This window comes from Paracoccus gahaiensis (assembly GCF_005048225.1).
In the GTDB taxonomy this organism is placed as follows: domain Bacteria; phylum Pseudomonadota; class Alphaproteobacteria; order Rhodobacterales; family Rhodobacteraceae; genus Paracoccus; species Paracoccus gahaiensis.
On record NZ_SUNI01000018.1, the window covers coordinates 1 to 56739 of the forward strand.

Annotated in this window: 54 protein-coding genes (1 of these 54 only partly in view); 28 read left to right on the forward strand and 26 right to left on the reverse strand. The window is 62.9% G+C overall.

Translation table 11 applies throughout. The features are described 5' to 3' along the window. The first annotated feature begins 173 nt into the window (after positions 1-173). A complete protein-coding gene (locus tag FA743_RS15745) occupies positions 174-1205 on the forward strand; it encodes a LacI family DNA-binding transcriptional regulator (protein ID WP_136887057.1) in 1032 nt (343 codons plus the stop codon). A gap of 443 nt (positions 1206-1648) precedes the next feature. Here the strand turns inward: FA743_RS15745 and FA743_RS15750 are convergent, their stop codons facing one another. The 6 genes from FA743_RS15750 to FA743_RS15775 form a co-directional block, all read right to left on the reverse strand. After that, positions 1649-4213 (reverse strand): penicillin acylase family protein, encoded by a 2565-nt coding sequence (locus tag FA743_RS15750; protein WP_136887058.1) that lies wholly within the window; start codon positions 4211-4213, stop codon positions 1649-1651. Positions 4214-4353: 140 nt separating this feature from the next. Continuing rightward, positions 4354-4989, reverse strand: coding sequence for a 3-isopropylmalate dehydratase small subunit (gene leuD / locus FA743_RS15755; protein ID WP_136887059.1), 636 nt, complete (start codon positions 4987-4989; stop codon positions 4354-4356). Then, positions 4986-6383 (reverse strand): 3-isopropylmalate dehydratase large subunit, encoded by a 1398-nt coding sequence (gene leuC, locus FA743_RS15760; protein ID WP_136887060.1) that lies wholly within the window; start codon positions 6381-6383, stop codon positions 4986-4988. The genes leuD and leuC overlap by 4 nt, the downstream gene beginning before the upstream one ends. After that, positions 6380-7900 (reverse strand): tripartite tricarboxylate transporter permease, encoded by a 1521-nt coding sequence (locus FA743_RS15765; RefSeq protein ID WP_136887061.1) that lies wholly within the window; start codon positions 7898-7900, stop codon positions 6380-6382. The genes leuC and FA743_RS15765 overlap by 4 nt, the downstream gene beginning before the upstream one ends. 15 nt (positions 7901-7915) lie before the next feature. Continuing rightward, positions 7916-8407: a tripartite tricarboxylate transporter TctB family protein gene (locus FA743_RS15770; protein WP_169308913.1), complete on the reverse strand. Its 492-nt coding sequence runs from the start codon at positions 8405-8407 to the stop codon at positions 7916-7918. Positions 8408-8438: 31 nt separating this feature from the next. After that, entirely contained in the window at positions 8439-9452 is a 1014-nt protein-coding gene (locus tag FA743_RS15775) for a Bug family tripartite tricarboxylate transporter substrate binding protein (protein ID WP_136887063.1), read from the reverse strand. Between the two features lie 158 nt (positions 9453-9610). On the opposite strand from FA743_RS15775, the gene FA743_RS15780 reads away from it, so the two are divergent. Together FA743_RS15780 and FA743_RS15785 are read left to right on the forward strand one after the other, a co-directional pair. Continuing rightward, entirely contained in the window at positions 9611-10390 is a 780-nt protein-coding gene (locus FA743_RS15780; protein ID WP_169308914.1) for a GntR family transcriptional regulator, read from the forward strand. Between the two features lie 18 nt (positions 10391-10408). Continuing rightward, positions 10409-11266, forward strand: a complete 858-nt coding sequence (locus FA743_RS15785) for an isocitrate lyase/PEP mutase family protein (RefSeq protein WP_136887065.1) — start codon at positions 10409-10411, stop codon at positions 11264-11266. Between the two features lie 413 nt (positions 11267-11679). On the opposite strand, the gene FA743_RS15790 is transcribed toward FA743_RS15785, so the two are convergent. Further along, positions 11680-11958: an SH3 domain-containing protein gene (locus FA743_RS15790; protein WP_136887066.1), complete on the reverse strand. Its 279-nt coding sequence runs from the start codon at positions 11956-11958 to the stop codon at positions 11680-11682. Between the two features lie 191 nt (positions 11959-12149). On the opposite strand from FA743_RS15790, the gene FA743_RS15795 reads away from it, so the two are divergent. Beyond that, positions 12150-13766 carry an ABC-F family ATP-binding cassette domain-containing protein gene (locus tag FA743_RS15795; protein WP_136887067.1) on the forward strand — a complete coding sequence of 539 codons (1617 nt, stop codon included), beginning with the start codon at positions 12150-12152 and terminating at the stop codon, positions 13764-13766. Here the strand turns inward: FA743_RS15795 and FA743_RS15800 are convergent. Beyond that, positions 13722-14219, reverse strand: coding sequence for an Lrp/AsnC family transcriptional regulator (locus FA743_RS15800; protein ID WP_136887068.1), 498 nt, complete (start codon positions 14217-14219; stop codon positions 13722-13724). The two genes, FA743_RS15795 and FA743_RS15800, sit on opposite strands and share 45 nt — an antisense overlap. A gap of 97 nt (positions 14220-14316) precedes the next feature. Between FA743_RS15800 and FA743_RS15805 the strand changes: the two genes are divergently transcribed. Then, entirely contained in the window at positions 14317-14907 is a 591-nt protein-coding gene (locus FA743_RS15805; protein ID WP_136887069.1) for a LysE family translocator, read from the forward strand. Positions 14908-15059: 152 nt separating this feature from the next. On the opposite strand, the gene FA743_RS15810 is transcribed toward FA743_RS15805, so the two are convergent. Beyond that, positions 15060-15692: a tyrosine-type recombinase/integrase gene (locus tag FA743_RS15810; RefSeq protein ID WP_136887070.1), complete on the reverse strand. Its 633-nt coding sequence runs from the start codon at positions 15690-15692 to the stop codon at positions 15060-15062. Between the two features lie 223 nt (positions 15693-15915). Between FA743_RS15810 and FA743_RS20960 the strand changes: the two genes are divergently transcribed. Then, the gene (locus FA743_RS20960) at positions 15916-16077 is read left to right on the forward strand and encodes a winged helix-turn-helix transcriptional regulator (protein ID WP_425467199.1); all 162 of its coding nucleotides are present in this window, start codon (positions 15916-15918) and stop codon (positions 16075-16077) included. A 165-nt stretch (positions 16078-16242) separates the two neighbouring features. Here the strand turns inward: FA743_RS20960 and FA743_RS15820 are convergent, their stop codons facing one another. Beyond that, positions 16243-17406 carry a mandelate racemase/muconate lactonizing enzyme family protein gene (locus FA743_RS15820; RefSeq protein WP_136887071.1) on the reverse strand — a complete coding sequence of 388 codons (1164 nt, stop codon included), beginning with the start codon at positions 17404-17406 and terminating at the stop codon, positions 16243-16245. Positions 17407-17562: 156 nt separating this feature from the next. On the opposite strand from FA743_RS15820, the gene FA743_RS15825 reads away from it, so the two are divergent. After that, complete coding sequence (locus tag FA743_RS15825) at positions 17563-18516, forward strand: LysR family transcriptional regulator (protein WP_211242294.1); 954 nt, start codon at positions 17563-17565, stop codon at positions 18514-18516. Here the strand turns inward: FA743_RS15825 and FA743_RS15830 are convergent. Next, positions 18482-19381: a LysR family transcriptional regulator gene (locus FA743_RS15830; protein ID WP_136887072.1), complete on the reverse strand. Its 900-nt coding sequence runs from the start codon at positions 19379-19381 to the stop codon at positions 18482-18484. The genes FA743_RS15825 and FA743_RS15830 overlap by 35 nt on opposite strands. 225 nt (positions 19382-19606) lie before the next feature. Between FA743_RS15830 and FA743_RS15835 the strand changes: the two genes are divergently transcribed. Genes FA743_RS15835 through FA743_RS15855 form a run of 5 tightly spaced genes read left to right on the forward strand, consistent with a single transcriptional unit; the run spans position 19607 to position 26087 of the window. Continuing rightward, on the forward strand, positions 19607-20569 hold the full coding sequence (locus FA743_RS15835; RefSeq protein ID WP_136887073.1) for a tripartite tricarboxylate transporter substrate binding protein: 963 nt from the start codon (positions 19607-19609) through the stop codon (positions 20567-20569). 13 nt (positions 20570-20582) lie between these two features. Continuing rightward, complete coding sequence (locus tag FA743_RS15840; RefSeq protein ID WP_136887074.1) at positions 20583-22613, forward strand: tripartite tricarboxylate transporter permease; 2031 nt, start codon at positions 20583-20585, stop codon at positions 22611-22613. Between the two features lie 44 nt (positions 22614-22657). Continuing rightward, on the forward strand, positions 22658-23728 hold the full coding sequence (locus tag FA743_RS15845; RefSeq protein WP_136887075.1) for a tartrate dehydrogenase: 1071 nt from the start codon (positions 22658-22660) through the stop codon (positions 23726-23728). A 15-nt stretch (positions 23729-23743) separates the two neighbouring features. Further along, positions 23744-24820, forward strand: a complete 1077-nt coding sequence (locus tag FA743_RS15850) for a tartrate dehydrogenase (protein ID WP_211242295.1) — start codon at positions 23744-23746, stop codon at positions 24818-24820. A gap of 7 nt (positions 24821-24827) precedes the next feature. Then, positions 24828-26087, forward strand: a complete 1260-nt coding sequence (locus tag FA743_RS15855; protein WP_136887076.1) for a glycerate kinase type-2 family protein — start codon at positions 24828-24830, stop codon at positions 26085-26087. 198 nt (positions 26088-26285) lie between these two features. On the opposite strand, the gene FA743_RS15860 is transcribed toward FA743_RS15855, so the two are convergent. Then, a complete protein-coding gene (locus FA743_RS15860; RefSeq protein ID WP_136887077.1) occupies positions 26286-27173 on the reverse strand; it encodes a LysR family transcriptional regulator in 888 nt (295 codons plus the stop codon). Positions 27174-27261: 88 nt separating this feature from the next. Between FA743_RS15860 and FA743_RS15865 the strand changes: the two genes are divergently transcribed. The 3 genes from FA743_RS15865 (at position 27262) to FA743_RS15875 (ending at position 28793) form a co-directional block, all read left to right on the forward strand. Then, positions 27262-27828: an NAD(P)H-dependent oxidoreductase gene (locus FA743_RS15865; RefSeq protein WP_136887078.1), complete on the forward strand. Its 567-nt coding sequence runs from the start codon at positions 27262-27264 to the stop codon at positions 27826-27828. Between the two features lie 3 nt (positions 27829-27831). Further along, positions 27832-28245: a DUF6220 domain-containing protein gene (locus FA743_RS15870; RefSeq protein ID WP_136887079.1), complete on the forward strand. Its 414-nt coding sequence runs from the start codon at positions 27832-27834 to the stop codon at positions 28243-28245. 257 nt (positions 28246-28502) lie between these two features. Beyond that, a complete protein-coding gene (locus FA743_RS15875) occupies positions 28503-28793 on the forward strand; it encodes a hypothetical protein (RefSeq protein ID WP_136887080.1) in 291 nt (96 codons plus the stop codon). 14 nt (positions 28794-28807) lie between these two features. On the opposite strand, the gene FA743_RS15880 is transcribed toward FA743_RS15875, so the two are convergent. Both FA743_RS15880 and FA743_RS15885 read right to left on the reverse strand, forming a co-directional pair. Beyond that, positions 28808-29740: a CAP domain-containing protein gene (locus FA743_RS15880; protein ID WP_169308915.1), complete on the reverse strand. Its 933-nt coding sequence runs from the start codon at positions 29738-29740 to the stop codon at positions 28808-28810. 293 nt (positions 29741-30033) lie between these two features. Then, positions 30034-30909, reverse strand: coding sequence for an AraC family transcriptional regulator (locus FA743_RS15885; RefSeq protein ID WP_136887082.1), 876 nt, complete (start codon positions 30907-30909; stop codon positions 30034-30036). A gap of 171 nt (positions 30910-31080) precedes the next feature. Between FA743_RS15885 and FA743_RS15890 the strand changes: the two genes are divergently transcribed. Next, on the forward strand, positions 31081-31836 hold the full coding sequence (locus FA743_RS15890) for an SDR family NAD(P)-dependent oxidoreductase (RefSeq protein ID WP_136887083.1): 756 nt from the start codon (positions 31081-31083) through the stop codon (positions 31834-31836). Positions 31837-32272: 436 nt separating this feature from the next. After that, on the forward strand, positions 32273-33157 hold the full coding sequence (locus FA743_RS15895) for a LysR family transcriptional regulator (RefSeq protein ID WP_169308916.1): 885 nt from the start codon (positions 32273-32275) through the stop codon (positions 33155-33157). A gap of 72 nt (positions 33158-33229) precedes the next feature. Here the strand turns inward: FA743_RS15895 and FA743_RS15900 are convergent, their stop codons facing one another. Next, entirely contained in the window at positions 33230-33793 is a 564-nt protein-coding gene (locus tag FA743_RS15900) for a glutathione S-transferase family protein (RefSeq protein WP_136887085.1), read from the reverse strand. Between the two features lie 92 nt (positions 33794-33885). Here FA743_RS15900 and FA743_RS15905 point away from each other — a divergent pair, with 92 nt between their 5' ends. Then, entirely contained in the window at positions 33886-34593 is a 708-nt protein-coding gene (locus tag FA743_RS15905; RefSeq protein WP_425467198.1) for a helix-turn-helix transcriptional regulator, read from the forward strand. Positions 34594-34824: 231 nt separating this feature from the next. On the opposite strand, the gene FA743_RS15910 is transcribed toward FA743_RS15905, so the two are convergent. Beyond that, entirely contained in the window at positions 34825-35730 is a 906-nt protein-coding gene (locus tag FA743_RS15910; protein ID WP_136887087.1) for a LysR substrate-binding domain-containing protein, read from the reverse strand. Positions 35731-35829: 99 nt separating this feature from the next. Between FA743_RS15910 and FA743_RS15915 the strand changes: the two genes are divergently transcribed. After that, positions 35830-36150 (forward strand): nuclear transport factor 2 family protein, encoded by a 321-nt coding sequence (locus tag FA743_RS15915; protein ID WP_136887088.1) that lies wholly within the window; start codon positions 35830-35832, stop codon positions 36148-36150. Further along, complete coding sequence (locus FA743_RS15920) at positions 36147-36926, forward strand: SDR family oxidoreductase (protein WP_246054994.1); 780 nt, start codon at positions 36147-36149, stop codon at positions 36924-36926. The genes FA743_RS15915 and FA743_RS15920 overlap by 4 nt, the downstream gene beginning before the upstream one ends. A gap of 209 nt (positions 36927-37135) precedes the next feature. On the opposite strand, the gene FA743_RS15925 is transcribed toward FA743_RS15920, so the two are convergent. Then, positions 37136-37555, reverse strand: coding sequence for a pyridoxamine 5'-phosphate oxidase family protein (locus FA743_RS15925; RefSeq protein WP_211242297.1), 420 nt, complete (start codon positions 37553-37555; stop codon positions 37136-37138). Positions 37556-37672: 117 nt separating this feature from the next. After that, positions 37673-38509, reverse strand: coding sequence for an exonuclease domain-containing protein (locus FA743_RS15930; protein ID WP_246054995.1), 837 nt, complete (start codon positions 38507-38509; stop codon positions 37673-37675). A gap of 378 nt (positions 38510-38887) precedes the next feature. On the opposite strand from FA743_RS15930, the gene FA743_RS15935 reads away from it, so the two are divergent. Together FA743_RS15935 and choX are read left to right on the forward strand one after the other, a co-directional pair. Beyond that, the gene (locus FA743_RS15935) at positions 38888-39322 is read left to right on the forward strand and encodes a VOC family protein (RefSeq protein ID WP_136887092.1); all 435 of its coding nucleotides are present in this window, start codon (positions 38888-38890) and stop codon (positions 39320-39322) included. 375 nt (positions 39323-39697) lie between these two features. Beyond that, positions 39698-40636 carry a choline ABC transporter substrate-binding protein gene (gene choX, locus FA743_RS15940; RefSeq protein ID WP_136887093.1) on the forward strand — a complete coding sequence of 313 codons (939 nt, stop codon included), beginning with the start codon at positions 39698-39700 and terminating at the stop codon, positions 40634-40636. On the opposite strand, the gene FA743_RS15945 is transcribed toward choX, so the two are convergent. The 3 genes from FA743_RS15945 to bcoG are packed head-to-tail and all read right to left on the reverse strand — an operon-like array spanning position 40604 to position 43971. Beyond that, positions 40604-41593 carry a GlxA family transcriptional regulator gene (locus FA743_RS15945; protein ID WP_136887094.1) on the reverse strand — a complete coding sequence of 330 codons (990 nt, stop codon included), beginning with the start codon at positions 41591-41593 and terminating at the stop codon, positions 40604-40606. The genes choX and FA743_RS15945 overlap by 33 nt on opposite strands. 39 nt (positions 41594-41632) lie before the next feature. Next, complete coding sequence (locus FA743_RS15950; protein ID WP_136887095.1) at positions 41633-43051, reverse strand: carnitine 3-dehydrogenase; 1419 nt, start codon at positions 43049-43051, stop codon at positions 41633-41635. Then, positions 43048-43971, reverse strand: coding sequence for a 3-dehydrocarnitine:acetyl-CoA trimethylamine transferase BcoG (gene bcoG / locus FA743_RS15955; protein WP_136887096.1), 924 nt, complete (start codon positions 43969-43971; stop codon positions 43048-43050). The genes FA743_RS15950 and bcoG overlap by 4 nt, the downstream gene beginning before the upstream one ends. Before the next feature lie 100 nt (positions 43972-44071). Here bcoG and FA743_RS15960 point away from each other — a divergent pair, with 100 nt between their 5' ends. The 5 genes from FA743_RS15960 to FA743_RS15985 all read left to right on the forward strand — a co-directional run bounded on the left by FA743_RS15960 (position 44072) and on the right by FA743_RS15985 (position 50587). Next, positions 44072-45091: a GlxA family transcriptional regulator gene (locus tag FA743_RS15960; protein WP_136887097.1), complete on the forward strand. Its 1020-nt coding sequence runs from the start codon at positions 44072-44074 to the stop codon at positions 45089-45091. A 1013-nt stretch (positions 45092-46104) separates the two neighbouring features. Further along, positions 46105-47511: a hypothetical protein gene (locus FA743_RS15970; RefSeq protein ID WP_136887099.1), complete on the forward strand. Its 1407-nt coding sequence runs from the start codon at positions 46105-46107 to the stop codon at positions 47509-47511. Positions 47512-47800: 289 nt separating this feature from the next. After that, a complete protein-coding gene (dctP, locus tag FA743_RS15975) occupies positions 47801-48757 on the forward strand; it encodes a TRAP transporter substrate-binding protein DctP (protein ID WP_246054996.1) in 957 nt (318 codons plus the stop codon). Positions 48758-48767: 10 nt separating this feature from the next. After that, entirely contained in the window at positions 48768-49322 is a 555-nt protein-coding gene (locus FA743_RS15980) for a TRAP transporter small permease (RefSeq protein WP_136887100.1), read from the forward strand. Continuing rightward, positions 49319-50587 (forward strand): TRAP transporter large permease, encoded by a 1269-nt coding sequence (locus FA743_RS15985; protein WP_136887101.1) that lies wholly within the window; start codon positions 49319-49321, stop codon positions 50585-50587. Before FA743_RS15980 ends, FA743_RS15985 begins: the two co-directional genes overlap by 4 nt. 48 nt (positions 50588-50635) lie before the next feature. Here the strand turns inward: FA743_RS15985 and FA743_RS15990 are convergent, their stop codons facing one another. Together FA743_RS15990 and FA743_RS15995 are read right to left on the reverse strand one after the other, a co-directional pair. Beyond that, positions 50636-51526, reverse strand: coding sequence for a hydroxymethylglutaryl-CoA lyase (locus FA743_RS15990; RefSeq protein WP_136887102.1), 891 nt, complete (start codon positions 51524-51526; stop codon positions 50636-50638). Beyond that, on the reverse strand, positions 51523-52734 hold the full coding sequence (locus FA743_RS15995; RefSeq protein WP_136887103.1) for a CaiB/BaiF CoA transferase family protein: 1212 nt from the start codon (positions 52732-52734) through the stop codon (positions 51523-51525). Before FA743_RS15995 ends, FA743_RS15990 begins: the two co-directional genes overlap by 4 nt. A gap of 195 nt (positions 52735-52929) precedes the next feature. Between FA743_RS15995 and FA743_RS16000 the strand changes: the two genes are divergently transcribed. Further along, positions 52930-53640: a GntR family transcriptional regulator gene (locus FA743_RS16000; protein WP_136887104.1), complete on the forward strand. Its 711-nt coding sequence runs from the start codon at positions 52930-52932 to the stop codon at positions 53638-53640. Positions 53641-53885: 245 nt separating this feature from the next. Here the strand turns inward: FA743_RS16000 and FA743_RS16005 are convergent, their stop codons facing one another. The 3 genes in view from FA743_RS16005 to FA743_RS16015 are tightly spaced (at most 3 nt apart) and all read right to left on the reverse strand, a layout consistent with a single transcriptional unit that may run on beyond the window. After that, complete coding sequence (locus tag FA743_RS16005) at positions 53886-55370, reverse strand: tripartite tricarboxylate transporter permease (protein ID WP_136887105.1); 1485 nt, start codon at positions 55368-55370, stop codon at positions 53886-53888. A 3-nt stretch (positions 55371-55373) separates the two neighbouring features. Further along, positions 55374-55853 carry a tripartite tricarboxylate transporter TctB family protein gene (locus FA743_RS16010; protein ID WP_169308917.1) on the reverse strand — a complete coding sequence of 160 codons (480 nt, stop codon included), beginning with the start codon at positions 55851-55853 and terminating at the stop codon, positions 55374-55376. Next, positions 55843-56739: the 3' portion of a Bug family tripartite tricarboxylate transporter substrate binding protein gene (locus tag FA743_RS16015; protein WP_169308918.1), read on the reverse strand. The gene runs 51 nt beyond the window's last position; 897 of the gene's 948 nt are visible here — the last part of the coding sequence; the start codon falls outside the window, past its right edge; it ends in the stop codon at positions 55843-55845. The genes FA743_RS16010 and FA743_RS16015 overlap by 11 nt, the downstream gene beginning before the upstream one ends.

A 56739-nucleotide genomic window follows, 5' to 3' on the forward strand; every position in this document is an offset into this window, starting at 1 on the left:
CTTGCGACGGCGGATTGTGGTTTGATCAACAACGGTCATAGCAGCCTCTTAAAACGATTTAATGCAGCGTTACGGTTAATTCTGCCTTGAGTAAAACGTTTTAATGCGCGACCTTGCGAGGAAAGGTCTGCTCGATGATAGAACGAGCAGATTGATGAAAGTCAGGGCAGCAGATGGATAACACAGCGGGCAAGCGACCAACCGTCAAGGATGTGGCTCGGCTTGCCGGGGTGTCGCAGGGGACCGTATCCAACGCGCTATCAGGGATGCGGGGTGTCGATCCCGAAACGCGGCAACGGATCGATCAGGCCATCGCCACCCTTGGCTATGTCCCCAATCTGGCCGCGCGGCGGATGCGCACGGGCCTGACCAACACGATCGCCGTGATGACCTCGATGCCTGCCGCCGTATCGGCGGGCTCGTCCCGCCTGGGGTTCCTGATGGAGATCGCGGCCTCAGCGGCGATCCATGCGCTGGACTACAATTCCGCACTGGTGCTGGTGCCGCCGGTTGCCGATCCGGCGGTGGCCCTTCGCCATGTCGCCATGGACGGCGCCATCGTGATTGAGCCGCAGCGCGACGATGCCTTTCTGTCGCTCTTGAAACACCGCGGCGTGCCGGTTGTAGTGATTGGCGAGCCACCGGCGAGCCATCCGTCAGGAGGTGACCTGCCCTGGGTAGATTTGCATTACACCCGGACAGCTGAGTTGCTGCTATCGCATCTGCTTGAACAGGGGGCACGACGGATTGCTCTGATCCTCGGCACGTCGTCGCGTGCTTCGCAGAGCACGACCGAGGTCATTTATCAGGCATGGATGCTTCTGCGCGGCATCCCGCCCTGCGTGATCAGGGTGCCGGAAACCGAAGGCGAGGAGGGGGCCTATCAAGCAACCCGTTATCTATTAACGAACAACCCGGACGTTGACGCAATCTTTGTCCCCGTTGATGCGTTTGCCACCGGCGCCATGCGTGCGCTTCGTGACGAGGGTCGCACCGTTCCCGACGATGTCCGCGTCGTGACCCGTTATGATGGCCTGAGGGCCAGAGAAGAACGCCCCGCGCTGACCGCCATTGATCTGCATCTGGATCAGGTTGCGGCGCTGGCCACGAGGCTGCTAATGGACTTGATCGCTGGAAAGGAGATCCAGCAAGTCACCGAAGGCCCATTGCCATCGCTGGTCGCGCGGGGATCGTCGCAAGACTAAGAGCATATTACATAAAAATCCCTGCAGACCCGGGTTCGTGTAATTTATTCCTGTCCGGGATCGGCACAAAGGGCGGAAAGCGGCCTGACGGCGGCGCGGCGAGGCAGATGCAGCAAGATCGGAAAAGCAGCCGCTCGTGCGGACTGCGTGAGCCTACCACCCTCAAATCCGATGCGGTGTGTCAGCAGTCCGTCACTACCACGCGCAGTTTCTGCGACCACTCTGCATAATCCGCGCGTGTGGCAGAGAGATGACTGCCAAGGTTGAGGCGATGGTTGGGTTTGTAAATTTGTTTAAATATTCAGTAATTTTCAGAGCAGCGTGCAGAGCGGTCGTGCAGGCGGTCCTTCTCGTGGCTTCTCTATCCCATCCAGAATGCTGGGTTATGGGCGGATCAGATATGTGGTGACGTGAAGCATTGTAGTGCCCCACGTCACATAGGATCAGTCTCCAGGCGTCAGTGCTATGACGTGATGCGCTGCGCGCTCGACAGCTTCTCTGGAGTATACCAAGGGAGCATAGTCGCCTGCAGCCCACAACGGAGCGAGATCGCGGTAATGGGCGCTCATCGGGTCACCGGACTGGCCAGGAGTGTTGATGAACCTGCTTTCGTCCCAGTTACCGACGTCCAGAACCATTCTGAACGATGCACCCGAGGTGACCTCGAAAGCATCGTTGTAGCTTGCAGCACGGGGGCTGAAGGCAGACCCGCCCATGGATAGCGGTCCGACATTCAACTGGCTGCTCAAGCCCCCCGGCGAAAGCGAAGCGACCGAACTGGTGAAGACGCCTTTGTGCAAATCACCCCAACGCCATTCTGCCACGTCCTGCCCAAGAAGCTCGGTTGTTTCCGCAACGGCGTTACTCAGCGCCTGAGACAGGATCTCATCGCGTGCTGCGTCAGGTTCCGTGCCCAGGCGGTCATCTGGCTGTTCCAGCAGATCGACCACCGTCGTGATTGCACCGCGACCTAGCAGCGTCGATAGATCGTCTCCCAGAAGACGTGGACCCGCGACTTTGACAAGGTGTTTGCTGAGCATCACTTCGGCCACTGCGGCCGCCGCACTGTCGGCGGAGGTAACCCCATCCCAGTTCTGGATAAGGTCCAGTGCCTGGTTGTCGGACGATGATGCGGTTTCGGGCAAGCTCAGCCCTTGCATCAGGGCCACCACCCGGCGCTGCATCATACTGTGATCGTCGTTCTGCAGCGCCATGGAGCCGGCCAGCGTCATCTGGTCGTCTTCCGACAGCACCTCGGCAATACGGTTATACCGGGAAGGATCAGACCACTCGAAGCCGACCTTGTAATCCTCATAGGGATAATCCTCCGGCAGATTCATCTCATTGGCCGTCGCGAACCAGCCCTTTTCGGGATTGTAGGAGGAGGGCAGCTTGTCGCGCTCGAGAAAGTCCCATTCGTATCGCCCGTCGCCAGGAACGGGGAGAAGGCCGTCCCAGTTCTCGCGAAGTGGTGAGATCGCACCGACGATCCACCCGATATTGCCGTCCGTGTCGGCATAGACCTGGTTTTCGGATGGTGTCGAGAACCGTTCCATTGCGCTGGAAAACTCGTCCCAGTTCTGCGCACCCATGTAGTCGACCGAACCAAAATAGGCGGAGGTGCCGGGCTCGAACCAGACGCTGCGGAAGGCATATGCGCGGTTGTTATCTGCATCGACCTTGAGGATCGGACCGTGACGGGTGAACCGCAGTTCGATATCCACGGGCTCGCCATCCCGGACATTCACTGTATCGGACATGACATCCATGTCGACCCATTCGTCCCGATAGCGATACTGGTCCGGATTGTCCGGATTAAGCTCGTAGACATAGATGTCTTCCTGATCGACGGCAAAGATTGTCAGGCCAAAACCGATCTTGCCATTGTGACCGATCGAAACGCCAGGAAGTGCCGGTTCGCCCGCGCCGATGACCGACATGCTGGGCGAATTCAAATGCACAACATACCGCAGCGAAGGCACACCGTGGGCGCGGTGTGGATCGTTGGCGAGGATCGGCCGTCCGGTCGCCGTTCGGGACGGAGCAACCGTCCAGTTGTTCGAACCGATTTCCTGAACATTGGCCGCCGTGGTCCGCAGGAAAGTCGCCGGATCCAGCCGGGTTTCCTGATCGCCCGAGCTTTCGTTGTTTTCGTGGGTCTCCGGAGCAGCAGAATCAGGATCAGCAGGTTCCAGCGCGTTTGGTGCGGACCCAGCGTCCACGTCGGTTTCAGTGCCCAAGGCGGGAACCGGTTCAGTTTGCGAGGCCGCATCCGGCGCCTCGAATGTCACATTCCTGGTGGCGAGCGTATAATCTGCCAGCACGTCTTCCGGGATCGTGCAGGGATCAAGGCCCTCGGGAATGGACGGGGTCCATTCGGGCTCCAGCTTCTGGCGCAGCCGGTCAGCTTCGATACCTTCTTCGCAGGCTATCCGCGCCCGAGATACTTCGGAACTGGCGTTGCGGGTCAGACCGTGACTGCGGATCCGAACCACATCCTCAGGAGACCAAAGCGCCGGCTCCGAGCCTGTCAGGTCGAACTCGACCGGCGTGGGCAGATCGCCATCCAACACCTGTTGGACATATGCATTGACCCCCTCCGAAAAAGCCTCTGCACTCGACCGGCCGTTGGGGCCGTAGGCGGCCCACTCCTCCTCCATATCGCCGCGATACAAGAACAGGCGGGCCGCTCTGTCCTGATCGACGAAGCTTTCGCCGAAACTTTCGGAGAGTTGCCCCAATCCTCGCTTTCGCCAAAGGTCGATCTGCCACAGCCGATCACGCGCGGCATTGTAGCCTTGGAGGAATATCGCGTCGCGGTCTGTGCCGGCATAGATGTGAGGCACCCCCCATTGATCGATGATGATCTCTGCGGGCTGCTCCAGTCCCGCCACGCCGCGCGTCTCCTGAGTGACAGCCGATGCGAACTCGGCATGAGCCGGCACCATGGTCATTGCTGAAACAGTGGCTGACAAAACGAAAAGAGTTTTTCTCTTCGACATCTGCATTCCTCCCTTTTCCCGATACAAGTCTGCCTCGATTCGCTACTCACGCGAAGCTATAATTTGCACGATCTGCAAATTGATAGTTCAGGACCTTGGCTGCGTCGTGCTGGTGCTCATCCCGATCCCGCCAAAGGAACCGGAGCCTATGCCCTCCCGGGGAAGCCACGAAAATGCGGTGCTATCCAAGGGTGATGCTGCAAATAGCGGCGCTCGAAGTCCTCGATTTCTTTGCTGTATTCCAGTGTCTCTGACAGCTCGTCCATCCCCAGCAAAAGCCGTCGCCGGGCGTTGGCATCAATGTCGAAAGCAAAGCCCTTTTTCTGCCCCCAGGAGATCGTCTGAGCTTTCAGATCAGCAGTCACCGCTTCCCCCGGAGCAACTGACAAATATGCAGTAAGAGCGCTGTGCTCTGCATCGCCGCAGACAACGGTCAACAACCCATTCCGCATCGCGTTGTTGCGGAAGATGTCGGCAAAGCTTCTAGCGACGACGCATCGGATGCCATGATCAACCAAGGCGTAGACTGCGGCCTCACGCGACGAGCCGCAGCCAAAATTTGCGCCAGTGATCAGAAGCATCGGCGGCACTGACAGATGGTTCAGAGCCATATCGCCACGCTTGCTGCCGTCGGCATGGTGGCGCAAGTCGAATAGCAGTTGTTCCCCGTATCCCTCGGTTCGGCTTCGCTTCATGAAGCGCGCGGGGATCAGTTGATCGGTATCGATGTTGTCCATGGGCAGCGCCACGCCGGGCCCGGTTTCCGTGACGAACGGTGTCATGCGCGCGCCTCCCGCATGATAGTGTGTTGCGCCATGTCTGCGAGTGTCAGGTCACGCACATCTGTGACATGGCCCATCACTGCTGCCGCCGCGACCATCGCGGGGCTCATCAGGTGCGTCCGGGCCCCGGGCCCCTGGCGCCCGCGAAAGTTGCGGTTCGATGTCGAGGCGCAATGCTCTCCCGGGGCCACCTGATCACCATTCATTCCGACGCAAAGTGAGCAGCCTGACGACCCCCATTCGGCGCCCGCCGCTCGGAAGAGATCGGCGATGCCGGCGGCTTCGGCCTGCGCCGCAATCGCCTCCGAGCCAGGCGAGACAAGCAGGGGCACGCGGACCTGTCGTCCTTTTAGCACTGCGGCGGCGTCCAGAAGGTCAGACCAGCGCCCATTGGTGCAAGATCCGATGAACGCGCGCTGCACGTTAATCTGAGCGATGGGCATCCCGGCGTGAAGACCCATGTAGTCCAAAGCATCTGTTTGGCCCTCAGGAACGACCCCGGTAACCGGCGCGACATGTTCGGGGCTCGTGCCCCAAGTCACCATGGGTGCGACCTGATGAGCGTCCATATCCAACACATGATCGTAAACTGCGCCAGGGTCCGACCGCAGGCCGCGCCATTGATCCACCGCTGCTGACCACGCTCGACCCGACGGAGCCATTGGCCGCCCGTCGATCCAAGCGAAGGTGACCTCGTCGGGTGGCACGATGCCCGAGCGGGCGCCCATCTCGATGGTCATGTTGCAAAGGGTCATCCGCCCTTCCATGGACAGAGCCGAAATCGCGTCCCCACCGTATTCAACAGCATGGCCCGTGGCCCCGCCCGTCCCGATCTGACCGATGATGTGCAGTGCGAGGTCTTTCGCGGTCACGGCAGGGGGCAGGTGGCCGTTCACGTTGATACGCATCATGCGCGGCGGTGTTTGCCACAGGGCTTGGGTTGCCAGCACATGCGCCACCTCGGATGCTCCAATCCCAAACGCAAAGGCGCCGAACGCACCGTGTGTGGCAGTATGGCTGTCGCCACAGACTATGATGGTCCCCGGTAGCGTCAGCCCCTGCTCCGGCATCGCGACGTGGACGATCCCGCGACGTGAGTCGCCGAGTCCGAAGCTGGTCACGCCGTGATGCTTGGTATTACGGGCCAAACGATCAATCATCGTAACCGTGGCCTCGGTCGCGCGTTCTGGTCGGCTTGGGGCATAGTGGTCGGCCACCCCGAAGGTCAGTTCCGGATGGCGGATTGCCCGCCCGGAAGCTGCGATCTTGTCGAAGGCGTGGTGCGACCCCTCGTGCAGCAGGTGGCGGTCCACAAACAGCAGATCGGCGCCCTTTGCGGAAGTAATTCGGTGGGTATCCCAGATTTTCTGGACGATGGTGCGCGGGGCATTCACTCTGAAGACGCCTTTTTTTGAGCGGTTCGGGCGCGACCGCGACGGGCGCCAAGCTGCGACAGGATGACCGAGCCCGCCAGCAACAGCAGCAGGAACAGCGTGATAGGTCGACCGAGTAGAAACGACAGCTCCCCGCCCGAGATCTGCCAACTGCGCACCAACTCACCCTCTGCCATGGGACCGACAAGCAGGCCGACCACGACGGCCGTTACCGGATAGCCATAGCGGCGCATGACCCACCCCAAGGCCCCGGCGCCCGCGACAGTCATCGGACCCACAACCGAGCCTGTGATGGCGTAAGCCCCCATCATCGAGATGGCGATGACATAGGGGATCAGGTAGCGCAGCGGCGCTTTGACGATGGAGCTGGCAAAAAAGACGAAGGCGATACCTATCACCAGCAACAGGATGGCCTGCACCATGTTGCCAAGGATGATCGCATAGACGACGTCGGTGCTCTCGGAGATGAAGCGCGGCCCTCCCGTGACATTGTGCATGGCAAACGCGCCCAGCAGGATCGCTGTGCCTGCGCCACCAGGAAGGCCCAAGGCAAGCAGCGTTACCATCCCACCGCCTTCCGAGGATGAATTGGCGGCCTCGGACGCGATCACGCCATCCGGGTTGCCTAGCCCGAAGCTGTCGGGATCGCCCGAGGATCGCTTCGCCGTAGCATAGGAGGCAAGGTTGGCGACACTGGCGCCGACGCCTGGAATGATCCCGATGATCGTGCCCAAGGCCGACCCTCGAAGGACGGCAGGCCAGCGCCGGAAGGTGTCCTTCACGCCTTGCAGGATCGGCCGCATCTCCAGCTTGCGCAGGCGTTTGTCGGTGACGATGTAGTCTCGCCCCGCCATGTTGATCAGTTCCGATGCAGCAAACAGGCCGATCAGGGCCGGGATTGCCGGGATACCATCCAGCAAATACATGCTGCCGAATGTGCCCCGCATCAGTCCGGTATCCGAATAACCGACGGTCGAGATGAGAATACCCAGGATCCCCGCCGCAAGACCTTTGGCGAAGCTGGAATCGTTCAAAACGGCAATCAGCAGCAAACCCCAGATCGCGATCACCAGCATCTCGGTTGGGCCCAGCTTAAGCACCCAGCCGGCCACAGGACCGACGATCAACAATAGGACAACATATCCAAAGAACGTGCCAATCACCGAAGCGGCCAGGCCGACACCCAACGCTTCACCATGACGACCCTGCTGTGCCATTGGATAGCCGTCGAAGGCCGTGGCCACCGCGCTGGATGTGCCGGGAATGTTCATCAGGATGGCGGGGATTGCCCCGCCAAATCCGCCGCCGGTGAAGATCGCCGAGAGGAACAGAATGGCCGGCAGGAAGTCCATATAGAGCGTTGCAGGCAGAAACACGGCCATGGCGATCGAGATCGACAGCCCGGGGATCGCGCCGAAAATCAGACCAATCACGATGCCCGGCGGAACGACCAGCCAAGCCATGATATCGCCCCCGAGCAACTGCAAGGCGCCCGAGAAGGCCGCAAGGTCAAGCATGGCGAGCCCCTTTCATCAAAAAATTGACAGTGGCAATCTGACCATCAGCAGGCCGTGAAAAACCCAGACCATCAGCGCCGTGCCAGCAATGGCATTCAGGACTATCAACCAGACCCGGCGCTCTCCCTGGATCAGCAGGGCAAGGGCGAGGAATATGACGGTGCCACCATCGAAGCCCAGAAATGGCAGGGAGAGCGCATAGGCCCCGATCAGGATCAGAAGGGTAACGGGCTTCCCCGCGGGATCAGTAAGAAACTGAACTCTACGGCCGGACTGACGGACGAGGCTTTTGCCGTCTACGATTGCAGCCCAAAGTAATGCAGCGACGCCGATGATCGTGGCAGGGATGATGAGCAGCCAATCGCCAGCATTCCGCGCGGTGCCGAGAATCGTCCACGCGTAACCCGCCATGGCCGCTGCCGCGACCAGGGCGAAGACAACAGCTCCGGCTCGCGGTGGGATCCCGTAGGCCAGTTCGGGGGATTTCGCGACCGGCTCCTTTTCCACCTTTGTATCCACCTCGCTGCCCGCCCTGATACTATTCGAGGACGTCGGCATAGGTGCTCAGGGCTTCGAAAGCTTCGTCGATCATCGCTTGGCTGTCTTCGGGGCCCACCCAGTCGTATCCCAAGCCGGACGCTTGTGCTGCCTCGGCATATTCCGGACTTTCGACGACCTGGCGATAGGCCGTCACCAGCGTCTCATAGCGGTCAGGGTGTTCCTCGGCGAAAGCAGCAGGGATCATCAGGCCGGTGACGTTGCCACCGATGATCGGCTGCGGCTCTGCCCCCATCTCGGCCAGTGCGTCATTCATCAGCGGCGCCCCCAGATCGTCAGGGTCTGATCCGTTGACGACTGCCAGCACCCGCAGGCTCTCCATGACGCTGCTTGCGCCCTCTGCGGCCAGCACCTCGAAATCGACCTGGTTGCCCGCAAGCGCCGCCCGAAGCGGTGAACCACCGTCATAGGTCACGAAGCGAACGTTTTCATGGGGAATGTCCAGTGCATCCATGATCACCAAAGTCTGCAGGTGCCCACCATTCGCGTAGATGATCCCAGAAGAGACCGTGCCCGGCTCTTTCATGGCCTCCGTCAGCTCAGCAAAGGTCTGATACGGGCTGTCCTTGTGAACCGCCACAATACCATAGTCATTCCATTGCGCATTCAGGAGGCGGAAGTCGTCCCACTGGACTGGCGCACCGCCCATCAGGATCGCATTCGCCAGATACGGCGTCGCTTGCATAAGCAGCAGTGTGTTTCCGTCAGGCTCTCCCCGCGACACATAGGTGGCGCCCAACCCTCCAGCGCCTCCCGGCCTGTTCTCGACCACCACCGGCTGCCCAAGTGCCTTGGACAGTGGATCAGCCAGCGTGCGGGCCATGCGGTCCGCGCTGCCACCCGCGTCGAAGGGCACGACGATCGTAATCGGTCCATCCGGCCAATCTGCCGCAAGTGCCGGTTGGCCCAGAACACCCAAAGCCGTCGCGAACCCTGCGACCAGTGTTGCGGTGCCAATGAACTTGCGTCGTGAAACGCCTGTCAGATCGTGCATGTCATCCTCCCCTGGAACTCAGATCGATCTGGCCCCTCCCGGCTGATCGACGTCCTCAAAGCAACATGGTCCTATTGTCATGTCAACATAACATTTCAGCTTTTATCGCATCGCGACGCAGGCTATCAATGCACCAGGGTCGAGGGAGGACTGCGAAAATGGCCAGGGATGACGGGCATTCGGTGAGCCAGACCTCGGTGTTGCCCAAGCATCATCAGGTCTATTTGGTGCTTCGGCAGCAAATCGCGGACGGCGTCTGGACTGCAGATGAGCCGATGCCCGCCGAGGTTCAATTGGCGGACATATTCGGAGTTTCCCGGATCACAATCCGCAAGGCGATGGAGCGATTGACGTCCGAAGGCAGCGTGCAACGCAGTCGGGGCCGGGGAACATTTGCAAGGATAGGATCCGTCGGATCGCCGGTCGGGGCCTCGTTGTCAGGAAATTTCGAAAACCTCATGGCGCTCGGCCTCAAGACGCGGGTGTCGGTCATTGACCTGCGTTTCGTGAACGCCCCTCCCGAGATCGCGGCGCCGATGGAGATCGAACCCGGCACACGTGTCCAACGCGCCGTGCGGCTGCGCAGCCTTGAAGGCCGGCCCTTCAGTCACCTGACAACCTGGCTGCCAGCCGATATCGGTGAGGCGATCACGCAGGACGATCTCGAACGCACATCGCTGCTGCGTTTGATCGAAGGCACGGGACATCGCGTTCACAGCGCCCGGCAAACCATTTCTGCCTGCCTTGCGGCCCCGGATGTGGCCCAGATGCTCCTGGTGGAACCCGGAGAAGCGCTGCTTGCGATCCGGCGCACCGTTTTCGACATCGACGGACGTGCAGTGGAACGGATCCATGGTCTGTATCGCCCCGACACTTATGAACATGAAATGAGCTTCGACCGCAGCGCGGACGAGGCCTGCAAAGTTTGGAATACCTGATTTGAAAGGACTCCGGCCATGAGCGGATTGAAACGACTTCTCGGCACGGGCGGTCAGGGCATTCTTGCGCCCGGCGTCTATGACGCCTTCGGGGCACTTCTGGCCCAGCAGGCGGGATTCGAATGTCTCTACCTTTCTGGGGCATCGATTGCCTATACCCGACTTGGCCGGCCCGATGTCGGACTGGTGACCGCATCAGAGGTCGCCGACACCCTGACCCTGATCCGTGATCGCGTGCCGCTTCCGATCATCGTCGACGGCGACACAGGCTTTGGTAATGCAATGAACGTGAAGCGCACGGTGCGTTTGTTCGAACGCGCGGGGGCATCTGGACTGCAGCTCGAAGACCAAGGCTTTCCGAAGCGCTGTGGGCATCTCAGGGGCAAAACGCTGGTGCCGACTCTGGAAATGGTTGGAAAGATACGGGCCGCCTGCGACGCGCGGGGTTCCTCGGAACTCCAGATCATCGCCCGCACCGACGCGATCGCCGTAGAAGGCTTCGATGCCGCGCTCGATCGGGGTGAGGCATATCTGGAGGCTGGTGCCGACGTCCTGTTCATTGAAGCGCCACGATCGCTGGAAGAACAGGATCGCATCGCTGAGCGGTTCGCTGCGCGTATCCCGCTCTTGGCTAATATGGTAGAAGGCGGCGACACGCCGATCAACGACGCGGACACTCTGCACACCAAAGGCTTTCGGATCGTGATTTTCCCGGGAGGCCTTGCCAGAGCTGCGCTGCGCCAGATGCAGGGCTATTTTGCAAGCTTGCTCAAGCATCGCTCAAATGCGCCATTTTCCGACAGAATGGCAGACTTTGATGAGTTGAACAGAGCAATAGGTTTACCCGAACTCATTCAAGATTCGGCCAGATATTGAACATGCGTGGGTTGGCTGGCTTTACATGGGATTGGCTGGCGAGAGGCGTAGCGGGATTAGAGGAGTTGCGATCAATTTTGCTATCAGATGAAGCAATGCCTGGATCGCGATAAGTTTGAATGAGGGGGGCCGACGAAAGGCTGGACGGGTCAACTGCTGGCGCACGCTCCCTCAAGATCGATGCGCGCTTTGGCGCTAGGCCCGTAAGACCATCCGTTCGGAAGCGCTGACGCCGGACGCGCGCTTGGCCCACCATCCAAAGGCTTCGTTCCCACTGGTCGGTCAAACGCAGCATCAACCAGTCGGCATGCTGCGCCATGTCTAAATGTCAACTATGGGGAGGAATACGCTGTCCCGCGGTAGGTGCTAGCAGTCTGCAAAGGGCCGTGTGCCACTTTGGATCGATGCTGCTATCAGCGATGCGCCAGATACTCCGCTGAAGCATAGCCCGACACACTGGGCCTGTCTGTCAGGAATACCCGGCACCAGACCCTGCCGTTGTTCGGGACGCAATTCTGCCGGGTGAGGCGCGTGCCGTCGGGCAGGCCGATGATCACGTCATGTTCGAGGCCCGGACCCTTGCGGAGCTTCAGCAAGTCGTCAGGCCCCGCGCCTTGGGCGACAGCACCCGAACCAACCGCGCATCCGGTGGCGACAGTGAGAGCGAGAAGAGCGGCAAAAGGGCTTCGCATGATCGAACCTTCATTGTTTTCTATTCTTCTACGACATGATCGGACATGATTACAGCCGCTCGCAGCGATCGCATTGCAAAGCAGGTGCCGTTTTCTTACCTTACTTGTCATCATGACTGGAGACAGACTCGACATGGACTTGAACCTCGCCACCACCGCCCTTTCGGTTTCGCTGCGAGAAGTTCTGCCTCATGTCATCATCCGTCACCCTGTCCGGCCTGTCCTGGCTCACGCCTGAAGGCTCTCCGCTCTTCATCGACGTCGATCTGACCTTCGGGCCTGAGCGCACCGGCCTCGTCGGCCGCAACGGCAGCGGCAAGAGCACACTGCTGCGCCTGATCGCGGGCGAGTTCCTTTCCGCAGCCGGCCAAGAGCTGGTCGCGGGCACGCTCGCCGTGATGCGGCAGGATGCGGTGCAGCAGCCGGACGACATCATCGCTGACCTCTTCGGAATTGGGCCGGCGCTCGAGGTCCTGGCGCGGGCCGAGGCGGGGCTTGCCGACGTGTCAGAGTTGGCAGAAGTGGATTGGTCGCTACCTGCTCGCGTGGATGCCGCCCTTTTGCGGCTTGGTCTGTCCGCAGATCCGCAGGCGCCGCTGAAGAAGCTGTCGGGCGGTCAGCGCAGCCGCGCTGCTCTCGCCGCTCTTGCCTTCCGGCAGCCCGACATCCTGCTCTTGGACGAGCCGACCAACAACCTGGATCGGGATGGCCGAGCCGCCGTGATCGATCTGCTGCGGGGCTGGTCCGGAACCGCGATCGTCGCAAGCCATGACCGCGAGCTTCTGGAGGAGATGGACGCCGTCGTCGAACTGACGTCGCTGAAGGCCAGCCGCTACGGCGGCAATTACAGCGCGTATCGTCAGCGCAAGACGGCTGAACTCGATGCGGCTTCCCATGACCTCGCCCATGCCGAGCGGACCAGCAAGGAAGCCGCCCGTCGTGCCCAGGCTGCCGCCGAACGCAAGGCCCGCAAGGACGGCGCCGGGGATCGGGCACGGGCCCAGGGCGGTCAGCCGAAGATCCTGCTGGATGCGGCGAAGGGCCGGGCCGAGGCCTCGGGAGGTGCAGGCGCCCGCCTGCGGGAAGCGAGGCGGAAAGCCGCCGAAGAGGCGCTGGCGACCGCACGCAAGAAGATCGAGATCCTGCAGCCGCTGCGCATGGCGCTGCCGCCGACGAACCTTGCACGGGGGAATACCGTGCTGCGGCTCGACGGGATCACCGGCGGCTACGACCGGGCGCGCCCCATCATCTACGACCTGACGCTGGTTATGGAAGGTCCCGAGCGCCTGGTCATCAGCAGCGCGAACGGCAGCGGTAAATCCACGCTGCTGAAGATGATCACCGGGCAGATCATCCCACAGTCGGGCCGGGTGTCGCTTGAAGTGTCGTGGGCCTTGCTCGACCAGCATCAGAGCCTTCTGCAGCCGAAGGACAGCCTGCACGAGAACTTCCTGCGCCTCAACCCCGGCCGCGACCGGCATCAGGCTCATGAGGCCCTAGCGCGGTTCGGTTTCCGCGCCGCCGACGCGTTGCGGCGCGCCGGCGAGTTGAGCGGCGGAGAGCGACTGCGCGCCGGGCTGGCCTGCGCTCTGGGCGCCACGCCCCCGCCGATGCTCTTGATCCTTGACGAGCCGACGAACCACCTGGACCTGGACGGGATCGCGGCACTGGAGGCTGCCTTGGCCACCTATGACGGGGCCGTGCTTGCTGTCAGCCACGACGAAGCCTTCTTCGCTTCGCTGAAACCCGACCGGAGGCTCGTCCTAGAGACCGGCGGGTCCGCGGCGATCCTGCAGATCAGTGCATGATAACGCCCGGACATCCTTGGGCGAGCCCATGACGATGTAGGAGGTGATGGCATTGACGTGGGACCGCGTGCCCAACACCTCCGTGTGGAAACGCTTGTAGTCGGCCAGGCTCGCGCATTCGACGCGAAGAAGATCTTCGCAGGCCCCTGCGATGTTGTGGCATTCAGCCACCTCGGGGGTGATGCTCATGGCACGCTCGAACCCCTCCTGTGCCGCCTTGGAGTGCGAAGAGAGGCCGACCATCACATAGACGGCGAAGCCGCGCCCGGTCTGCTCCGGATCGGTCCGGACGCCGTAGCCCCGGATGACCCCGGTCTTCTCCAGCTCCACCACCCGGCGCAGGCAGGCCGAGGGCGAGAGGTTCACGCACTCGGCCAATTGCACGTTCCTGACGCGCGCATTGCGCGCCAGCTCACGCAATATTTTCCGGTCGATTTGGTCCATTTCCACCATTCGTTGCGCCCGGGCTTCTCCTCGATCAACATTCGACGAAACATTGCGCGGGGCAAGCCCTAGAGTGGCAGACGTCAATCCTGCCTAGGGACAGACCATGACCTCCGCCATCCTCGCCGCTCTTCTGGGCTTTGCCTTCGTCACCACGGTGACGCCGGGTCCGAACAACCTGATGCTGATGGCCTCCGGGGCGAATTTCGGCTTCCGTCGGACGGTGCCGCACATGCTGGGGATCGCCGGGGGCGTCTCGCTGATGGCTCTCCTGGTAGGGCTGGGGCTGATGGCGCTGTTCGAGGCCGTGCCGGTGCTAAGCGGCATTCTCAAGGTCGTCTCGGTCCTCTACCTTCTGTGGCTGGCCTACAAGATCGCCACGGCAGCGCCTATCGAGGCGCGGGACGCCAAGGCACGGCCCATGACCCTGATGCAGGCGGCCGCGTTCCAGTGGGTAAACCCCAAGGCCTGGGCCATGTGCCTGTCGGCGATCACGATCTACGCCCCGGACCGGACGCTGCTGTCGGTCGCGATCGTCGCCGGGGCCTTCGCGCTGGTATCCCTGCCGGCGATCTCGGTCTGGGCATGGCTCGGGACGATCATCCGGCAGTGGCTCTCCAGCCCGCGTAGGCTTAAGGTCTTCAACCTTACCATGGCGGCACTGCTGGTTGCATCGATGTTTCCGCTGCTGGTATGACGTTGCTGCTCCGCGCAAAGCGGACAGGACCCATGCGACTTCGCTGCATGCCGCATCAACGTCCGGTTCGGGAGTCGGCACCGCAGCATCTAGCGAGGGTCGACCGACCGCTACGGGCCGACCGGCACGGAAGGTGCCGGTCGATAGGAGGGCTAAAGGTCGATCCCCTCTGACAGTGACAGTGCGTCCTCAATGTCGACGCCAAGGTAGCGGACAGTGCTGTCCATTTTCGTATGGCCCAGCAGCAGTTGCACCGCCCGAAGGTTGCCCGTCTTCTTGTAGATCTGCGCCACCTTCGTCCGCCTCATCGAATGGGTGCCGTAGGCTCTCGGCTCCATACCCAAAGATATGACCCACCCCCGGACGATCCGCGCATACTGCCGCGTCGACAGGTGTGGGCTGCCGTGGATCCGGCTCGGCCAAAGGAACTCGAGGCCGATCATTTCGGGGTCCAGGATCCAGCACTCCAAGGACTGGCGCGTGACCTCGGTGATCTCGAACCGGACCGGCTTGCCCGTCTTGCTCTGGATCATCGAGGCACGTTCTTTGACGCGCCCGGCTGCGAAGACATCCCGGACGCGAAGGGCGACCAAGTCGCACCCGCGCAACTTGCTGTCGACTGCCATGTTGAAAAGCGCAAGGTCACGGGCGTTGCCCGCCATTTCAAGCCGGACGCGGATTGACCAGACATGCCGCGGCAGGAGCGGGCGCTTCTGCCCGATAATGCGGCCCTTGTTCCAGGCGACGCGGGCAGATCGAAGGGCGGGGAGAAGATCGACGGACATGAGAACGCCTCCTGTCCACCTGGCCCACCCTTCTTCGGTCACGCCGACCAAGAGAGGATACCACAGTTGAGGCATCGAGTCGTGGCGCTCGGGCGGAAAGCAGACCTACGCCGTGGATCATTGCTGCCGCAGTATTTAGCAAGAGCGGACACTTGTCCGTGACGCAGTATCTTCGGCAACCTGCCTCTGGAAAAAGCAATGCTGCGCATGCTGGAAGATTGTTATCATAGTCCAGCTTTTGTCGGCGGAAGGGCCGTCGCGCTTTTCCGAACTGGAACGTCAGGTCGAAGGGGCGAGCCAAAAGATGCTGATCCACCAGCTCAAGAAGTTTAAAAAGGACGGTATCGTCACCACGACGCTCTACCCGCAGGTCTCCCACGGGTAGAGTATGCATCGAGCGAAATGGGTAAGGCCCTCGGCCTTTCGATCGAAGTGCGGAGAGACTCAGTGTATTTGCGAAAGCAAGCACGGGCCAATGCGAGCTGACAAATGTAACCTTATCGAACTGAAGATGCGGCTCCTTGTGGGGGAAACCGCACCGCAGAGAATATCACTCGGCCAGTTCGCGCATAACCTTGATCAGATCTGACTTGCCCTCAAAGCCGATCCCCGGAATGTCCGGCATGACAATATGCCCTTCTTCGACCTTCACGCCATCGGGAAAGCCGCCATAGGGCTGGAACAGGTCCGGATAACTTTCGTTCCCCCCCAGGCCCAGACCCGCCGCAATGTTGAGCGACATCTGGTGGCCACCGTGCGGAATGCAGCGCGATGGCGACCATCCGAGTTGATCCAGAACGTCGAGCGTGCGCAGATATTCCACCAGCCCATAAGACAGCGCGCAGTCGAACTGCAGCCAGTCCCGATCTGGGCGCATGCCGCCGTGACGGATCAAGTTGCGGGCATCCTGATGCGAGAACAGGTTCTCGCCAGTGGCCATCGGACCCGGATAGAACTCTGCCATGGCGGCCTGAAGCTGGTAGTCCAGCGGGTCGCCGATCTCTTCATACCAGAACAGTGGATAGTCCCGCAGCATCTTGGCGTATGCAATCGCGGTCTCCAAATCGAACCGCCCGTTGGCATCGACGGCAAGCTGCGCCTCGCTACCGATCTCGGTCAGAACAGCCTCAATCCGACGCTGATCCTCGGCGATGGAGGCGCCGCCGATCTTCATCTTGACCACGTTGTAGCCCCGGTCAAGATAGCTGCGCATTTCCTTGCACAGGGCGCTGTCGTCCTTGCCGGGATAGTAATAGCCGCCCGCCGCATAGACGAACACGCGCGGGTCTGCCTCGCGACCCTTAATCTCTGCCAAATGTCTGAACAGTGGTTTTCCAGCAATCTTCGCGACCGCGTCCCAAACCGCCATGTCGAGGGTTCCAACTGCGACCGACCGTTCCCCATGGCCGCCGGGCTTTTCGTTCGTCATCATCGCCGCCCAGATCCGGGTCGGGTCAAGATTGTCACCGGCATCGGTGACGAGGCTTGCCGGATCGGCCTCCAGAATCCGGTCGCGGAACCGTTCGCGGATCAGGCCGCCCTGACCATAGCGCCCGTTGGAGTTGAAGCCGTAACCGACGACGCGCCGCCCGTCGCGAACGACATCGGTGACGACCGCGACCAGACTGGCCGTCATCTTGCTGAAGTCGATATAGGCGTTGCGGATGGGCGATGAGATCGGCTTGGTCACTTCGCAGACATCGATGATACGCATGAGATCGGTCCTTGTGCCGGGAATGAACGTCGGCTTACGCGCCGGAGCGGATCGGCGCCAATGCCAATGTGGCACCGTTCTGTGCCGATCCGGCATGGCCGAATCAGATGTTTTGGCCACATGGCCTTGCCATTGAGATATGCCTGTCGGATCATGATGCCGAAACAGCATGGCTTCTACATGGACACGACATGGCTGGCCGATCTGAAGGCTCTCTCCGAGACGCTGAATTTCTCACGCGCGGCGCAGATCAGGAACATCACGCAACCCGCCTTCGGTCGGCGCATCCGGGCGCTGGAGGCATGGTGCGGTGTCAGTCTGGTCGAGCGGGGCAGTCACCGTCTGTCACTGACCCCCGCAGGCACCGTAATGCTGGACGCTGCGGGCGACGTGCTTCGGCGTCTGGACCGCGCCCGCGACGACATCGATCAGGCGCGCACCGCAACGCTGACCTTCGCCGCTACGCATGCTTTGTCCTTCACCTTCTTTCCCGCCTGGATCAAGGGCCTTGGGACGGGCGCCGCGACCCAGCCCATGCGGCTTTTGTCGGACAACATGATCCGCTGCGAACGGATGATGCAGGCGGGCGAGGCACAGTTCTTGCTGTGCCACCATCACGTTGCCAGCCCGACCTGCCTGCCCGACGCCGGGTTCGACCATGTCGTGCTGGCGCGTGACCGGCTGGTTCCGGTGACCGGACGTGACGGCGCGGGCCGGCCTCTGCACCGCCTTCCCGGCACGCCCGCCCGCCCGGTGCCGCACATTGCCTTTGAACCCAGTTCCGGGATGGGCCGCATTCTGGCCGCAGCCCTGCCGTCCTGCGACGGGCCACTGCATCTGTCGCCGCTGTTCAGTTCCCATCTGGCGATGGCGGTGAAGGCGCTGGCGATCGAGGGCAAGGGCGTGGGCTGGATCCCCGACAGTCTGGCGCGCGACGAGTTGGGGCCCGGCGGGCGGCTTGCCGGTGGCGGCGATGGCTGGCATGTCGATGTTGATATCGCGCTGTTCCGCCCCAGTGCCCCGCTTGGGGCGCGGGCCGAACGGTTCTGGCAGCAGCTGGGCGAGGCCGCCTCGGTCAGGGCAGCTGCAAATCACCCGAACGCTCTTTGATCCGGTCACGCAGCAGGTCGATGAACATCCGGACCTTGGCCGACAGGTTCAGCCTTTCGGGATAGACGGCCATTATATCGGCCCGCATCACGTGACGCGGCAGCACCACGTCGAGCCGCCCGTCGCTGACATGACGGGCAATGTCCCATTCCGACCTCAGCATGATGCCATGACCTGCCAGCACCCAGGATACGGCGATCTCGCCGTCGTTGGTCGACATGTCGCCGGCCACCCGGACCATGGCGTCATCGCCAAAGCGCCAGACGTCATAGGCGGAATGTTCCTGACGCAGCACGATGCAGGAATGATGGGCCAGATCGGACAGGCGTTTCGGCAGGCCCCGCGCGGCGATGTATTCGGGAGAGGCGATGAGCACCCGGCGGTTGCGCAACAGCAGTGCCATGACATGCCGCGTGGCGGTCGGCTCGCCAAAGCGGATCTGAAGGTCGAACCCGTCTTCGACGATGTTGCAAGGGGCGTCTGTCAGGACCAGCTGGGTCTGCAGGTCGCGATAGCGGGCGGCAAAGGCCGACAAGGCGGGGGCAACATGCTCGCGCCCAAACTGAAATGTCGCGTTTACCCGAAGCAGTCCCTGCGGTGCGCCCCTGCTGGCCGAAATCGCCCCTTCGGCGGTCGCGATCCGGCCGATGATGTCAAGGCAGGCCTGCAGATAGGCCTCGCCCTCGCTGGTCAGGCTCAGCCTTCGGGTGGTGCGGCTGATCAGGCGCACGCCCAGCCTGTCCTCGATCCGGGCCAGCCTGCGGCTGACTGCCGAGGCGGTGACGCCCAGATCCAGCGCGGCCTCGGCCAGGCTGTTGCGCTGACCCACGACCGCAAAGAAGTTCATGTCGCTCTCGCCGACCATGCCCGCCCCATTCGTTCCTTCAGTTCAATAATGAAGTGCGCAACCGGAATTTCCCAGCTCTGATTTCAGGGGCTAGAGTTGGCAAGGGTCGGAGGAGGACTCGGTTTACGACGAATGATGCCGTTGCGGCCATGCGATGCGCCCGCGCTGCATGGCCGCAACGGTCGACCCGGAAGCCCGGTCGGGAACGCTCCGGGCGTCGAGATAACTGTCTGGGAGGACATCATGACCATCAAATGCACATTCGCCGCAGCGGCCGCCATGGCCCTTGCCACCGCACTGCCCGCCAGCGCGCAGACGGCCGACGAGTTTCCAAGCAAGGCCATCACCTATATCCTGCCCTTCGATCCGGGCGGGGAGTCCGACATTGCCGCGCGCTTTCAGCAGGCGGTCTGGAATGCCCATACCGGTCATGACGTGATCATCCAGTATCAGCCCGGCGCGGGCGGCGCGCAGGCTTGGTCGCAGCTGAACGATATAGCGGGCGACGGCTATACCGTGATGGGCATCAACCTGCCCCACACAATCCTGCAGCCACTGGAAGGCAATGCCGGATACACGACCGAGGATCTGACCCCGATCCATTATTTCCATTACACGCCCAATGCCATCTTCGTCCCCTCGGACAGCGAATTCGAGACATTGCAGCAGCTGGTCGATCACGCCACCGCCAATCCCGGCATGGTCACGCTGGCCGGGTCGGGGTCGAAATCGGCCAACAATCTGGGCCAGCTGGAATTCGATCAGGCCGCCGGGATCACCACCACCTATGTGCCGTTTTCGGGCACCGGCCCGTCGATCACGGCGGTGCTGGGCAACCAGACGACGGGCGGGTTCAACTATGCGACCTCGGCGATGGCGCAGGGGGATGCGCTGCGGATGCTGGCCGTCGCCTCCGAGGAACGGATGCCCGCCTTCCCGGATGTGCCGACCTTTACCGAGCTGGGATTCGAGATCGTGGGCGGCGCCTATCGCGGCATCGCCGTGCCCGCATCGACCCCCGAAGATATTCGCCAGCGCCTGTCCGACATCGTGTCCGAGATCAATGCAGATCCCGAATTCGTGACCCGGATGGAGGAGGGCGGCTTTGTTCTGACCGACATCCCCTATGACGAAATGCCCGAATTCGTCGCGCAGATGACCGAGGAATACAGCGCAGGCGCAGCCGCCCTGGGCATCGGCGAATAACGGAGGCAGGTGGATGGAACTGCTCGGCTATTTCCTGAATGCGCTGACCCCTCTGAACCTTGGACTGGCGCTGGCGGGGGTCGTTCTGGGGACGATCATCGGCGCGCTGCCGGGGCTGTCCGCGACGATGGCGGTGGCTGTTCTGGTGCCATTCACCTTTGCCATGGAACCGGCCTCGGGCCTGATCGCGCTTGGCGCGATCTATACCGGGGCCATCTATGGGGGCGCCTTCGCCGCCATTCTGGTGAACACGCCCGGAACGCCCTCATCCATCGCCACGACCTTTGACGGCTATCCGATGGCGCAGCGGGGCGATGGCGGGCTGGCGGTGACGCTGGCCACGCTGGCATCCGTCTGCGGCGGCCTGATCGGTGCGCTGGCTTTGTTGTTTCTGGCCCCTCCGCTGGCCCGGGTCGCATTGGCCTTTGGTCCGCCGGAATATTTCTGGCTGGCGGTATTTGGTTTGACGCTGATCGCGGCCCTGTCCGTGGGCAACACTCTGAAGGGTCTGATCGGCGCCTGCATCGGCCTGCTCTTGTCGATGGTCGGCGTGGCCGTCGTCGGCGGGGATGTGCGCCTGACCGGAAACCTACCGTCCTTCCTGGGCGGGATCGACGTCGTGTCGGCGCTAATCGGTCTTTATTGCGTGCCGGTCATTCTGGATCTGGTCGCGACTCGGGCCGCACATCTTAAGGTGCCCGACAGCGACAAGGGCTATCGTCTGCGCGAGGCGGGCGGGATTGCCTGGGCCTCGCGGTTCAACGTGGTGCGGTCGTCGGTGATCGGCACCGTGGTGGGCATTCTGCCGGGCGCGGGCGGCTCGATCGCCGGTCTGGTCAGCTATACCGAGGCGCGGCGGTCATCCCCCCGCTCGGCCAATTTCGGCAAGGGCGAACCCGATGGCGTCATCGCGACCGAGGCCGCCAACAACGCTACCGTCGGCGGCGGCTTCATTCCCACGCTGGTGCTGGGCATCCCGGGCACGCCGCCCGATGCGATCATCCTGGGCGCGCTGTTGGTTCAGGGGATCCAGATCGGCCCGCAACTGTTCACGGGCGAGGCCGATATCGTCTATACCTTCATCTTCGGCCTGCTGATCGCCACCGTGCTGATGCTGCCCGCCGGGCTGCTGATCGGGCGCTATGCCTATCGTTCGATCATCTCGTTCCCGAAATCGCTGCTGGTGCCGACCATCGCGTTCCTGACCGTGGTGGGATCGTTCGCGATTCACTCCAGCGTCCATGATGTGCAGGTCATGTTCGGATTGGGCGTTCTGGGATGGGTGCTGAACCGGTATGGGTTTCAGGCCTCTCCCATCGTGCTGGGGCTGGTGCTGGGGCAGATCGCGGAACAGGGGTTCGTGCAGACCTATCTGATCGGCAATGCCAGCGGCAATCTGACCGGCATGTATTTCGGGCGTCCCATCAGCATCGGCATCATCGCGGCAGCGCTGCTGTCGCTGTGCTATCCATTCTATGCCGAATGGCGGGCCAAGCGGAAAAACACCCGTCCGCTGACCGAGATCGCCATCGGGGCCGAGGGGCATCCGGCCGAGACGGTCGTCGCCCCGGTCCGGGCCCTTCCCGCCGCCCGCGTCCCCGACACGGGCGCGCTGGTCGCGGCGGTGATGTTCATCGCGGTCGGCGCCCTTGCCCTGATGGATACGGGCGGGATGAGCGCGATGGGATCGGTTTTTCCCCGCGCCATATCTATCCTGCTGATCGCGCTGTCGCTGTTGATGGGTGTGCTTGCCCTGACCGGACGCGGGGTCCGTGCGACTCCGCCCGAACCGGCGGCGACCGCGCGGCGGCGCACCGTTCTGGGCGCCATCTTCGGGCTTTGGGTGCTGGCCATTCCGCTGCTGGGCTTTGCGGCCTCCGGGTTGATCGCCTTTCTGACGATGATGGTCGTGGCTGAACATGACCGCCAGCCGATGGCGGTCTGGGTGCGCCGCACGGTGATCGCCGTGGGGGTGGTGGGCGCGTTCTGGCTGCTGATGTCACGGCTGCTCATGCTGCGCATGCCTGCTGGGCTGCTTTTCTGACAAACCCGATCGTCACTGCGGCGATCCAATAAGATGAGGCTGACATGAACCCCAACCACGCACGGATCGCCGTCATCGCCGGTGACGGCATCGGCACCGAAGTCATGCCCGAGGGCATCCGGGTGCTGGAGGCCGCTGCCACGCGCTATGGGTTGAACCTGCGTTTCGACGACTTCGCGTTCTCGTCCTGCGATTACTTCGCGCAGCATGGCCAGATGATGCCAGACGACTGGAAGGCGCAGATCGGCGGGCATGACGCGATCTTCTTCGGGGCCGTGGGCATGCCCGATCAGGTGCCGGACCATATCTCTCTTTGGGGGTCGCTGATCCAGTTCCGGCGCGAGTTCGATCAATATGTCAGCCTGCGCCCCGCGCGCCTGATGCCCGGCGTGACCTCGCCGCTGGCCGGGCGGGGGCCCGGCGACATCGACATGATGATCGTGCGCGAGAATACCGAGGGCGAGTATTCCTCGATCGGCGGCAAGATGTTCCCGGGCACCGACCGCGAGATCGTAATGCAGGAAACAGTGATGACCCGCACCGGCGTGGACCGCATCCTACGCTTTGCCTTCGACCTGGCGCAAAAGCGCAGCGGGCGGCTGACCTCGGCCACCAAATCGAACGGCATTTCCATCACCATGCCATATTGGGACGAACGCGTGGTTGAGATGGCAATAGCCTATCCCGACGTGGCGGTGGACAAGTATCACATAGACATCCTGACCGCGCTGTTCGTGCTGCATCCGGACCGGTTTGACGTGGTCGTCGCCTCGAACCTGTTCGGGGACATCCTGTCGGATCTGGGACCGGCTTGCACCGGCACGATCGGCATTGCCCCCTCGGGCAATATCAACCCCGAACGGCTGTTCCCATCCTTGTTCGAGCCAGTCCACGGATCGGCTCCCGACATCGCCGGGCAGGGCATCGCCAATCCTGTAGGACAGATCTGGGCCGGGGCGATGATGCTGGAACATCTGGGCCATCCCCAGGCTGCGGCTGGCATCGTGGCCGCCATCGAACGCGTGCTGGCCGAACCTGCGTTGCGCACTCGCGATCTGGGCGGTTCGGCCGACACCCGCACCTGCGGGCAGGCCGTCGCCGACGCGCTGGCCTGAAAGACGAGGAGACAGATGATGAAGACCTACAGGATTGCAGCCATTCCCGCCGACGGCATCGGCCCCGAGGTCATCGCTGCCGGCCTTCAGGCACTTGAGGCACTGGCACGGCGTGATGGCGGGTTCACCGTCGATGTGACCGAGTTCGATTGGAGTTCGGACCGATATAAGAGAACCGGCGCCCTTATGCCGGAGGACGGGCTTGACCAGCTGAAAGCCTTCGATGCGATCTTCTTCGGCGCCGTGGGGGCCCCCGACGTTCCGGACCATATTACCCTTTGGGGATTGCGCCTGCCGATCTGTCAGGGTTTCGATCAATATGCGAATGTCCGACCGACAAAAATCATGCCGGGAATTTCCTCGCCCTTATCGAATGTCGGGCCAGGCGATCTGGATTGGGTCATCGTGCGGGAAAACTCCGAGGGTGAATATTCCGGCCATGGCGGGCGCGCCCATAAGGGGATGCCCGAAGAGGTGGGCACCGAAGTGGCGATCTTCACCCGCGTGGGGGTCACGCGGATCATGCGCTATGCCTTCCGGCTGGCGCAGGCCCGACCGCGCAAGTTCCTGACCGTGGTCACCAAATCGAACGCTCAGCGGTTCGGCATGGTGATGTGGGACGAGATCGCAGCCGAGGTCTCGAAGGAGTTTCCAGATGTAACGTGGGACAAGATGCTAGTCGATGCGATGACCGTGCGAATGGTAAAGGATCCGCGCAGTCTCGATACCATCGTGGCGACGAACCTGCATGCCGACATCCTTTCGGATCTGGCCGGTGCCCTGGCAGGCAGTCTAGGGGTTGCTCCCACCGCCAACATCGACCCCGAGCGCCGCTATCCGTCGATGTTCGAACCGATCCACGGATCTGCATTTGATATCACCGGAAAAGGCATCGCCAACCCGGTTGCCACGTTCTGGACCGCCGCGCAGATGCTGGAACATCTGGGGGAAACGGCGGCCGCTGCACGACTGATGCGCGCGGTGGAAAAGGTCTGCGCTGACCGGGTGATGACCCCCGACGTTGGTGGCGACGCCACGACCCAGCAGGTTACGGACGCTGTCTGCGACGCCATTCGCGGCGAGAATATCTGAGGCGGCGATGTGGGACGACGATGGTATCCGGAACCTGCTTCTTCGGATGATGGAGGCAGCCATAGCGGCGGCGGACCCTGCCGAGGCTCTCGCTCGACATCTGCCGGAAAAGCCGAAAGGCCGTTGCATCGTGGTGGGGGCGGGCAAATCCGCCGCTGCCATGGCGAGGGCGGTGGAACTGGCCTGGCCGAACGTCGACCTGTCGGGCGTTGTAGTTACCCGATATGGCCACTCCGTCCCCACGGACCACATCACCGTGCGAGAGGCCTCGCACCCGGTGCCCGATCAAGCGGGATTTGACGCCGCAACCGAGATCTTGCGCGTTGTCGAGGAGGCGGGGCGTGAGGATCTGGTGCTTGTCCTGATTTCGGGTGGTGGTTCGGCCTTGCTGAGCCTGCCACGCGATCCTCTGACTTTGGCGGACAAGGTCGCGGTGAACCGCCTGCTGTTGGCCTCTGGCCTTGCCATCGGGGAGATGAACCGTGTTCGTCGCCGCCTCTCGTGGGTGAAAGGTGGCGGCCTAGCCCGGGCGGCTATGCCCGCTCGAGTGGTCACGTTGGCGATTTCTGATGTGCCGGGGGACGATCCTGCCGACATCGCGTCGGGCCCAACGGTGCCAGACCCGAGCGCGACACGCGACCTGTCCCATCTGGCCGCGATGCTAGGTCCGACATTGCCCGCTGCGGCGCGTGAAATGCTTTTGAAACCCGCCGCGCCGCAGGCTGCATTCCTAGCTGATTACCGATTAATTGCTGCACCGCAGATATCGCTGGAAGCGGCGGCCGAGATCGCTAGTCGGTCAGGGGTCACGCCGCTTATTCTGGGCGATGCGCTGGAAGGCGAAGCAGCACAGATGGGGATCGTCATGGGAGGGATTGCGCGTGCCGTGGCAGCGCATGGCATGCCTGTGAGGGCGCCGGCCGTTCTATTATCGGGAGGTGAGGGCACGGTGTCCTTCGGGGCCTCCAGTCCGGGGCGGGGCGGGCGCAATACCGAGTTTCTATTGGCGCTGGCGCAGACATTGGACGGACATCCGGGCATTTATGCACTTGCCGTGGACACTGACGGCATCGACGGAACGGAGGATGCGGCAGGGGCCATGATTTCTCCCACCACCCTTGATCAGGCCCATGCGGTAGGCGTGGACCCACGTAAATTTTTGGCGGCTCACGACAGCTACAGCTTTTTCGATGCGTTAGGTTCTCTGATCCGAACGGGCCCAACGCTGACGAATGTCAACGATTTTAGAGCGATTTTGGTCCTCTAACGCCTCAACTGACAAATTCCCATGAGGAAGATCGTCTCACCTGGTCGTATGAGTGGACGAGCGATAGCTTAGTCCCGCACCAAAGATGCTGCCAAGGCTTAGATGGTTGCGATAGGCATCAGTGTCCGGTTTTGGGAAGCGGGAGGCAGAGGGCGATAGTAGGCGTTCGGCCGGTATGGGCCGACAGTCTCACGCAGTTTATGTCAGCGCTCCGGTCAGGATCGCGGCAACATGCTGCAGCGCGCGGTCCTTTGAGCGGCGCCGATGCCAGGCAAGATGAAGGGGAAAGCCTGCGACCGGGATCGGGGTGGGCAGGGCGACCAGGTCACTTGCCGCGGCCATCACCCGGGACGGCAGCATCGCGATCATGTCGGAGCCGCGCAGCAGGTCGGGCACCATGCCGAAACTCGGCACCACCAGCCCCACGCGGCGGAACCGTCCGAGGCGGGCCAGCACGGCGTCCAGCGGACTTTGCGCCTCGCCCCTGCCCGACACCAGGATATGCGGCCAGGCGAGCCAGCGGTCGAGGTCGAAGCCGGGGATTGCCGGATGCCCGGGGCGCAGGGCGATGAGATAATGCTCGGACAGCAGCTCGTCGCGCTGGATGCCCGGGTCGTCGTCCGGGAAGACCGAGATGGCGATGTCGGTGCTGCCGTCCATCAGCGCGGCCTTCGCGGCCCCCGCGCCGTGCCAGGGCTGGATCACCAGGTCGATGCCCGGGGCTGTCTCGGTTAAGGCACGCTGCAGCGGGCCGGTCACGAACAGCGCCGGATAATCCGCCATGGAAATCCGCAGGCACTGGCGGATCTCTGCCAGCGGCAACTCGGGCGGATCGACCAGATCAGTGACACCGGCCAGCAGCGATTTCAGCGGCGCGCGCAGGGCTTGCGCCTTGGCGGTCAGCCGCATGGTGCCGCGCCCCCGCTCCAGCAGTTGATCGCGGAACAGGTGTCGGCAGCGTTGCAGCGCGGCCGAGGCCGCCGGCTGCGACAGCCCCAGCCGATCGGCGGCCCGGCTGACATGCGCCTCGTCCAGCAGCGCATCGAGGATCACCAGCAGGTTCAGGTCAAGCGCGCGTAAATTCATGAAGGTGATAATAGACCAGATCTTTAATCGATTGGTGTAATTTTCTCAGTGGCGGCATCGTCCGGTCATTCCGACCAAGGAGACGACGATGACCAAGACCCTCATCCTGCTGTTTCATCCCGACCTGACCCGGTCCAAGGCCAATCGCGCCTTGGCTGGCGCCGCAGCCACCCTGCCCGGGGTCGAGGTGGTGGACATGACCGCCGTCGCCCCGGACGGGTTCGATCTGTCCCGCGATGGAGTAGCCGAGGCCGCGCGCTTGCTGGCCGCCGACCGGATCGTGCTGCAGTTCCCGATGCAGTGGTATTCCACCCCGCCGCTGCTGAAGGCGTGGCAGGACGCCGTGCTGACGCGGATGTTCTATCTGGCGTATGAAGCCGAGGGGCGCCACCTGGAGGGCACGCCCCTGATGATCGCCACCACGGCGGGCAACACGCCCGAGGCCTACAGCCATGGTGGGGCCAATCTCATGCCGATGGCCGATCTGCTGGCGCCGCTGCGCACGACCGCGCATCGCTGCGGGCTGGTCTGGGCCGAGCCCTTCGTGGTCTATCGCGCCGACAGGCTGACCCAGGGGGAGCTGGACGCCATAGCCGCCGACTACTGCGCGGCGCTGATCCGTTGGACCAACGCCTCCGCCCGGAAGGCGGCCTGAGCGATGGGCGGGACGCATGACACCTTCACGGATCCGGGCGCAGGCACGCCCCTGTGGTTCACCTTGGCAGCGCGCGCTCTGCCCGTTGGCATCTTCATCCAATTCCTCAGCGCCGGAACCGCGCTGTTTCGCGACGCGGAGATATGGGCGCTGCACGGCGCCATGGGCGGCGCGCTGGCCGTTCCTGTCCTCGCCCTTGCCGGTGGCGCAGCCTTGGTGATCCGGCTGCGCGGCTTCGGCTTGTGGGCGGGGCTGACCCTTGCGCTTTACCTCGCGCAAGTCGCGCTGGCCGCCGGGGCGAACCCGCTGCCTCTGTCCCTCCATCCGCTCAACGCTGCGTTGCTGCTGACCGCCAGCCTGACCCTGCTGGCCAAGGTCGAGCGTCGTTGTGCCCGACACCATCCGGATGGAGCCTGATCCCGGGCCCGGTCGACGGGCACCAAACCGGAAGATGGGCCGTGTGGCGGGGTGTCGTCGCGCCGCGCCGACCTGTCGGCGCGAGGCTGCCGCCGTCCGAGCCCTGCAGGACCGACAGGCCATTTTTGCAGCAGAGCCCGATGCCGCCCCTCCAAAGCTGCGCGATGTCGCAACTTGCAGCCGTGCCCCGCGTTCAAGGGCGGGTCCGGAACCTCATCCCTGAGGAGCACCCCGCGTTTTGCCCAGCAAGGTAACTGATGATCAATCCGTTTCGATTTCGACCGGAGACCCCGGATACCGCCGCCGAGCCGGACGCAGAGGAGCTTGATGGCGGCACCGGAGATTGGGAGGACAACTGGCTTTCCAACGTCATGGCCTGGGGCAGCCGGGTCTTGCTTCCGTCCTGGTGCGATACCCCCAAGCACTGGACGTCACGCCTCATGCAATATTTTCACACGTCCTGCCCCTGCTGCCTGTTCTTCAGGGGCATCGTGGTCGGGCTACCCCTCGGACTGGGCATCGGGATGGCATTCGGCCTTCTCATCTGACACGGCGCGCGGTGCTATTTCCCGCCGAACAATGCCACGGCCGTCAGCCGCCCGCCGCCCGCAGCCTCTGCGGCGAAGCCTATGTGAGACGCAGTCGAGCCGCCCAAAACATCGCCTTGGGTCGCGGCCTGCCTCCAGTCCGAACCGATCGTGGAAAGATCCCCTTCGGTGACCGAGGCGCCCGATCCGCCGATCATCGCAGATTGCACGCTCAGGCTGGTCCAGCCCGTCGAACTCTCTGGCAGCAGATCGAAGATGTTCCCGGGAAGCTCTTCTGCGTCTCGTGCCAGATGCTCCAGAACACGTGCCGCGGCCTCGTCCAGATCGACATCGTGTTCGAGCGGCGCCAGGCTGGCGTCAGTGCGAGCATCGTTGATCTGCCGAACCGCAGTTTCGGCAATGTCTCCGGGGCCGAGCGCCGGACCGGCGCCCGCCTCATTCGCGCCGGGGCCGGAGAACGTCTGAACCGCGTAGACAGTGCTGCCTGCACCGGCGATCCCAAAGCCGAAGCTGTCAAAGCCGTCGGACAGGATGTTCTCGCGATGCCCCGGGCTCTGCATCCAGCCGTCGTGGAAGGCGTCCACGCGATCGACGTCCGGCGGTGCCGCGCAGCCGGTGCAGGTGGCGATGTTTTCGCCGCTGACGGCCCAGCTGTTGCCGCCCGCGGCAAGGAAGCGGTCGAACGGTGTCTCCCCTTCCGGCGAGACGTGGTCATAGAAGTTCCGCTCCAGCATGTCCGCGGCATGACCTTGCGCTGCGTCATCCAGCACGTCGCTGCGCGTGAGGGCACCAAGGTCCGCCTCCTCGCGCGAGGCGTTGGTTCGCTCCAGTGCTGCCTCTCGCAGCTCGGCCAAGTTGTCCGCTTCCTGCGAAAGGGCGGGGGAGGCAAGGGGCCAGGTCAGAACGTTGACAAGGATGATGGGGGTCAGCACTGGGTGGCGTCGCAAGGTGGTTCCTCCTGTTGTCCGGGAGACGAACGGTGCGCGGCAGGCAGGGTTGCACCGGACGCGTGTCACTTCCTAAGAAGCGCCCCGTGTCCGCCGCTCTGGCGACACGTGGGAATGCCGCGAGACTGGCAGGTGCGCCTGCGTCGAGGCCGGTCCCGTGACGCTGCACTGCACCATCAAACGGAGGACGACGGGCGGCTATGGACCGAATTTTCTTACCGCCTTAGCATGGCACTCAGTTCGACGGACTTGGCAGCAATGCTGTGCTTCCTGGTCCTCGTCAGCCATGCACCTCACGCGCTGATCCTGGCCTCCCGCATATCTCGACCCGGTGGCGAGCCGAACAGGCGGGCATAATCGCGCGTGAACTGCGGCACGCTCTCATATCCGACGGCATGGGCGGCATGGCCGATCGCGGCCCCCTGTGCCAGCATCCGGCGGCGCGCCTCGATGAGCCGCAACTGCTTCTGGAACTGCAAGGGCGAGAGGGTGGTGATCGCGCGGAAATGCTGGTGGAAGGAGGATTCGCTCATCCCAGCCAGTTTAGCCAGATCGGTGACGCGCAGGGTGTTTGCGTATTCCTGGCGGATCAGGGCGACTGCGCGGGCGATACTATGGGCATGACTGTCGACCGCACCAAGCGCCCGGATCGCGGCGCCATGACGGCCTGTCAGCAGCCAGTAATGCATCTCGCGCAGAAGGGCCTCGCCCAAGACCGGCTGCGCGGTGGGCCGGTCCAGAAGGCGCATCAGCCGCCAAGCGGCATCCGTCACATCCGGATCGGCAGGCTCGATCCTGACCGGGGCCCTGTCGCTAGCACCCAGATCCGCCTCCACCGCAAGTTCGCGCAACAGGGCCGGGTCCAGTTCCAGCGCCAGCGCGTAATAGGGGGCTGCGGGGCTCGCCTCGATGATCTCGCTGACCGTGGGCACATCGGCGGTGATCACCAGCGCCTCTCCCGCGCCATAGTCGAAGCGGGTCGTGCCCATCGTCACCCGCTTGCGACCCTGAAGACAGATCGCGACGAGCGGCTTTTGCACAGCCACCTGCAATTCGCCGGGCGAGAGCTGACGCATCACGCCCAAGCCCCGAAACGGGGTCGGTGCAAGACCGAAGCGGTCCGCATGGGCGTCAGCGTGGCGGCGGACAAGGGGGAGAAGGCTGGGCATCGACGGACTCCGAGGGACGAGGCTTACAGTATCAGGCAAGCCTAGTGCCCTATGCACAAGTCGTCCCGCCGGATTTCACCGAAACAGGCAAGAGAGGCCGAGGAACAGGCAACATAAGTCAGTCGTCATGCCCCATCTTCTGTCTCATCTGCTGAAGAGAAGGAACAAGACATGAGCAAGATCGCACTGGTCACCGGCGCCAACCGAGGCCTTGGCCGCAACACCGCCCTGTCCATCGCCCGCCGTGGCGGCGATGTCGTCGTCGCCTATCGCGGCAATGCCGCCCAAGCCAATGAGGTCGTCAGGGACATCGAAGCGCTTGGCCGCAAGGCTGTGGCGCTTCAGCTTGATGTGTCGAAGCTATCGGAACTCCCGTCCTTTGCCGCGGCGCTGCAGCGCTGCTTGCAGGATGTCTGGGGGCGCGACAGCTTCGACCATCTGATAAACAATGCTGGGCATGGCGAGTTCACCCCCTTTGCCGAAACCACCGAGGCGCAGTTTGACGGGCTGTTCAACGTGCATGTGAAAGGGGTCTACTTCCTGACACAGGCCTTGCTGCCGCTGATCGCGGATGGCGGGCGGATCGTGAATTTCTCGACCGGCCTGACGCGGTTCTCCGCAGAGGGTTTCTCGGCCTATGCCGCGGCCAAGGGGGCTGTCGAGGTGCTAACGCGCTATCTGGCGAAAGAGCTGGGGCCTCGCGGCATCGCGGTCAACACCGTGGCCCCTGGCGCCATCGAGACGGATTTCGGGGGCGGGATCGTGCGCGACAACGCCGATGTGAACGCGCTTTACGCGGGAATGACCGCGCTTGGCCGCGTGGGCCTGCCAGACGATATCGGTACGATGGTGGCAAGCCTGCTGTCCGACGACAATCGGTGGGTCACGGGGCAGCGGATCGAAGTCTCGGGCGGTCAGGCGATCTGAAGGCACGGTCCCGGGTCAGCGCGGCAAAGCGCTGGCCTGCCTTCACCCCATTGCAGGCTGCTGCGCGGGGGTCATCTGACTCGTTGGAACAGCCTCTCCGCCAGTAGATATCGCGACGCTGCGGGTCGACAGCGCTGGCGGCGCCGGTAAGCACCTCATCCCGAACCTGCGCCGCGCTCTGGGAGAGCACCATTCGAGCTTGGTGCTGGTGGGTGACCCACTGTGCCTGTCGACCGGTGTCCGGATGGCGGAAACCACGCTGACAAGATCCTGTTGAAGACCGACGTCCGTCCGAGCGCGTAGAAGTCCTCTTCAGACAAACCAGTCATCGGGCGTGGTCGCAAAACTGGAAGCATGTCATCCCCATCTGTTCCTTGATGAAAGGATGGAGCAAGCTGCGTGCTCGGAATACGCTGTATTGTGCAGGATATTTTTCATGAATGACAAACTGTCTTGGGCGGATCTGGAGGTTTTCTTCCATGTTGCCGAAAGCGGGGGCCTGAGTGCGGCCGGGCGGTTGACGGGGCTCAGCCCTCCCACCGTCGGGCGCCGCATGCTCGCTTTGGAGCAGCGCGCGGGACAGGCCTTGTTCCATCGGTCACAGATCGGATACAGCCTGACCCCGGCGGGAAAGGCGCTGCATGACCGGGTCCGCGTCATGCATTCCTGTTCAATTCCGGTGCAGGAAATCCTGCACGCGCGACGAGAAACGCCATTGATCCGCCTGTCCGCAGGCACGGCGACGGCGCATTTCCTGGCGGACAAGTTCAGCCTGCTGAACCGATCCAGCGACGGCTTCCGGCTGAACTTCGTGACGACGGAAGCGGTGCTGGACATCGCGCATCGGGAAGTCGATCTGGGTATCCGCAATCGTCCCGCCGAGGGAGGCAATCTGGCCTCGCTCAGCCTGGGCATCCTGCGTTTCGCCCCTTACCGGAGTTGGAGCGTCGGCAACCCCGATCTGCTGGGGTGGGTGGGGATCGATCCGGCCCATGCCAAACATGCCGCGGTCCGATGGCTGCACGATCAGGGACATGGGATCAGCGTTCTGGCAAATTCGATCGCCACGGTTCATGAGCTTGTAAGGTCTGGCGCAGGCATCGGTGTCATGCCCTGCATGATCGGAGATTGTGATTCGTCGCTGGCGCGTATCGGCCCGATCATCGAGGAGCTGACTGAACAGCAGTATCTGGTGATGCATGACGACGACCGCCACAGATCCCCAATACGCCGGCTGATCGAGCGATTGACGAAGATCTATCAGGACAATGGCCCCTTGCTGGCCGGAGACCGGCCCATGCGGGGAAGTGCATCCGCATAGCGATCGCAGCAAGGTCCGATCATCGCACCGTGCCAAGGCCCCGCCCACACCGCCGGGGCCTTGGCACGGACATCACGGCTGCATGCGTTCCGCACACCGGGCGACCCAATCCCGGATCGCCGGCGCCTCGGGCATCAGGTCCGGAAACCAATGAAACGGCGAGCTGCACAGCATGTCCGCCGCGGTGAACCGGTCCCCCAGCAGATACGGCCCCGGATCAAGCGCCTCGGTCAACCGCGCCGTCATCGTGTCGATGTCGCGGAGCGAGGCGGTGACCGCGGGATGGCTCAATTGCGCCCAGTGCAGCAGGATCAGCGGCTCCATCACGCCCTGATAGTAGAACAGCCACGACAGATAGGCGCCGCGTCCCACTTCGCCGGGCAAAGGGCCGAGCTTGGCGTCTGGATAGGCATCGGTCAGATACACGATGATCGCCCCGCGCTCGCGCAGCGTCTCGGCGCCATCGACAAGATAGGGGACCTTCTTCTCCGGGTGCGGATTTGCCGGGTCGGGCTGGCCGGAACCATCCTGGCGCGGGATCGAGACCTCGCGGATCTCGACATTGGCCTCCAGCATCCGGACAAGGGTCGCGATGGTGTCGGAACGCGATTGTGGCGCATGATAAAGAACGGGCATCACGGATTTCCTTCAGATCTGGATGCACCTGACATAGCTTGGGGCTCCTGACAGAACGAGGCAGCAGCAAGATGGCACGACAGGACAGGCTGATGCGCCTCATGACTGCGCTGCGGCGGCTGCCCGCCCCGGTGACTGCCGCGCGGCTGGCCGAGGAAACGGAGATCTCACGCCGGCAGCTTTACCGCGACATTGCCACGCTTCGGGCAGGCGGAGCCTTGATCGATGGCGCGGCGGGGGTTGGATATGCGCTGACCGAAGACGCCGTCCTGCCGCCGCAGAGTTTCTCGCAACTGGAGATCGAGGCTTTGATGTTGGCGATCGGCAGCCTGCGCCATCTTGGCGACGCGACGCTGGCGCGGGCGGGCGGCGATGCGGTGGCGCGGATCATCGCGACCCTGCCGGATCGTCAGGCCCGGCAGGCGATGCACAGCGTCATGCGGACCTGGCGTCCGACCGACATGCGTCCCGATGTGGTGGTCGACATGGACCTGCTGCGGCAGGCCTGCTGGGACGAGACCAGCCTGTGGATTCGCTATCGCGATCTGAAGGACCAGATGACCGAACGCGAGATCTGGCCGATTTCCATGTCCTATAGTCCCGAGGCGCTGCTGCTGCTGGCCCTTTGCCAGGCGCGGCAGGACTATCGTTTCTTCCATGTTGCCCGCATCGAGGCTTTGCGTCCAGGCGGAACAAGCTTCCGGCCACGCCGGGCAGAACTTCTCCGCAGATTTACAGCGCAAAGGATGGATAAAAAGCAGGATCCCAGGACCAGCCAGGATGCACCGTGCCAGTCGTAGCCTGACCTTCAGCGCCCTTTTAAAGGCAAAGTGGCGCCGAGGAGACGAAATGAACAGGGTGCGGTCGGCACCTCATCTCGCGATCCACCTGTCGGTTATTGTAACTCTGTCCCCATCAGAAGCATCGTCCGGTGAGAATTGCTGCAGCAGGCATGCGCGGCCGGATCAAGAAAATCGCATTGCAACGATCTTCAATGGCCGGAGGGCGACTATGAGCCGTTCTCTGGCTCATCAGCCGATCGTCGCATCTCGGGCAGCCGCGTCTCTGACCATGGCGAGGAACGCCGCAAATCCCGCCGACGGGTTGCGCCTGCCGGGGTAATACAGGCTGAAGCCCGGGCGGGGCGGGGTCCAGTCGGCCAGCAGGCGGGTCAGCCGCCCGGCAGCGATGTCCTCGGCTACGTCCTGCTCGATGAAGAACCCGATGCCGGCACCGTCCAGGACGGCCGTGCGGGCGATGGCCGCCTCGTCCAGGGTCAGGCGGCCCTGGGCCTCGAGCTGGATCACCTCTCCGGCCCGCTCGAAGGCCCAGCGGAACAGCGCGCCGTTCGGCAACCGCACGCGGAAGCAATCCATCAGCGGCAGGTCGGCGGGGCTCAGCGGCATGCCATGGGCCGCAACCCAATCCGGCGAGGCCACGACGGCATAGCGCTGCGGTCGCCCAAGGGGCAGCGCGATCATGTCCCGGGGCACCAGATCGGCGGGGCGGAGGCCCAGATCGAAGCCCTCGGCCACGATGTCGACCAGCCGTCCCTCGGTGACCAGATCGACAGCCATGTCGGGGTATCGGCGCAGGAAGGACAGGACCAGCGGCGCAATCTCGCGTCCCGCCTGGACCGAGGCGTTGATGCGCAGCACCCCCGACGGTGTCTGGCGCTGCGACTGCACCGCCTCCATCGCGCCGCGGATCTCGGCGACGGCGGGGGCGATGCGATCGACGAAGGCGCGCCCGGCATCGCTCAGCGAGACGCTGCGCGTGGTGCGGTTGAACAGGCGCACGCCGAGGCTGGCCTCCAGCCGCGCAATGCTGTGCGACAGCGCGGTGGTGGACATGCCCAGATCCAACGCCGCCGCCCGGAACGATCCGCGCCGCGCGATGGCCAGAACCGCCTCCAACCTCATCAGCCCGTTGTCCATTGTCCCGATCCTGTCATCGTCAGATGCCGGTTTGTCCTGATTATCCACACGGTGGTCCAGGGCTATGTTGAACGCATCAGAAACGAAAGGACCGATCTCATGCAATTGCCCCCTCCTATCCAGACCTATTTTACCGCCCGCGCGCCACAGGATGGCGACGCCCTTGCCGCCGTCTTCGCCCCCGATGCCATCGTCCATGATGAGGGCCACGACCATCGTGGCACCCAGGCGATCCGCGACTGGTGGCTGGCCGCAAAGGCGAAATATCGCCACCATGCCGAGCCGATCGGCTTGGAGCAGGCTGGAGGAAAGACCATCGTCCGGGCGACTGTGACCGGTGATTTCCCCGGCAGCCCTGCGGTGCTGAGTTTTACCTTCGGCTTGGCCGGCGACCGCATCACCGATCTGGAGATCGGATGATGTCGGATTTCCTGACGCTGAAGGGCAAGCGCGCCCTGATCACCGGCGGCACGCAGGGCGCAGGCGCGGCCACCGTGGCGCTGTTCCGCGAGCTGGGCGCACAGGTTCTGATCACGGCGCGCAAGTCTGTCGACCTGCCGGAGGCGCTGTTCGTCGCTGCCGATCTGACCACGCCGGAAGGATGCGAGGCTGTCGCCAACACCGTGCAGGACCGGATGGGTGGCACCGACATCATCGTCCACATGCTGGGCGGCTCCTCCGCCCCCGGCGGCGGCTTCGCGGCCCTGGGCGATCTGGAATGGCAGGCCGAGTTGGCCCTGAACCTGCTGCCCGCACTGCGGCTGGACCGCGCGTTGGTGCCGGGCATGATTATACAGGGGGCGGGCGTGGTGATCCATGTCACCTCGATCCAAGCCCGCCTGCCACTGCCCGAGGCGACAACCGCCTATGCCGCCGCCAAGGTCGCACTGTCGGTCTACAGCAAGAGCCTGTCCAAGGAGGTCTCACCCAAAGGCGTGCGCGTGGTCCGCGTGGCCCCGGGCTGGATGGAGACCGTGGCCTCGATACGGCTGGCGGAACGCGTGGCGGCCGATGCGGGCACGGATCTGGACGGGGGCCGCCGGATCATCATGGACAGGCTTGGCGGCATCCCCATCGGCCGCCCGTCGAAGCCAGACGAAATTGCCAACCTGATCGCCTTCCTGGCCTCAGACCGCGCCGCGTCCATCACCGGCACGGAATATGTGATCGATGGAGGGACGGTGCCGACGGCGTAGCGACCGCTGCATCCTGTTGTTCGCTGCTACCAGCGCAAATGTCCGATCTGGAGAAACTGCGAGGCTGCAACTGACGCAGGCTGAGCGTCCGCTATGGGCCGAACACAAGCGAAACATGCCATCCACCTCCTCATCGAAGGCGTCAGTCAACAAGGGCGAGGCTGGGACCGTTTGGATATCAATCCCCGCCGGCCATTGCGACAATGGATTCAGGCCTTTGAAGGCTCGACCTCACCCTCTTCCTCGCCGTCCCAATAGTGGACGCGAACGGCGTGAACCTTGATCAGTGCCATGCCCTGCGTGTCGATCCCGTCGGGGAACCACCGGTCGATATCGGGGGACCAATGGTCGGCGAAGGCCGCCTTGTCGCGGATAAGGCTGGCCTCGCCCTCGACGGCCACGAATAGAGGCGGCGCGCCCAGGATGCCCGCGCGACCCTGGAAGGACAGCGCGACATGATGGTCGCGCTCGATGTCGCTGACGGTGCGCGTGTCCTCATAGGTGAAGTAATAGCTGTCACCGTCCCACTCGACCTCGCTGTTGTTGCTCATCGGGCGTGTGGCCAATTGCCCGCCCTCGGTCCGGGTGGTCAGCATGGCAAAGTCGATCTTGCCCATTGCCTTTGCCAAGTCTTGGATTGTCCTGCCGGCCATGGTTCCCCCCTAAGAGTTACAGATGCATACCGTTCCGAACGCCGACCTCATGGGTTTTGTTGCGCGCTCCAACGAGCACGCCCGTGTAGGGGTTCAGACGGTGTCGCGGTGTGCGACGAGCTTTCGAAAGTTGCTTTCGCCAATGATCTGGATGGGGTGGCCGACAGCCTGCATGTCTTCGGCTTTTCGGTGCTTGCTGCTTTGCACATGTCCGGCAAGCAGGGACAAATCCTGATCCCCGACGACAAGGTGAGTGGTCTGCTTGGTCACGCTGGCCTTGACAGACATCCCGGCCCGGGCCGCCAATTCGGCGGCCTCGGTCCGGGATAGCACAAGCGCGCCTGTGAAAACCACGGTGGAACCGGCCAAGGGCCCTGACGGGTTTCCCGCCGTGGTGATCGCGGGCGCATGGGTCTTTTTGCTGGCAGGCTTGATCAGGTCGTCGAAGGAAAGACCAAGATGGCGCTCGGCGTGCTGCACGACCATTGCAGCTGCGCGGGCGTCCTCGCCCGCGTCATGGTGGTGGAACCTCAGGTTCAGCGTCCTCTTGAGGTTGGCCAACCCGTGCCCGCCATTGCCCTTCAGCTCGGGCCAGGCCCGCCTTGCGATCATGACGCTGTCGCTCCACCGTAGGTCGGGCATGTCGATGCCGCAGGACCTGCAGGCGGCAGTCACCGCCTGCCTGTCGAAATTGCTGTGCTGGACAAGATGGTGCTGCGTCAGCAGTGGCAGCAGAACCTCCAAGGCGTCCGCAAACCCGGGTGCCTCTGCGACATGGTCCGGACCGATGCCATGGAGCCGGATGTTGAAGGGATCGAACCGGCTGCGGGGATTGATCAGCATCGAGAATGTCTGGATCTCGTCATCGGGTTGCACGCAGGCCAGCCCGATCTCGCAGATGCTTGCGGCATCGCTGCATGCTGTTTCCACGTCCAACGCGATGAAGCGAAAGCGTCCCTGGGGGACTTGGTCTGTATGGCCAAAGGACAATCTGGCAGAGGCTGGGACGGATCGAGACGAGGATGGTTCAAAACCCTCCGCCCGTCGCGGATCGCGACGCTGCGGCTCAGAGCTGCGTCCGAGAAGCCAGTCAAACAACCCCATTCAAATTCACTCCACCAAACTTGCTGCATTCTAACCGAAGACGTTGCCAAGGTGAGACACTTGTTTGCGCGGCTCGATAGTCTTGATGGGCATGCGGATGGAGGTTAGCAGCCCAGACCTTCTCCGAAGCTTATTCTGCGAAGATCAATGCCCCACTAGCGTCACTGCCCGTTGTCTTATGCTCACCGTCAAGGGAGGACCCCAATGGAAACCATGATGCTGCATCGCGGACGTCTCATCGATCATCTGCATCTGGTGGTCGAGGACTATCCCGACGCCTTGCGCTTCTACAGTGCGGTGCTTCAAGTGCTGAATGTGCCGATCGGCGGCTCAGGTGACGACTATTTCTGGGCCGATGAGCTGTTCGTCTCGACCCTTGGGAGCGAGGCGGCGGCAGGCGTGCCGACTGGGCGGCACCATCTTGCATTTCAGGCAGCCAGTCGCGAGATTGTGGATGCCTTCCACGCGGCAGGCGTGGCCGCAGGGGGGTGCGACAATGGCGCGCCCGGCTTACGGCCGTATCACCCGCAATACTACGGCGCCTTCCTCCTGGATCCTGCCGGAAACAATATCGAGGCGGTCTATCACGGCCCGGCTGCCCGAAGCGCGCCCTCGGTAACGGTCGAATTCGAGTCGTGAAAGGCCTTTCATCTTGCAGCCAATCCAATCCGAGCAGCTACCATCGGGAAAATGACGACTGCGTGCTTACAAGGTGTCTGTCGGCTTCAGGTCGCCGAGACGGCTGACTTTACTTTTGCTGTCTGCCCCTTCTCCTGGTCCTTCGGCTGACCTGCTCCCATAGACGCTATCCTATGTCCACGGGACCACGCCTTGCTTTTACAGCTGTCCTATTTTTAGTCGACGCGCGAGTGTCGCCAGCCGCTGGCCGTCAGCATGAAATCAGCCCGTCTTTGCGCAACGGGACAAGTTTGCTTCGTCCTGTGCTAAGCCAGATGAAAGGGATGCTCTACTCTTGCTGCATTTGCGGCCCATCCCCATCGGAGGAAAGAAAGAATGAAGCGCACAATCGTTTTCGCAACTCTCGTCTCGGCCACGACGCTGTCACCCGTCCATGCGGCCGAGGCCGAGGCATGCCGGGCCCCAAGCTTTTCGGACGTTGGTTGGACGGACATCACAGCAACGACCAGTGCCGCAGCAATCGTTCTGGAAGGGTTGGGATACACCCCTGAAATTCAAATTCTGTCGGTGGCGGTGACGTTTGAATCGCTAAGACAAGGCGACACGGACATCTTTCTGGGCAATTGGATGCCGTTGCAGGAGCCGCAGCAGAAGCCCCTGGTTGATGCCGGCGATATCGAGGTGATCCGCCCCAACCTGGAAGGGGCATTGATCGGCTTTGCTGTGCCCAAGGCCGCATATGACGCGGGGCTGAAGACCTATGCCGATATCGCCGCATTCCAGGACCAGCTGGGCGGGCAGATCTATGGCATCGAGGCGGGCAGCAGTGCCAACACCACGATCCTGAAGATGATCGAAGAGGACAGCTTTGGTCTGGGCGAGTTCGAGCTGGTCGAATCCAGTGAACAGGGCATGTTGGCGCAAGTTCAGCGCGCCATCGGATCGGAGGACGCGATCCTGTTCTTTGGCTGGCGTCCGCACCCGATGAACGTGCGCTATGATCTGGAATACCTGACCGATGGCGACGACATGTTCGGGCCCAACGATGGCGAGGCGACCGTGCTGACGAACACCCGCAAGGGTCTGTCCGCCGACTGTCCCAATCTGGGCGCTTTCCTGTCCAATCTGGCTTTCACCGTCGAGGCAGAGGATATCATGATGTCCTACATTCTCGATGAGGGGTTGGAACCCCGCGATGCGGCCACGCGCTGGCTGACCGAAAATCCCGCCGTGCTGGACGGCTGGCTGGCGGACGTCACGACCTTTGACGGCCAGCCGGGACTAGCCGCCGTGACGACCGCCCTGGATCTTTGATCCGCGCCGGGCAGCCGTCGGCGGCTGCCCGAACCGCCGCCGGAAGGCGCGCGACAGCGAAGCGATGGATGAGAACCCCGTGCGCACGGCGATATCGGCCATGGGCAGGTTGGTATCCGCAACCAATCTGCGGGCCAGTTGTAGGCGTAAGGTCAGGTAATAGGCCGCCGGCGAGGTCTGGACCAGATCGCGGAAAAGACCCTCCAGGGTGCGGGTCGAACATCCTGTCCGGCCGGCGATCTCGCGGATCGACAGCGGGGTGTCGAGATGCTGTTCCATGAGGGCGACGACCGGTGCTAAGCGCCGGTCCAGATGGCTGTGGCGGCCAAGCGAGACAAGGGGCTGCGCGTCGGTCGGCAGATGCACCTCGTCATAGACATAGACGCTGGCGACATTCAGCGCCGCGCCTGTCCCCTGCCGCGCCCGGATCAGGGCCAGCATGAAATCCAGAGCCGGGGCGGCTCCCCCCGTGGTGAAGATCGGCCCATCCACCACCCACCGGTCCGGGATCACGCGGATCTGTGGAAAGCGGGCGGCAAAATCCTCCAGATCCTCCCAATGGGTTGTGGCGCGGCGATGATCCAGCAGTCCGGCCATGGCCAGCACCCAGCTGCCGGCCTCGATGCCGCCGACCATGCGGGCGTGCCGTGCGGCCTGACGCAAGGTCGCCAACAGCGCGGGTGTGACATGGTGCGTAACATTGAAGGCGGCGACCACGATCAGCAGGTCGCAGTCGCCCTGCGCGGCCAGCGGACCATCGACCTGCAGGGCCAGCCCGCAGCTCGTGCGGACAGGCTGGCCGTCGATCGACACGACCCGCCAGCGATAAGGCTGCTGCCCCGAGATGCGGTTGGCCGCGCGCATCGGGTCCAGCGTTGCGGCCACGCTCATCAGGGACGCGTCGGGCAGGATCAGGATCGTTGCCATCAGGGGCTGATCGGATTTCTGGAAAACCATCCGCGCCTTATTTCCGCAGCATCTGGCCCAGTGCCGATATCACCGCCCCAGCCCGACGGACCTGCCCGCCCCCTCGGGTGCCGGCATTCCGGCATGGCGGTCAACCCAGCCTGACAGATGCGCTGCCACTGCCGGATCCGGATCAGAGGTGCGCCGGGTGGACAGGTCGGTGTGCAGCAGCATCGTCTCGACCGTGGCGGTGAGAGTGTCATCGCGCCACAGGCGGTTGAACAGATGCAGCCGTTTGCCCGCACCCGCCATCACCTGTGTGGTCACTGTCAGGCGATCACCTGCATGCACCTCGTCCAGATGCCGGATATGGCTTTCGACCGTGAAATAGCTGCGGCCCGACGCGATGTAGTCCGCATCAACTCCGATCATCTGCATGAAGCGATCGGTGGCCAAGGATGCCGTCTCCAGGTAATGCGTCTCGTTCATGTGGCCGTTATAGTCGGTCCAGCTGACGGGAACCTGCCGCATGGCGGTGATGGGCAGGCCGTCACCTTCCCCTGCATCGGGCAGGGCGGCCTCGTGGGCGGTGACCACCCCCCCAGCTCCGCTGCCGGTGCGGCGCAGAGCGCGGATCATCGCGACCACATTGTCATCGCGCAGGCGTTCCAGTTCACGGATGGACAGGTGGCCCGATTGCGCGTCGGATTGCGAGGCGATCAGATCGACCAGCTCGTCGTTGAATTCCGGCACGTCCATCAGCTTGGTCCAGGGCCAGGACAAGGCCGGGCCGAACTGGGCCATGAAATGGGCCATCCCGGCCTCTCCGCCGGCGATGCGATAGGTCTCGAACAGGCCCATCTGCGCCCAGCGGATGCCAAAGCCCATGCGGATCGCCTCGTCGACCTCGGCGGTTGTGGCGATGCCGTCCTTGACCAGCCACAGCGCCTCGCGCCACACGGCCTCCAGCAGGCGGTCGGCGATATGGGCGTCGATCTCGTGGCGGACGGTCAGAGGATACATGCCAATGCTGCGCAGGATATCCGCCGCGCGCGCGCAGGTGTCCGTATCGCCCACCAGTTCGACCAGCGGCAGCAGATAGACCGGGTTGAACGGATGGGCGACGATGGCATGCGTGCCCGCCGCGTTCAGTTCGGACGGCTTGAAACCCGAGGTGGAGGACCCGATGATCGCCTGCGGCCCCGCCGCAGCCGCGATCATCGGCAGGATGCGGTGCTTGACCTCCAGGACTTCGGGGACGCTTTCCTGAACCCAGTCCGCACCTGCGACTGCCGTGGCCAGATCGGCATGGAAGGTCAGACGCCCTTCGTGGGGCAGGGCGCGATCATAAAGTGCAGGCAGCGCTCGTCGGGCATTGTCCAGCACCGCGGCGATCTTGCGTTCCGCCTGCGGGTCGGGATCCGCAACCGCGACGTCCCAGCCGTTCAGCAAGAACCGGGCCGCCCATCCGCCACCGATCACGCCGCCGCCGATGATCGCGGCCTTCATGCCGCCACCCCGGCGGGGGCGCGTTTGATCAGCCCCAACCGGTCCCGCACGGCCTGCGGGCCGATAATCCGGGCGCCCATGTTCTCAGTAATGGTGACCGCGCGTTCGACCAGTTGGGCATTGGTGGCCAGCTGTCCCTTGCCCAGCCACAGGTTGTCCTCCAGCCCAACGCGGATGTTGCCGCCCGCAAGCACGGCGGCGGCGACATAGGGCATCTGGTCGCGTCCCAGGCTGAACGCCGACCAGCACCAATCCGCAGGCACCGCGTTCACCATCGCCAGAAAGGTGTTCAGATCATTGGGCGCGCCCCAGGGCACCCCCATGCACAGTTGCACCAGCGCCGGGCCGGTCAGCGTGCCCTCAGTGACCAGCTGTTTGGCGAACCACAGATGGCCGGTGTCGAAGGCCTCGATCTCGGGCTTGACGCCGAGGGCTGTCATCATTGCCCCCATGGCGCGCAGCATGCCCGGCGTGTTCGTCATGACGTAATCGGCCTCGGCAAAGTTCATCGTGCCGCAATCGAGGGTGCAGATCTCGGGCAGGCATTCGGCGATATGGGCCATCCGCTCGGTTGCACCGATCATGTCGGTAGCCTGCGCGTTGACGGGGAACGGGGCCTCGGTCGGGCCGAAGACGATGTCCCCGCCCATGCCCGCCGTCAGGTTCAGGACAACATCCACTTCGGCGTCGCGGATGCGATCGGTCAGCTCGCGGTAGAGATCCAGCCTGCGCGAGGGTGCGCCGGTCTCGGGGTCGCGCACGTGGCAGTGAACGACCGCCGCCCCCGCCCTGGCCGCGGCGATGGCGCTGTCGGCGATCTGGCGCGGGCTGCGCGGCACATGGGACGATCGGTCCTGCGTTGCGCCGGAACCGGTCACGGCGCAGGTGATGAAGACGTCCTTGGTCATGGCAAGCGGCATTGCGGGCTCCTATTGGGTCACGCGCCAAGGTTAGACCTTTTGCTGGCCTGCATCTTGTCCTAGTCAGTCATCTGATTGTCCTCGATTGTCATCTTTCGCCATGCGCGTCACCTTTCTGCTGTTTGACGGCTTCTCGAACATGGTCCTGTCCTGTCTGCTGGAACCCCTGCGCGCGGTCCGAGATGGGGGGCGGGCGGATCTAGAGTGGCACATCCTGACCGCGGGCGACGGGCCGGTCAGATCCTCCAGCGGGTTGATGGTGGCGCCCGACCGACGGCAGACGGGCATGATCGATCTGCTGGTCGTCGTGGCGGGTTATGGTCATCGCGCCCATGCCGAGGGTCCTGCACGGCGGCAGGTCGCGGATCTGGCGCGCCACAGCCTGCAGATCGTCGGCGCGGATACCGGACCGTGGATTCTCGCCGCCGCCGGGCTGCTCGACGATCGCGAAGCGACATTGCACTGGTCGCTTCTGCCCGAATTCGCCGAGGCGTTCCCCCGGGTCCGGGTGATGTCTGTGGGTCATGTGGCCACCGACCGGGTCTGGACCTGCGGTGGTGCTTCGGATGCGCTGGCGCTGATGCTGTCGCTGATCGGGACGCGCTTTGGTAAGGCAGACGCCTTCCTCGCCTCGGCCATGTTCCTGCGCGACGATCCGCGTCCGCAGGGCGATGTGCCAGACCGGCTAGCGGATCTGGCGCGGGCCGGTCCCGTCCGCCTGCGCAGCATCCTCGACCATATGGTCGAGACGATCGACGAACCCGCCCCGCTGTCCCGCCTCGCCAATCTGGGGGGCATGTCACCAAGCAAGATGGACCGGCTGTTCAAGGCTGATCTGGGCATGTCGCCGGGTCAGTTCCACCGGATGCTCAGACTGGCGCGAGCGCAGGATCTGGCGCGCACCACCCAGCTGAGCCTGCACGACATCGCCCTGCGCTGCGGATATTGCGACGCTCCTGCGCTGAGCAAGGCCTTTCGCCGTCGTTTTGGTTATCCAATTGGGCAGCTGCGCAGGCGTTCCTGCGAGTATGTGGAGCAGGTGACTGTAACCGAAGCAGAAAGGAAATCCCAAGACCCCAAGCCGGTATCCTGTAACGTCAGTTCGCTTGAAGTGTGGTAGACGATCAGCGCCGCAGAGGCTCAAAAGTGGTCCCGTGGTCCCGTGATTGCTCTAACTCGGAAAACAGGAACGGGCAGGGACCGACCGTAGGTCTGCTTGATCCAGATATGGGAGTTGAGGAATGGGCAGCTTTCGACAGCTGCCCATTCCATGGCATTCTTCCCTACTTCCCGAAGATGGCGCGTAGGGCCATTCTTGATCGTGTCGTCAGCTTCGGATCTGTGCTTCCTGAGGCATCGCGGATCTCGTCCAGTCAGGCACGTTCGTTGATGGTCGTCGGCGTCCCAAACACTTCCAGCACCGCGACGGACGCTGTCTGTCCCACAGCCTGCTCCCGCGCCAAGCACATGAGGAAGCCTGGATCTGTCTCCAAGGCGCGGGCGAGGGCGGGCACACGGTCCAGTGGGATCTTCGATGCGCCAGACTTGAACATCGAGATCAGGTTGCCGTTCACAAACCCCGCTTGATGCGCGATCTGCGTCTGCGTGCGTCTTTTTGTGCGCCAGAAGCTCGGTCTGGCGGCGTAGGAAGACGGCAGCCGGGGTGGTTTCAAAAGGGTTGGGCATGGTTGTCTCGCTCATAAGTTGTTGCTGATGACACGAATCTAGGGGCCTATGCGACGACATGCGCTTGGGAGTTGGTGCCGTGCTGACGGGACGGCCGAAGTCCTAGACCGGCGGCACTAAGGTCATGGGGGTGCTTCGGGACCCCGGACAATTTTCTTCCATTGGCCCTCCACTCTCTAAAAACGGGCCATGCTATACAGGTAAATATATCAAGGCGGTGCACCTGCTGAAGTCCCGGTTTTTGACTGTCACGGCCTTGATAGGCGAATTGATGCCTTTATCAGTCAAAAGATTGATTTCTCCCTGGCCAATCGCGGCTTTGCCTTAAACACCTGCGTGGCATATGTGTGATAACCAAATTGAGGACACGGGCCACAGGACAAAGCAGTCGACCGGCCAGCGCGACTGCCTGATATTTCCCTCAACATACCAAAGCGTAAAGCCCGCATGACCCTTTTCCAGTTCCCGCCTTCCTATTCCTGGGCAGGCCTTTTGCCTGCCGGGGTGACCGCCTTCATGGTGGCCTACGCGTATACCGGGCTTTCCTATTTTGCTGTTGCAGCTTCGGGGCTGGCAGTGGTTGCCGTCGCGATTTTCAGCTTCGGTGTCCGCGCGTCGCGGGTGGCCTTCGTGCTGATCGGCATGGCGCTGGTCATCTGGGCCGCGCTGACCACTACGGACTGGCTCGCCGCCACTTCGACTGCAGCGCAACGTGGAGCCATGGTGATGGCGCTGTTCACGGCGCTGAGTGTGATCCGAAGCGCCGCCATGACCTCGCCGGCAATCGTTGAATGCGGGCGGTTCCTGGCCCGCCAGCGACCCGGGCTGCGCTATAGCGCTCTCACGGTCGGCGGGCATCTGTTCGGGTTGATCCTGCTCTATGGGTCCATCTCGTTGCTCGGAACCCTGGCTACCGAAAGCACGGCGCGCGAGCCTGACCGCGAGGTGCGTCTGCAGCGCACAAGGCGCATGATGATCGCCATCCAGCGTGGCTTTGCATCCACCCTCTGCTGGTCTCCCCTGGGGTTTTCGATGATCATCACCGTGTCGGTCGTGCCGGGGGCCAGCTGGGGGGCAGCGGCTCTGCCGGGGATCGTCAGCGCCGTGATGGTGCTGGTGATTGGCTGGGGCTTGGATGCGCTTTACAAACCGCGCAAAGCAGCGCTGGCGCCGGCGTCCGAAACCAGTCAGTGGTCAGAGCAGCTGCGCCCCTTGCTGATGCTGCTAGGCGTGGTGCTGCTGGGGGTCGCCCTGTTGCACGCCGTGACCGGGGTTGAGGTGATCGGCGCGGTCATGTCTCTGGTGCCGGTGGTCGCGGTGCTGTGGATTGCCATGCAGCAGCCGCCGAAGGGGCAGACCCGCCTCCGCCACATCAGTCATCGCTCGGTCGAGTTCGTGACGCGCGAACTGCCCTCGTATCGGGGCGAGATCGTGTTGTTGTTCATGGCGGGCTTCATTGGCAGCCTGGGGGCTTTCCTGTTGGTGCCGCTGGTCCAGGGGCTCGGCCTTGATCTGCAAGCGGTCCCGCCGTGGGTCATCGTGGCCGCAATGGTCTGGGTCATTCCGATGACGGGCCAGTTGGGGATGAACCCCATCCTCGCAGTGTCGCTTTTGGTGCCAGTTCTGCCCTCACCCGAGACAATGGGGATTCCACCAGCTGCCCTTGTTGTCGCCATTACCGGGGGCTGGGCACTGAGCGGCGCGACCTCCCCTTTCACGGCATCCGTGCTTCTCGCCGCTGCATTGGGCAACGTATCTCCTCAACGGGCAGGCATCGGCTGGAACGGCGTATATGCGCTTGTCGCCGGCAGCGCGCTGACCCTCTGGGCGCTAACGCTATCAATCATATTGTGACGGTAGAAGCTTTTAGGGCTGACCCGCTTGTCCGCCTTGTTTGAACCAGAATCCAAAAGCCAGAACAGAAATTGTATGCAGCTACACGGACGGGCGACTCATTAGGCCCAAATGCGTTGCGAAAGAGGCGCAAAAGGGAGGTCCGCTTTGCTTTACAGAGACTTTTCTGTATGCATTATGACAAGTAGTCGGCTCGTGGAGGGGGCATTTGCTCGGGGTTCGACTGCCGGAAATCAGGGGAGGACAAACTATGAAATATGCGACAGTAGCTGCACTGATGTGCGGTGCAATGTATCTGGGCGTCAACGAAGCTGCCGCAGAGCGGGTGTTGCGGATGACCGTGCAGGTCGGCGCAAACCATCCGGTAGGCGCAAACACACATTATTTCGCCGAACAGTTGAGCGAGATTTCGGGCGGTGAGATGACCGTGCGCGTCTTTGACAGCGCCCAGCTGTTCAAAGGTCAGGAAGTGCCCCAGGCCATCTCGAGCGGCGCGATCGATCTGGGGATCGTGCTGGCGGATGAATACGCCGGCTCGATCCCCGCGGCCGGCATCTTTTCGGTCGCGTTCCTTTTCCCCGACTATGAAATCCTGGCCAGCGCAGCCGATCGCGAGGGCGAATTCCGCCAGACCTTCGACCAATTGCTGCTTGAGGCGGGCTCGAAGGTGCTATGGTGGCAGGATTACGGCCCTGTCCAGATGTTGTCCAAGGGCGCGCCGGTCGTCTCGCCCGAGGATATGCGCGGCAAGATGGTCCGCGCAACGGGCAAGCCGACAGGCGATCTGATCGAGGCCGCTGGCGGCTCAGCCGTGGTTGTGGGGGGCGCCGAGCAATTCGTGGCCTATCAGCGCGGCTTGGTGGATATCGGTATGAGCGGGACGACTGCCGTCAAGTCGCGTGCGCTTTACGAGGTGATGGATCACGTCACGATGACCAGCCACGGCCTTGCCGAGTTCATCGCGGTGATCAACCCCGCGCTTTGGGACAGCCTGTCCGAGCAGGAGCAGGCTTGGATGACCGAAGCCGCAGTTCGTGCAGAGGACCAGATGCGCGCCGGGACCGAGGCCGAAAATGTCGAGGCTGCCGAATGGCTGGCCGAGAACGGACATGCGACCGTGACCGAACTGACGCCCGAGCAGATCGCCGTCTGGCAGGAGGCCACACGCCCTGCAGTCGAGCAATTTCGCGAAGAGGCGGGCGAGGCCGGTGACCGGCTTTTGACCGCGCTGGACGCCTTGCGCTGAGAGAACGGGCATGACCGCACCCCGTGGCGCGCTGCGCCTTGCGGACGGGCTGTCGCTGATTGCGGCACGTCTGTCCGAGCTGGGCATCGTCGCCATGACGGTGTTGCTGACCTATGAGGTGGTGGCGCGCTATGTCTTCCGCGCTCCCACGCACTGGACCTCGGATGTCGCCACCACGGTGATGATATGGCTGACGTTCCTCGCGATGGGCTATTGCCTGCGCGAGGGACACATGATCCGCATCACCGCCGTCATCGGGCAGTTGCCCCCGACAGGCCGCAAGGCTGCGGAGGCGCTGAGCCTGATCGCCATCCTGCTGTTTTCGGTCTTCGTGCTGTGGGTGACCAGCCGAGCGATGATGGATTCCATCGCCTTCGGGCGCCGGCAACCGTCGATGTTGCGGATGCCAACCTGGATCGCCGAGCTGCCGATCATTCTGGGCTTTGCCATTCTTGCGGTGCAGACGCTGGCCGAACTGATCCGTCTGCCGGGCCGCCCCGCACCCGAGTTTTCCAGCTCGGCCGAGCAGGAGCTGCCCCCTACGGACATGGAGGTGCGGCGATGACCCCCTTTCTGATTTTCGGCGCGCTGCTGGCACTTTTGCTGACTGGCATCCCGGTTGCGTTTACGCTCGGCATCCTTGGGGCAGGGCTGCTGGCGATCGACGGTTTGCCACTGTCGATGGTCGCCAGCACGCTGTTCGGCGGCATCAACGATTTTGTCCTGCTGGCCATTCCGTTATTTCTGCTGATGTCGAACCTGCTTCTGCGCGGCGGCATTGGGCGCGACCTGTTCGTGGCGATGCAAAGCTGGGTCGGGCACTGGCCGGGGGGCTTGGGCATCGCCGCCCTTTTGTCCTGCGGCGTCTTCTCAGCCATCTCGGGCAGTTCGATCACGACCGCTGCGACAGTCGGCACCGTTGCCATTCCCGAGATGATCAAGCGTGGGTATTCGCGCAGCTTGACACTGGGCCTGATGGCTGCAGGCGGCACGCTAGGGATCATCATCCCGCCCTCGGTCCCACTGATCATCTATGGCGCGATCACCGAACAGAGCATCGGCCAGCTATTTCTCGCGGGAGTCGGCCCCGGCATCTTACTGATCGTGCTGTTCGGGATCTACGTGGTGATCGCCTCGGCCATCCAAGGCACGCATCAGGCGATGCCGCGAGCCACTTGGCCCGAGCGACTTCAAGCCACCCGCCGCGCCTTGCCGACGCTGCTGTTGGCGGGCACGATCCTTGGAGGGATCTATGGCGGGATCTTCACGCCGACCGAAGCCTCAGGCATCGGCGCAGCGGTCGCGCTGCTGATCCTGGCCGTCAGCGCAAGGCTGAGCCGGACAGTCTTTCTGGGTGCGGTGCGGGACACGGTCAAGACGACGACGGTGATTTTTCTCATCGTGATTGGCGCCAAGATATTTGGGCAGGCAATCACCCTATATCAGCTGCCTGCGCAGCTGGCTTGGCTGTTCGAGGATTACTTCAACACCGCAACTCTGGCGCTTCTGCTGATCGCAGCAATGTTGATCTTCATCGGCTTTTTCCTAGAAAGTATGTCGATGCTGCTGATCATGGTGCCGGTGCTTATGCCCACTGTCCTAGCTCTTGGAATTGATCCGATCTGGTTCGGCATCTTCTTTGTGTTGCTGATCGAGATCGCACTGATCACGCCGCCCGTCGGGTTGAACCTGTTCGTCATCCAGTCGCTCGACCGGGCGCCGCTTGGCGTGGTGGCACGGGGCGCGTTGCCCTTTGTCGCAATCATGCTGGGATCGGTCATTCTGATTGCAGTGTTTCCACAGATCGTTCTGGCGATACCGGGGCTCTAGCGGCTGGCGCCCGGCCACTTGGCCGGGCGCCAATCAAAACAAGACAGGTCAGGCGCCGAACCAGCCCGCGCGGGCCAGCTGGCCCGTGATCTTGTCGGGAACGCGCTCGGACAGCCACTCGACCAGCACGGCCAGTCGGTCATGGTCAAGGCCCGTGACAATGCCTTCGCGCTCCAAAAGGTAGTTAACGTCCTCGGTTGCGATGTTACCGGTCGCGCGCGGGGCGAAGGGGCAACCACCAAGCCCTCCGATGGCCGCATCGATGATGCTGGCCCCCCGTTCCAACGCAGCCATCAAGTTCGCGTAGCCGGTGTTGCGGGTGTTATGCAGATGAACGCCCCATGGCGTTGCCCCGATAACGGAGCAGCAGGCCTCATGCACGCGCGCGATGTCGCGCGGTGCAGCGACACCGATCGTGTCTGCCAGCACAATCCGGTCCGCGCCCGCCGCGAGCAGCGCCTCGGCCATATGGGCGACCCGGGACGGGGCGACCTCGCCCTCGAAAGGGCAGCCATATGCCGTGGCGATCACCCCTGTCAGACTACGCCCGGCTTGGCCTACCATTGGCGCGATGGCGGCAAAGGCCGCGACGCTGTCATCGCTGCCCATGTTCTGGTTTCGCCGGCAAAACGTGTCCGAGGCAACGACGGCGAAGCGCAGTTCGGTCACACGGGTGACCAATGCTCGCTCGGCCCCCTTGCGGTTCAGGACCAGAGCAGCCAACTGCACCGCCGGCAGCGGAGGCAGCGCCGCCAATAGCTCTTCAGCGCCCGCCATCTGGGGCACGCGGGCCGGGTTCACCATGCTGACCGCTTCGATCTGGCGCAGTCCCGCCGCGGCCAGCTCAGTGACCATATGCGCCCGCTCCTCGACCGAGAATATGCGCGCGAGGTTTTGTAGGCCGTCGCGTGGGCCGACCTCGCAGATTGTGATACTCATATCACTCCCCGCGTCTTGAGATTAGCGATCTCGCCTTGGTCGAGACCGATCCGACTATAGATTTCGGCATTGTGGGCCCCGATTTCCTGCGGTCCCAGCCATGCAACATCGCCGGGCGTTTCGGACAGAACCGGGAAGACGCCGGGGATGCTGATGGTGCCGAAGTCGTCGTCATGATGCTCGCGCACCATACCGCGTTCGCGGAAATGCGGGTCGTCGACGACCTGTGCGATTGAATTGATAGGACCGTAGACGACCCCGAACTCTTCCAGGCGCGCTTTCAGCTCGGGCATTTCCAGTGACGAGGACCATTCCGCGACCATCGAATCCAGCTGGTCTGCATGATCGCCCCGCGCGATATGGGTCACGAAGCGAGGATCATCCGCCAAGTGGGTTTGACCCATGGCCTGCGTCAGACGACGGAACATGGAATCCACATTGGCCGCGATGACGATATAAGTGCCATCCTTCGCCGGGTAGATGTTCGAGGGAGCGATCTTCGCGATCCCTGTCCCCGAGGGCTGACGGATCGCGCCGGCCTTCGAATATTCCGTAACCGTGCTTTCCAACATCGCAAAGCAGCTTTCCGTGATGGCCGCATCCACCACTTGGCCGCGCCCCCCGTTCCGGTCGCGGCGATAAAGCGCCATCATCATCCCCTCGAAAGCAAACAGCGCCGTCAGGGTGTCGCCAAGCGAGATGCCGTAGCGCGGCGGCGGCATGTCGGGATAGCCGTTGATGTAGCGCATCCCCGACATCGCTTCGCCTACCGAAGCGAAGCCCGGACGCTCCGCATAAGGCCCCGTCTGGCCAAAGCCTGAAACTCGCACGATCACCAGCCCGCGGTTCAGGGCATGCAACTGGGCCGGGCTCATACCCCATTTCTCAAGTGTGCCGGGCTTGAAGTTCTCGATCAAGACATCGGCTTCAGCGATCAGCTTGCGTGCCAGATCCTGGCCTTCTTCCTTGCGCAGGTTGATTGAGACCGATTTCTTATTGCGCGCCATGATAGGCCACCATAGTGTCTTGCCTTCGTGCTGAAGTCGCCCCCAGTTGCGGATCGGGTCGCCACTGCCGGGTGCCTCGATCTTTAGGACTTCAGCCCCGAAATCGGCGCAGCGACTGCCGACAAACGGCCCGGCTAGTAGCTGCCCCATCTCCACGACCCGAAGGCCCTGCAGCGGCCCGAACGGTGTTTCACCTGACATGGCGATCCCTCCCTGATGTGTCTAGGATATTTGTATTCCGGCACAGGCATAATTTGTATCCATTTTTGGCCGCTTGAAGTAAATTTTGCCGTGCCGTTTATTCGGGCCGGTGTTTCTGCACCCATTCGAGGTATTGTAATGCCACAAGCCAGATGGTGAACTGCGCCGGAACAGCAAGTGTCGGAAGGGCTTGAGATGCAGCCGGAATCTTCGGAAAGTGCGTCCAGACGGGCCTATCGCGAGTTGCGCCAAGCGATCCTGGAGCGGCGCTTGCCAGCCAACCGCAAGGTGACCGAGGTTGGCCTTGCCGAAGACCTTGGGATTTCTCGCACACCTATCCGGGAAGCAATCAAGCGCCTTCTGCTGGAGGGGCTGCTGGAGCGGCGCAAGGGGCAGGGCCTATGGTGCGTGGTCCCCGATGCAGACGAGGTTCGCGAGATCTTTGAGCTGCGGCTGCGCCTTGAATCCTATGCCGCCGCAAAGGCGGCCGAGCGGGCAAAGCCAGCGCAGGTTGAGGCGCTGGTCGCGTCCGCCCGCCGGATGAACGAGTTGACGCAGGTCGCTGTGGACAGTGAGGCGCTGATCGCAAGCATTGACCGCGAAAATGCTCGCTTTCACAGCCTGATTGCGGAAGCGACGCAGTCTCAAAGATTGATGCACCTGATCCGGGCGACGGTGGACTTGGCGCTGGTGACGCGCACCTTTCGCCAGTTCACAACGGACCAGCGCCGCCGTTCGGCACAGCACCACCTTGAGATTGCAGCCGCCATTGCTGCTCGCAAGCCGCACTGGGCCGAGCGGATGATGCAAGTCCACATCTTATCAGCTGAAGACACGATGGACAGCATTCCCAGCGCGGATGTTCCCGCGGATGACCGACTGAGCCAAACTAATTACGATGATTAAATAACTTTGCATGATACCCCGCTGGCCTGTCATGCGGCTACGCAATGGGCGGAAAGCCGACTGTTGGCGATTCAGCATGGTAGTTGCGAAAACTAGCAATAGCGGACATTCGGCCGGTTTGCCACGAAGGCGTCTGCTTGATCCGAATGGAAGATTTCGGCGTCGTCGGCCCGGCAAAGGGACCGCGGACGCCCCCATTAGCTGCGATCAAGCTCGGCACATCCAGAGATTTAAACTAACTGAAATCACGTAGGCCGCATACGGCGACTGCTTCGAAGAGAAAGTGTCAGAAACACCAACGCAGCAATGATGAGAATGAGCGAGATGGGTCGGGTGAACAAGGGCACGATACTTTCATACTGACCGAGCATTTTGCGCAGATTTGCCTCAAAGGGCGGGCCGAGTAGAAAGCCTAGAATGACCGGTGGGAGCGGATAACGAAACTGCTCCATGAGAAAGCCCAGAAGACCAAAGCCTAGCATGACCCATATTTCGAACATTCGACCGTTCAGGGAATAGATACCCACGCAAGCGATCACGAACAAGGCGGGCAGCAGGACAGGACGCGGCACGTCAAGCAGGCGAACCAGCAACCCGGTGCTGCCCAGCATGAATACGAACATCATCACACTGGCCACCATGACCGAGATGTAGATCGCATAGACCACCTCGGGGGAATTGGCGAACATCAGCGGTCCCGGCTGCACGCCCTGAATCGTAAGGGCACCGATCAGCATGGCCGTGACCGTATCGCCCGGAATGCCAAGGGTCATAGCGGTGATCAGGGCACCGCCAACGGTAGCATTGTTCGCGGCCTCGGCTGCAACGACACCCGCAGGCTCTCCGCGCCCAAACCGCTCGGGCGTCTTTGACGAATTGCGGGCCTGGGCATAGGCGATCAACCCGGCAGGGCCGCCGCCGATGGCGGGCAGGATGCCCACCGCCGTGCCAATCGATGCCGAGCGCAGCGCGTTGGGGGCGTGGGCCAGGACCTCCCTGCCTTCGGGAAGCATGGCCCGCCAACCAAGTCCGCTTTGCACCTTGTTGCTTGGCCGGGCCGGGGCGAGGGCATCCCGCATGATCTGCGAGACGGCGAACAAACCGACCAAGGCAGGAACCAAGGGAAGGCCACCCAGCAGTTGCGGTGTGCCAAAATCAAACCGCGGCAGGCCGTCGATCGATGAGATCCCGACGGTCGCCACCAGCCCCCCGATCAGGGCAGCGATCAGACCTTTGAGAAGGCTGTCCGAACTGACGGCCACAACTGCGGTGAGAGCGAAAAAGAAGGCCGCGACATATTCTGGTGTGTGAAAATCCAGCGCCAGCCGCGCCAGGGTCGGAGCAAAGATGATCAGGATAATGCCGCTAAAAATAGTCCCGAAGACGGAAGCGATGATCGCCAGCCCAAGCGCCTTTCCGGCCCGCCCGCTCTGGGCCATTGCATGCCCGTCTAGGACCGTCGCAACTGAATTTGGCGTGCCCGGAATGCGCAACAGGATGGCAGAAATACAGCCTCCGGTCATCCCGCCGACAAAGATCGCCACCAGCAGGCTGATCGACGGAATTGGGTCCATCGTATAGGTCAGAGGCAGAAGCAGAGCGATTGCCATCGTGGCGTTCAGCCCCGGCAGCATGCCGACGATGACGCCGATCGCCATGCCCAGAAAGATCAGGCCAAGCAGTGCCGGTGACAGCAGCACCTGGCCCAGCACCGTCTGAAACATGTCCATGTCCTACCCCCACCAGGCCGGCGTGGACATCACGCGCAGCTCCAGCCCGTATTGAAAGACCAGGCCCACCAGACCCAGCACGACAACCGTCGCGGCCAGACTGATGGCGAGCCGCCGCGCCCATGTGCCCTCGCGCCACAACAGGGCAAAGATCGCCATGAACAGGGGCGTGATCAGGTAGATGCCGAGGAACGGCAGGGCCAAGACAAACCCCACGCAAAGCCCGAGAATGCCCATGCCGCGCCGGAAACCCGGCTCTGCCTCGGTTGCTCCGCGCAGGCAGAACCACAGCTGGGCCAGAAGCGCCACGGTCAGCCCCCCTAGCAGGATGCGTGGCCAGAAAGCCATTCCCAGAGGGTCCCACGGCACGTTGCGAAAGAGGAATGTCTGCCAGATGCAGACACCCGTAACCGCCAGCAACCCCACGACGAAAGCCGCCTCGCCCCAGGACGCTGTGCTTGGCCGGATGCGATCAGTCGGCATAACCCGCATCCTGCGCGAGAGCGGTGATTTGGGTCGATGTATCGGTCATGTAGGTGCTGAATTCATCGCCGCGCATGAAGTTGACCTGCACATTCAAGGCTGCCAGCTGATCCTGCACGCCCTGCGCCGCGGTCGCGGTCTCCAGCGCGTCGCAAAAGGCGGCGACGACAGGCTCGGGCGTGCCGGCAGGGAACATAAAGCCGTTGCTTTGGGACAGGGACACGTCCAGCCCCTGTTCCTTGGCAGTGGGAAGGTCGGGCGCGATCTCCATGCGTTCGTCGGCCAGCACGGCCACGATATTCAGCTGCCCCGCCTCGTGCTGCTGGACGACCCCGGCGGTGGGCGTGATCAGCGCGGTGATATGTCCACCCATCACGGCGGCATTCTTTTCCGGGCCGGTCCCTGCATTCACAAGATTGATGTCGTTGGGCGTCATCCCGTTTATCATCAGCCCAGCAAACTCCGAAAGGGTGCCACGTTCGATGGCCAAGCTGGCATCCGGCATCGCCAGCAAATCTTCCAAACTGGCCAGCCCGTCCGCGCCGCCCTTGCCAGTGATCGTCAGCGGCGTCTCTCCGAACATGCAGGCCGGCATGATGCTGTCGGCCTCGAACGGCGCCGAGCCGATGGCCATGCCGACCAGTGTATTCGTCAGGTAAAGGCCGACCGTCTGCCCGTCCGGGGCGCTTTGCAAAGCCGCCGACATGCCCACGACGCCACCGCCGCCCGCCATGTTGCTGATGACCACAGATTGGCCCAGCACCTGCTCCATCTCGGTCGCCAGCGCTCGGACCATGTTGTCGGTCGTGCCGCCGGCATCATAGGGCACGATGATGGTCACAGGGCCATTGGGCCAGTCCTGCGCCAGAAGTGGTGCGGACCCCAG

Bases quoted from the DNA above. Each gene is read 5' to 3' on its own strand.
- FA743_RS15820 (WP_136887071.1), bottom strand. From the start codon at position 17,406: ATGCGTATCATCGATGTCTGCGAAGTGACCAAGCCGATCTCATCGCCC.
- FA743_RS15945 (WP_136887094.1), bottom strand. From the start codon at position 41,593: ATGGTTTTCCAGAAATCCGATCAGCCCCTGATGGCAACGATCCTGATC.
- FA743_RS15865 (WP_136887078.1), top strand. From the start codon at position 27,262: ATGACCAAGACCCTCATCCTGCTGTTTCATCCCGACCTGACCCGGTCC.
- FA743_RS15870 (WP_136887079.1), top strand. From the start codon at position 27,832: ATGGGCGGGACGCATGACACCTTCACGGATCCGGGCGCAGGCACGCCC.
- FA743_RS15825 (WP_211242294.1), top strand. From the start codon at position 17,563: ATGCCGAAACAGCATGGCTTCTACATGGACACGACATGGCTGGCCGAT.
- FA743_RS15895 (WP_169308916.1), top strand. From the start codon at position 32,273: ATGAATGACAAACTGTCTTGGGCGGATCTGGAGGTTTTCTTCCATGTT.
- leuD (WP_136887059.1), bottom strand. From the start codon at position 4,989: ATGACACCGTTCGTCACGGAAACCGGGCCCGGCGTGGCGCTGCCCATG.
- FA743_RS16000 (WP_136887104.1), top strand. From the start codon at position 52,930: ATGCAGCCGGAATCTTCGGAAAGTGCGTCCAGACGGGCCTATCGCGAG.
- FA743_RS15840 (WP_136887074.1), top strand. From the start codon at position 20,583: ATGGAACTGCTCGGCTATTTCCTGAATGCGCTGACCCCTCTGAACCTT.
- FA743_RS15805 (WP_136887069.1), top strand. From the start codon at position 14,317: ATGACCTCCGCCATCCTCGCCGCTCTTCTGGGCTTTGCCTTCGTCACC.
- FA743_RS15835 (WP_136887073.1), top strand. From the start codon at position 19,607: ATGACCATCAAATGCACATTCGCCGCAGCGGCCGCCATGGCCCTTGCC.
- FA743_RS15875 (WP_136887080.1), top strand. From the start codon at position 28,503: ATGATCAATCCGTTTCGATTTCGACCGGAGACCCCGGATACCGCCGCC.
- bcoG (WP_136887096.1), bottom strand. From the start codon at position 43,971: ATGCCGCTTGCCATGACCAAGGACGTCTTCATCACCTGCGCCGTGACC.
- FA743_RS15970 (WP_136887099.1), top strand. From the start codon at position 46,105: ATGACCCTTTTCCAGTTCCCGCCTTCCTATTCCTGGGCAGGCCTTTTG.
- FA743_RS15795 (WP_136887067.1), top strand. From the start codon at position 12,150: ATGTCATCATCCGTCACCCTGTCCGGCCTGTCCTGGCTCACGCCTGAA.
- FA743_RS15910 (WP_136887087.1), bottom strand. From the start codon at position 35,730: ATGGACAACGGGCTGATGAGGTTGGAGGCGGTTCTGGCCATCGCGCGG.
- FA743_RS15845 (WP_136887075.1), top strand. From the start codon at position 22,658: ATGAACCCCAACCACGCACGGATCGCCGTCATCGCCGGTGACGGCATC.
- FA743_RS15905 (WP_425467198.1), top strand. From the start codon at position 33,886: ATGCGCCTCATGACTGCGCTGCGGCGGCTGCCCGCCCCGGTGACTGCC.
- FA743_RS15935 (WP_136887092.1), top strand. From the start codon at position 38,888: ATGGAAACCATGATGCTGCATCGCGGACGTCTCATCGATCATCTGCAT.
- FA743_RS15920 (WP_246054994.1), top strand. From the start codon at position 36,147: ATGATGTCGGATTTCCTGACGCTGAAGGGCAAGCGCGCCCTGATCACC.
- FA743_RS16005 (WP_136887105.1), bottom strand. From the start codon at position 55,370: ATGGACATGTTTCAGACGGTGCTGGGCCAGGTGCTGCTGTCACCGGCA.
- FA743_RS15800 (WP_136887068.1), bottom strand. From the start codon at position 14,219: ATGGTGGAAATGGACCAAATCGACCGGAAAATATTGCGTGAGCTGGCG.
- FA743_RS15885 (WP_136887082.1), bottom strand. From the start codon at position 30,909: ATGCCCAGCCTTCTCCCCCTTGTCCGCCGCCACGCTGACGCCCATGCG.
- FA743_RS15810 (WP_136887070.1), bottom strand. From the start codon at position 15,692: ATGTCCGTCGATCTTCTCCCCGCCCTTCGATCTGCCCGCGTCGCCTGG.
- FA743_RS15855 (WP_136887076.1), top strand. From the start codon at position 24,828: ATGTGGGACGACGATGGTATCCGGAACCTGCTTCTTCGGATGATGGAG.
- FA743_RS15830 (WP_136887072.1), bottom strand. From the start codon at position 19,381: ATGGTCGGCGAGAGCGACATGAACTTCTTTGCGGTCGTGGGTCAGCGC.
- FA743_RS15850 (WP_211242295.1), top strand. From the start codon at position 23,744: ATGATGAAGACCTACAGGATTGCAGCCATTCCCGCCGACGGCATCGGC.
- FA743_RS15745 (WP_136887057.1), top strand. From the start codon at position 174: ATGGATAACACAGCGGGCAAGCGACCAACCGTCAAGGATGTGGCTCGG.
- FA743_RS15915 (WP_136887088.1), top strand. From the start codon at position 35,830: ATGCAATTGCCCCCTCCTATCCAGACCTATTTTACCGCCCGCGCGCCA.
- FA743_RS15775 (WP_136887063.1), bottom strand. From the start codon at position 9,452: ATGCACGATCTGACAGGCGTTTCACGACGCAAGTTCATTGGCACCGCA.
- FA743_RS15980 (WP_136887100.1), top strand. From the start codon at position 48,768: ATGACCGCACCCCGTGGCGCGCTGCGCCTTGCGGACGGGCTGTCGCTG.
- FA743_RS15790 (WP_136887066.1), bottom strand. From the start codon at position 11,958: ATGCGAAGCCCTTTTGCCGCTCTTCTCGCTCTCACTGTCGCCACCGGA.
- FA743_RS15785 (WP_136887065.1), top strand. From the start codon at position 10,409: ATGAGCGGATTGAAACGACTTCTCGGCACGGGCGGTCAGGGCATTCTT.
- dctP (WP_246054996.1), top strand. From the start codon at position 47,801: ATGTATCTGGGCGTCAACGAAGCTGCCGCAGAGCGGGTGTTGCGGATG.
- choX (WP_136887093.1), top strand. From the start codon at position 39,698: ATGAAGCGCACAATCGTTTTCGCAACTCTCGTCTCGGCCACGACGCTG.
- FA743_RS15765 (WP_136887061.1), bottom strand. From the start codon at position 7,900: ATGCTTGACCTTGCGGCCTTCTCGGGCGCCTTGCAGTTGCTCGGGGGC.
- FA743_RS15985 (WP_136887101.1), top strand. From the start codon at position 49,319: ATGACCCCCTTTCTGATTTTCGGCGCGCTGCTGGCACTTTTGCTGACT.
- FA743_RS15780 (WP_169308914.1), top strand. From the start codon at position 9,611: ATGGCCAGGGATGACGGGCATTCGGTGAGCCAGACCTCGGTGTTGCCC.
- FA743_RS15900 (WP_136887085.1), bottom strand. From the start codon at position 33,793: ATGCCCGTTCTTTATCATGCGCCACAATCGCGTTCCGACACCATCGCG.
- FA743_RS16010 (WP_169308917.1), bottom strand. From the start codon at position 55,853: ATGCCGACTGATCGCATCCGGCCAAGCACAGCGTCCTGGGGCGAGGCG.
- FA743_RS15860 (WP_136887077.1), bottom strand. From the start codon at position 27,173: ATGAATTTACGCGCGCTTGACCTGAACCTGCTGGTGATCCTCGATGCG.
- FA743_RS15960 (WP_136887097.1), top strand. From the start codon at position 44,072: ATGCGCGTCACCTTTCTGCTGTTTGACGGCTTCTCGAACATGGTCCTG.
- FA743_RS15950 (WP_136887095.1), bottom strand. From the start codon at position 43,051: ATGAAGGCCGCGATCATCGGCGGCGGCGTGATCGGTGGCGGATGGGCG.
- FA743_RS15990 (WP_136887102.1), bottom strand. From the start codon at position 51,526: ATGAGTATCACAATCTGCGAGGTCGGCCCACGCGACGGCCTACAAAAC.
- FA743_RS15995 (WP_136887103.1), bottom strand. From the start codon at position 52,734: ATGTCAGGTGAAACACCGTTCGGGCCGCTGCAGGGCCTTCGGGTCGTG.
- FA743_RS15750 (WP_136887058.1), bottom strand. From the start codon at position 4,213: ATGCAGATGTCGAAGAGAAAAACTCTTTTCGTTTTGTCAGCCACTGTT.
- FA743_RS15890 (WP_136887083.1), top strand. From the start codon at position 31,081: ATGAGCAAGATCGCACTGGTCACCGGCGCCAACCGAGGCCTTGGCCGC.